Origin of the sequence: Pseudomonas sp. BF-R-19, from assembly GCF_019956445.1 — a bacterium.
GTDB lineage: Bacteria > Pseudomonadota > Gammaproteobacteria > Pseudomonadales > Pseudomonadaceae > Aquipseudomonas > Aquipseudomonas fluorescens_BH.
Window position 1 is genome coordinate 1 of sequence record NZ_JAHBDN010000045.1, and the last position, 56,196, is coordinate 56,196.

Below are 56,196 nucleotides of genomic sequence, written 5' to 3' on the forward strand. Positions count from 1 at the left end.
GAGTTGGGCGGGGCGGCGATTTATCACGGCGAACTGCATCAGCGTCCGCAGTTGGGCGAAGGCGTACCGGCGGATGCCGACGCCATTGACCGGGGCTGGCAATTGGTCCAGCGCGGGGTATGGTTATGGCTGCTGATTCTCTGCCTGGGGGCCGAATTTTATGCTTGAGCACGGTGGGCGATTGCGCAAGGCGGCGCTCGAATACGGCATAGATGAAGCCGACTGGCTGGACCTGTCGACGGGCCTCGCGCCCTGGCCGTTCCCGGTGCCGGATATTCCACTGCGGGCCTGGGCCCGTTTGCCGGAGGCGGACGATGGTCTGGAGCAGGCCGCCTGTGATTACTACGGCGCCTTTCAGGCATTGCCGGTGGCCGGCTCGCAAATGGCGATTCAACTGCTGCCGCGCTTGCGTCGGGCGGGCAAGGTCGGCGTGCTGTCACCCTGTTACGCCGAGCACGCCGAGGCGTGGCGTCGCAACGGCTACATCGTACGTGAAGTGCTGGAGCACGAAGTCGACTTCTTTATCGACAGTTTCGACGTGCTGGTGGTGGTCAATCCGAATAACCCCACAGGCCTTAGCCTGACGCCCAGTCGCCTGCTCGACTGGCACGCGCGGCTGGCCCAGCGCGGTGGCTGGCTGGTGGTGGACGAAGCGTTCATGGATAACACGCCGCAACTGAGCCTGGCGCCGTTTGCCCATCAAGTCGGGCTGATCGTCTTGCGCTCCTTTGGCAAGTTTTTCGGCCTGGCCGGTGTGCGCCTGGGGTTTGTACTGGCCGAGCGCAAGTTACTCAGGTTGCTGGCTGAACAAGTGGGGCCCTGGGCCGTGAGCGGGGCAACCCGGGTCGTGGGCCAGGCCTGCCTGCGCGATACCGAGGGGCATACGCGGCAACGGGTGCGCACCGAAGAGGCCAGCGAGCGCCTTGCGTCGTTGCTGCGGCGACACGGCTTCGAGCCCCAGGGCGGCTGTGCGCTGTTCCAGTGGCTGATCACCGAGCGCGCCGAAGCACTGCATGAGTTCATGGCCCGGCGCGGCATTCTCCTGCGGTTGTTCACGCACAACAGCAGCCTGCGCTTCGGCTTGCCCGGTGACGAAATCGCCTGGGTACGACTGGCGCAGGCGTTCGACGATTTCGCCAAGGAAAACCAATGACCACGCTGATGGTGCAAGGTACCACCTCGGATGCCGGTAAAAGCACGCTGGTGACCGCGCTGTGCCGTTGGGCCACCCGCCAGGGCGTCAGGGTGGTGCCGTTCAAGCCGCAGAACATGGCCCTCAACAGTGCGGTGACCGCCGACGGTGGCGAGATCGGTCGCGCCCAAGCGGTACAGGCCCAGGCCGCGCACCTTGAACCGCACACCGACATGAACCCGGTGTTGCTCAAGCCCAACAGTGACACCGGTGCCCAGGTGATCATCCATGGCCGCGCTGTCACGACCATGAACGCCGTCGCCTATCACGACTACAAAACCATCGCCATGCAAGCGGTGCTGGCCTCCCACGAGCGCTTGAGCGCAGCGTATCCGCTGGTGATGGTCGAGGGCGCAGGCTCGCCGGCGGAAATCAATCTGCGGGCCGGCGACATCGCCAACATGGGCTTCGCCGAAGCGGTGGATTGCCCGGTGCTGCTGATCGCCGATATCAATCGCGGCGGGGTTTTCGCCCATCTGGTGGGTACCCTTGAACTGCTGTCGCCGAGCGAGCAGGCGCGGGTCAAAGGCTTCGTCATCAATCGTTTTCGCGGCGATATCGCGTTGCTGCAACCGGGTCTCGACTGGCTCGAAGAGCGCACCGGCAAACCGGTGATCGGCGTGCTGCCGTACGTGATGGACCTGCACCTGGAGGCCGAGGACGGCATCGATCAACGCCAGGCCGATAAAGCCGAACAGGTGCTGAAGGTGGTGGTTCCGGTGCTGCCGCGCATCAGCAATCACACCGATTTCGATCCGCTGCGCCTGCATCCGCAAGTGGACCTGCAATTCATCGGCCCCGGCCAGGCGATTCCGCCCGCCGACCTGATCATTCTTCCCGGCTCGAAAAGTGTGCGCAGTGATCTTGCGTACCTGCGGGCCAACGGCTGGGACACCGCCATTGCCCGGCATCTGCGTTACGGCGGGAAACTGCTGGGGATCTGTGGCGGTCTGCAGATGCTCGGTGAGCACGTACATGATCCGCTGGGTCTAGAAGGTGCGCCGGGTTCCAGTGCCGGTTTGGGGCTATTGGCCTTCCAGACTCAACTCGAACAAGAGAAGCAGTTGCGCAATGTGCGTGGTCGCCTGGCGCTGGAAGATGCGCCGGTGGCGGGCTATGAAATTCATGCCGGCGTGACCACCGGGCCGGCCCTGGAAAACGCCGCCGTGCAGCTGGATGACGGCCGCTGTGATGGTGCGCAAAGTGCTGACGGGCAGATTTTCGGCACCTACCTGCACGGGCTGTTCGAATCGCCGGCGGCGTGCAGTGCGCTGTTGCGCTGGGCGGGCTTGCAGGAGGTACAGGACGTGGATTACCACGGCTTGCGTGAGCGTGATATCGAGCGGCTGGCGGATCTGGTGGAGAAGCATCTGGATACCGGGCTATTGCGGAAACTCTGTGGAATCTGAGGTGGAAGCTCTGGCCTCTTCGCGAGCAAGCCCGCTCCCACAGTTGACCGCGTTCTAATGTGGGAGCGGGCTTGCTCGCGAAGACTGAAGTGGCCACACCGCCCATTTGAAAGGATGTAACCATGCTCCAACTGATCCTCGGCGGCGCCCGCTCCGGCAAGAGTCGCCTGGCTGAAAAACTCGCCATCGACAGCGCCCTGGCCGTGACCTACATCGCCACGAGCCAACCACTGGATGGCGAAATGAGCGAGCGGGTGGCCCATCACCGCGCCCGTCGTCCCACCGAATGGGCATTGATCGAAGAGCCGCTGGAGCTGGCCCGGGTGCTGCGTGAAACCGCCCGTGCCGAGCGCTGCCTGCTGGTGGATTGCCTGACCCTGTGGCTGACCAATCTGCTGATGCTCGACGATGCCGAGCGCTTGCACGCCGAGCGTGATGCCTTGCTGGACTGCCTGGCGTCGCTGCCGGGTGAAATCATTTTTGTCAGCAACGAGACCGGAATGGGTGTCGTGCCGCTGGGCGAATTGACTCGCCGCTATGTCGATGAAGCCGGTTGGCTGCATCAAGCTCTGGCTGAGCGTTGTCAGCGTGTCGTCCTGACCGTCGCCGGCCTGCCCCTGACTCTGAAAGGAACTGCGTTATGACTCAATCCTGGTGGCTGAACCCGTGCAAGCCGGTCGATGCCCAAGCGGTCGAACAGGCCCTGGCGCGGCAACAGCAACTGACCAAGCCGGCCGGCTCCCTCGGCCAGCTGGAAGCGCTGGCGGTGCAACTGGCGGGATTGCAGGGACGGGTCAAGCCGAGCCTGGAGCAGGTGTGGATCGCGATTTTTGCCGGTGACCACGGCGTCGTCGCCGAGGGTGTGTCGGCGTTTCCTCAGGAAGTGACCGGGCAGATGCTGCTCAACTTCGTCAGCGGAGGTGCAGCGATCAGCGTATTGGCGCGGCAGCTGGGCGCTTCCCTTGAAGTGGTGGACCTCGGCACGGTAACGCCGTCGCTGAACCTGCCGGGTGTACGCCACCTGAACGTCGGCCCGGGCACGGCAAATTTTGTGCAGGGACCGGCCATGACCCAGGCCCAGGGGCAACTCGCCTTGCAGGCCGGTCGTGACAGCGTGCAGCGGGCAATTGCCAGCGGTGCGCAGTTGTTTATCGGTGGCGAAATGGGCATCGGCAACACCACCGCTGCCAGCGCCCTGGCGTGCGCGCTGCTCGATTGCCCGGTGGTGCATTTGACCGGGCCTGGCACTGGGCTCAACGCTGACGGTGTCAACCACAAGGCCCAGGTAATCGAGCGCGCCCTGGCATTGCATGGCGCGCAGCGTGACGATGCCTTGCAGACCCTGTTCAACCTCGGCGGTTTTGAAATCGCCGCGCTGGTCGGTGCCTATCTCGCCTGTGCCCAGGAGGGTGTCGCGGTGCTGGTGGACGGCTTCATTTGCAGTGTCGCGGCGCTGGTTGCGGTGCGTTTGAATCCTGATTGCCGTCAGTGGTTGTTGTTCGGTCATCGCGGCGCCGAACCGGGGCATCGTCATGTGCTGGAAACCCTGAATGCGCAACCCTTGCTCGATCTCGGCCTGCGGCTTGGCGAAGGCAGTGGTGCGGCATTGGCAGTGCCGCTGCTGCGCCTGGCTTGCGACCTGCACGAGCAGATGGCGACCTTCGCCGAAGCCGCCGTGGCAGATCGTCCGGCATGACCTTGCGCGTGGACTTGTTGCGTCACGGTGAAACCGAACTCGGCGGCGGCTTGCGCGGCAGTATCGATGATGCGTTGACTGGCACGGGTTGGGCGCAGATGCGCGCCGCCGTGGTCGGGCAAGGCCCGTGGGACCGGCTGGTCAGTTCGCCGTTGCAGCGTTGTGCACGGTTTGCCGAGGAGCTCGGCGCGCAATTGGGCGTGCCGGTGCAGCTGGACAAAGACCTGCAAGAGTTGCATTTCGGCGCTTGGGAAGGGCAGAGCGCGGCGGCGTTGATGGAAACCGATGAGCAGGCCCTGGGCTTGTTCTGGGCCGATCCTTATTCGTTCACGCCGCCTCAGGGTGAGCCGGTTGCAGACTTTTCGGCACGGGTGCTGGCCGCGTTGGAGCGTTTGCACGCGACCTGTGCCGGCGAGCGCATTCTGCTGATCAGCCATGGCGGTGTGATGCGTCTGTTGCTGGCACAAGCGCGCGGGCTGCCACGAGAGCAACTGCTCAACGTTGAGGTCGGGCACGGCGCGCTGTTTTCGCTGACGGTAGAACCTGCGGGCTTGTTGAAGGAAGTGCTCTGACCATGCTGCCATTCTGGATCGCCCTGCAATTTCTCAGCAGCCTGCCGATTCGCCTGCCGGGTATGCCTGAGCCCCGGGACCTGGGGCGGTCGCTGCTGTTTTATCCGCTGGTGGGATTGCTCTTTGGCGCGATTCTGTGGGCAGTCAACTGGCTGTTGCTCGGCACGCCGACCTTGTTGCACGCGGCACTGTTGCTGAGCCTTTGGGTGCTGCTCAGCGGCGGGTTGCATCTCGATGGCCTGGCGGACAGCGCCGATGCCTGGCTGGGTGGTTTTGGCGACCGTGAGCGCACGCTGAGCATCATGAAAGACCCGCGCAGCGGGCCGATCGCCGTGGTGACGCTGGTGCTGGTGTTGCTGCTCAAGTTCACCGCGCTGCTGGCACTGATCGAGCAGCCGCATTCGCTGGCATTGATCATCGTGCCGTTGATCGGTCGCAGCGCGTTGCTCGGTTTGTTCCTGACCACGCCCTATGTGCGTGCTGGTGGCCTGGGCCAGGCATTGGCCGATCATCTTCCGCGTTCGGCGGGTAAGCAGGTGTTGGCGGTCAGCGCGCTGGTTTGTGTGTTGATCGCCGGTTTGAGTGGTGTGTTGGCGGTGGTGCTGGCCGTTCTTGGATTTTCCTGGTTGCGGCAGGTGATGTTTCGGCGCCTGGGCGGCACGACGGGGGATACGGCGGGCGCGATGCTGGAGTTGCTGGAAGTTACAGTGTTGGTAGGCTTGGCGCTGGCTTGATCGGGTTGTGTTGAATGTTCCGGCCTCATCGCGAGCAAGCTCGCTCCCACAGTTGATCGCATTCCAATGTGGGAGCGGCGGTGCGGCGATCCGACTTGCTCGCAAAGGCGATCTTCAGAACACTGCTAACCCTCATGTAACTTGATTTAACCGACTCGCGGGTATATACACGCACAATGCTCGATTCCCAATGTTTATGCATCAACCTGCGTCGCGCCGCCCGTGGCGTCAGCAGGCACTACGACGGCGCTCTCGACGGCTTCGGGATCAACGTTGCGCAGTATTCTTTGCTGTGCAACCTGCAGCGTCTGGATCAACCGAGCATCTCGACCCTGGCCGAGGCCATGGGCCTGGATCGCAGCACCCTGGGGCGCAATTTGCGGGTGCTGGAGGGTGACGGCCTGGTGACGCTGGTCGAGGGCGAGGACATGCGCAACCGCATCGTCCTGCTGACCGATGCCGGGGCAGAGCGTCTCAAGGCTGCGTTGCCGGCCTGGGAAGCCGCGCAGCAACGCTTGATCGATCGCCTGGGCGCCGAGAAGCGCGAAGTCTTACTGAAGCTGCTGGATGAACTGGCATGATGCCGGTTTTTTCGATCTTAAGCGGGTATATACCCGCTAACGGAGAACAACAATGACATCGATGTGGCGTACATGCGGCTGGGTTCTGTTGGGGAGTGCGCTGATCCTTGCGTTGTCGCTGGGCGTTCGCCATGGCTTCGGGCTGTTTCTGGCGCCGATGAGCGCCGAGTTCGGCTGGGGCCGTGAAGTCTTTGCCTTCGCCATCGCCCTGCAGAACCTGATCTGGGGCCTGGCTCAGCCGTTCACCGGCGCCCTGGCCGACCGCTTTGGCGCGGCGAAAGTGGTGCTGATCGGTGGTGTCCTGTACGCGGCCGGGCTGATCTGCATGGGGCTCTCCGACTCGGCGCTGACCCTGTCCCTGAGCGCCGGCCTGCTGATCGGCATCGGACTGTCCGGTACGTCGTTCTCGGTGATCCTGGGGGTGGTCGGCCGCGCGGTGCCGCCGGAAAAACGCAGCATGGGCATGGGGATTGCCAGTGCAGCCGGTTCGTTCGGCCAGTTCGCGATGCTGCCCGGCACACTCGGTTTGATCGGATGGCTTGGCTGGTCCGCGGCGCTGCTGGCGCTGGGCTTGCTGGTGGCGTTGATCGTGCCGCTGGTGAGCATGCTCAAGGACAAGCCGCTGCCCGTCTTGGGCCACGAACAAACGTTGGGCGAAGCACTGCGCGAAGCCTGCTCCCATTCCGGATTCTGGCTGCTGGCGTTCGGCTTTTTCGTGTGCGGATTCCAGGTGGTGTTCATCGGTGTGCACCTGCCGGCCTATCTGGTGGATCAACACCTTCCGGCGACGGTCGGCACCACGGTGCTGGCGCTGATCGGCCTGTTCAACATTTTCGGCACCTATACCGCCGGATGGCTCGGCGGTCGGATGTCCAAGCCGCGTTTGCTCACCGGTCTGTACTTGCTGCGGGCGGTGGTCATTGCGTTGTTCCTGTGGGCACCGGTGACGACTACCACGGCTTACCTGTTCGGCATGGCCATGGGCTTCCTGTGGCTGTCGACGGTACCGTTGACCAACGGCACGGTGGCGACCTTGTTTGGCGTGCGAAACCTGTCCATGCTCGGCGGGATTGTTTTCCTGTTTCACCAGCTCGGTTCGTTCCTGGGCGGCTGGTTGGGTGGCGTGGTGTACGACCGTACCGGCAGCTATGACTTGATCTGGCAGGTGGCGATTCTCTTGAGCCTGTTGGCCGCTGCCCTCAACTGGCCGGTGCGTGAGCGGCCGGTAGAGCGTCTGCAATCACAAATGAGTGCGATATGAACAGTCTATGGCCGCGGATCGCTGTAGCCGCCGTCTGCGCCTTATTGCTGGCGTTGTCGTGGTGGGGCTGGCATCAGGGCGGGCTGGCGCTGATGCAGTTGGGCATGGGTACTTGCTAGCGAGCGGCGAGGGCGAGTAACGTCGCTTTTGACGAATTATCAAGGATGCACCGACATGTTGAAGCGCTGGATTGCAGTCCCCGCGTTGCTGCTGACGTTTACCGGGCTGGCCTATGCGGCCGAGTGCCCGGAGCTGTTGCAAGGATCACTGCAAAAGCTGCGCGCCAAGGAATCCATCGACCTGTGCCAACGGTATGAAGGTAAGCCGCTGGTGGTGGTCAATACTGCGAGTTTCTGCGGCTTCGCCCCGCAGTTCAAAAGCCTTGAGGCGCTGAATCAGCGTTACAAAGGGCAGGGGCTGGAAGTGCTGGGTGTTCCGTCCAATGACTTCAAGCAGGAGTCCGGGGACGGTGCCGAAACCGCCAAGGTTTGTTACGTCAACTATGGCGTGACTTTCACTATGACCGAGCCGCAGTCGGTACGTGGTGCCGACGCAACCCATCTGTTCAAGGTGCTGGCCGAACAGAGCAGTGCGCCAAAATGGAATTTCTACAAATACGTGGTCGATCGCAAGGGTAAGGTGATCGCCAGCTTTTCCAGCCTGACCAAGCCCGATGATCCCGAGTTCATTGCAGCGGTGGAGCAAGCCCTGGCTTCACAACCTTGATCCGCACCCACTAAAAAGCCCCGCCTCTATACAAGAGAGCGGGGCTTTTTTTGATTCAGCGGGCGAGCGGTTCAGGCTCGCCGGGAATCATCAGAAGCGGTAGGTCGCGCCGAGACCGAAACCGTTCGCGTAGTTATCATACTTGGCGTTGTAGGTCTGGCCACGGTCGTTGCTGTTGTTGACCTTGACCGACTCTTCGCGCAGGTACGAATAAGCCAGGTCGATGGTCAGGTCGTCGGTCGGACTCCAGCCTGCGCCCAGGCTGAACGCTTTGCGATCGCCCGTCGGGATGCGTGGGGAACGGTCGACGTTGTTGGTCGGTGCCTGGTCAATGGACAGGCCGCCACGCAGTACCCATTGCTTGTTCAGCTGGTAGGACGCGCCGATGGCGTGAGCCCAGGTATCGTGCCAGTTCTGTTCTTCGGTGATGGTACCGAATTGGCCGTTCAGGACGGTTGGAACACCACTGTTTTCGACGGTAATTTCTTCCAGGCGGCTCCAGCGGGTCCAGGTGCTGCCTGCGTAAAGAGTCCACTTGTCGTCGAGCTGGTGAGTGACCGAGAAGTCCACCGATTCAGGTGTGGTCAGGTCCAGCGAAGCGTCGTACTTCTGGTTTGGGTTCTGGCCGATCAGGCCCAGCACGTTGTAGTTGACCTTGGTGTTACCTTCGAGCTTGTACTTCACTTTCGAGTGGTAGGTCAGGCCGACGCGAGTGCTGTCGGTGGCTTGAACCAGCACGCCGATGTTGTAGCCCAGCGCGGTGTCGTCACCTGTGATCTTGACCTTGCCGTCTGGCGCGGCCTGGGTGATCGACAGGTTCGATTCCAGGGTGCCATCAATGCGGTTGATGGTCGGGCCAAAACCGATGGAAACCTTGTCGTTGAACGCGTAGCTGACAGTCGGTTGCAGGGTGACGATTTTAACTTCGCTCTTGCTACCGAAGTAACGACCGGCAAAGCCGTTTTCATAGTCGGTTACCAGACCGAATGGTGCGTATACGCCCACACCGAAGGCCCACTGGTCGTCGATTGGCTTGACGTAGTAGCCCATAGGGACGGTGATGAGCGGAACCATGTCGCCGTCGTTGCTGCCGCCGTTCGGGCTGGAGCTTGCGTGGCTGATGTCAGTGTGTGCGTCGATCATCGCAATACCGCCGGTGACTTGTTCGCGCTTGATGCGGGACATGCCGGCAGGGTTGCCAAAAATTGTACTTGCGTCATCGGCAGAGGAAGATCGCCCGGCAAAACCCGTACCCATCCCGCTGATGCTTTGTTCGTTAACGGCAAAGCCACTTGCAAAGATCTGGGTGGATGCCATGGCAACGGCGAGACTGATGGTGGTTTTGAGCATTACTTTTTTCATTATTAGAACTCCTGGTGATCACCGGGGCGAAAATTACCAACATTTTCGTCCCGGCGCCATAGGCTGTATGCCTTGATTTAGAGCGGTTTTGTAGGACAATCCGACCAGAATCGCGGCGTGTTGCGCGATCTTTGGATCCAGAGGTGTCAGCAGGCTACCTGGTTCAGCGGTGAAACACAGGTTTGCCAGGCGCTGGTGAAATCACGCAGACGTCCCTGGGGTTGAAATGTCTGGCGCCAGATCCTGGCCATACCCAGCAAATCATCAGGGGCGGGGAGGGGAGTGTTCTGTTCTTCCACCAGCAGCCAGGCGATGGCTGTGGCGTAACGCAGGTTGACGGTCAATTCGAGGTGCGGGCCACTGAGAAACGCATGCTGGCTGGCCAGGCCGCGGACCAGGCTTGCACGCTCCGGATCAAGGGCCAGGTAATGGTCCCAAAGGGCCTGGTGGCGGGGCTCGGCGATGCGGTACAGGCCGTGCCCACGGCGGTCATGCAGGGCGGAACCAAGGGCGGACTGGCTGGCGGCAATGCCCAGTAGCAGGGATTCGGCAGTAGCGCTATGGCGTCCGAGGTAGATCAAGGTCGGACGAATCACGTAGCGGCACAGTTCGCTGGCAGCGATACCCATAAAACCCTCGAAACCTGAGTTGGACGGCGATACCTGAAGGGGGCTTGGCAGCAGTGAATCGGCTCAGGCTCGCCGCAAGCGGGTCAAGCCGCTTGAGTTGAAGTGTAGTGTTATATTCGCGCTGTAAAGGCCTGTTTTTAAAATATTTCCAGCGACCAGTTATAACCGTTATATCGGATCGTGCTTAGTCGTAATTCGAGGAAAGGGAAATATCAGGCAATAAAAAGCCCCGCTTTTCGGGCAGGGCTTTTGGGTTTTTCAGCCTTTCTGGCGTTTCAGGCAACCAGTGCCTGACGGGTACGCTCGATCACGGCCTGCAGCGGCTCGGCGCTGGAGTATTGATCGGGGTACAGGCGTTCGCTGTGACGAGCGATACCGTGTTCGTTGACCAGGGTGAAGCTGAAGCAGCCTTTGCGAGCGGCCATGATCAGGCAGTTCATTGGTGCAAAAGCGTTGGTTAGGGTGCGAATGGCATCCTGAGTGTGGATTTGAGTAGACATTATTGGGTGTTCCTACAAATGACACGGATAAGAACCGTGCAACGTTAAAACGTTCCAGTAACGTCGATCACCATTGATCGAACGAAGAACCCGACTGGAACAAAGCAGCCAGTTTGAAGCGCTGATAAGTTGGCGCGCTTGGGCTGGCAGGTAGGTACTTAGGAGGGCAGGCAACACATCGAGGGCAAAGGTTCTGGGCCCGGGGTGAAGATCCTGATCAATTTGCAGGTTGGTTCGAGCAGAGTAAGCAGGCGGAGCAACACCCTTTGCTTTCGATTCAAAGGTTGTGTTGGCGCAAGATTTACCTGGAAACCATCGAGGTGGTCGATCCCGCATGTTCGGTGGAGGCTTCCGTCGGGAAGGCTGACCGGGGGGATTTGTTCGACCAGAATTGACTTTCAGCTTGGTACTAACGCCGCGGATACTAACGGATTGAACTGGCCAAGGGAAGTGTGTTAGCGAAAAGAATTTCCCGGCAGGTGCCTGATCGGGCTGTTTTACCATGTAGAGGTGCGCATAAAGCTGCGCGGCCTGCGATTGATACGCCCTGTATTCGAACAGAATCCGACCACCGGTCATCGAAGTTTGTAGCAACGCAGCCGCCTGAACAGTGGGTTTGCCAGGGCTTATCCCCAGGCACGACAAAAAAATGCGCCGAAAAAGTGCGTTGATATAACCGTCGCAAAGGCACTTGTGCACATTAGTTGCGCGGTCTGTCACCCCGCTGTCATCTCATGTTCAAGCGTAATGGCTGCCTGCAACCAAAATTTAAGTCAATGAAAAACATCGCTTTTTTTTACTGGTGAAAAAATCGTCAGTTTGACTGCGAGCCCCATTCCACAGGGCTTTGAGAGGGTTGAAGAGCGGTTGTCCACTGAGTTATCCACAGCTTCTGTGGATTGTCCCGAGCGCTTGCTCTAGGACGGGCGTGCCGGGATATTTTCAGCTTTACCTGTAAGAAAAAGAGAGTAAAGTTGCGCGCCTTCTGATCTGCCCCACAGTGCTTTATGAAGTTTCGCTCAGCCTCCGTTTCCTCTTCCTCCATAACACCCCCTGTTGCCCCTACCAAGCGCTTTTCCATGCGCGTGGCGGAGTGGCTGTTGGACAGTCCGCATCTGGGCGAAAACCGTAACGTCAAACACATCGCCGGACGTCTGCTCAAGCAACCGGCCCGTGAAGGCGTGGTGGCTGCGCAAAGTCGCCTTGGCCAGTTGATGTGCCGCGAATGCGGGAATGCCCGGGACCGCCGGATCGGTCAGGACCTGTTGCGTCAGGCCGCTCGGGCAGGCGATCACCGTGCTCAACTGGAACTGGGGCTGATCGAAGACTGAGCTGTCCAAGACCGGACGCCTTGGTTAACCTTCAGGCTTTATCCGAATGGCAGGAGTGGCTATGGCAATGGACTTGACCAGCGTATTGCTGGGTCTGGCAGGGGCTGGGTTGCCGTTGCTGGTATTGGCCTGGCAACTTCAGCGTCGGGCCAGCACCACGCAAGCCGATGTCGCGCTGCTGCAAGAACGCCTGGCCATGGCGCAACTGGCGCAGGACGGATTGAATGCTCAGCTGGAATCCAGCCGCGATGAAACGGCTGACCTGACCCAGGCCAACGCCGCCAAACAGGCTGATCTGGCTGCGCTGCGTCGTGAAGTCGAACTGCTGCAGATCGAGCGCGACGACGCCCGGGACGCCGCCCATGCGTGGAATATCGAACGCGCCGGCAAAGAAGCCGAATTGCGCCGTCTGGATGCCCAGGCCGCGTCGCTCAACGCCGAATTGCGCGAGCAACAGGACAGTCATCAGCAACGCCTCAACGACCTGCAAGGTTCGCGGGACGAGTTGCGCGCGCAGTTTGCCGAGCTGGCGGGGAAAATTTTCGATGAGCGCGAGCAGCGTTTTGCCGAAACCAGCCAGCAGCGCCTGGGGCAGTTGCTCGATCCACTGAAGGAACGCATCCAGTCCTTCGAAAAACGTGTCGAGGAAAGCTATCAGAACGAGGCCCGTGAGCGTTTCTCCCTGGCCAAGGAGCTGGAGCGTCTGCAACAGCTGAATTTGCGCTTGAGCGATGAAGCCACCAACCTGACCCGCGCCTTGAAAGGGCAGAAGACCCAGGGCAATTGGGGCGAACTGATTCTTGAACGCGTGCTCGAGCATGCGGGGCTGGAGAAGGGCCGCGAGTACCAGACTCAGGTCAATCTCAAGGGGCCGGACGGCGAGCGTTTCCAGCCGGACGTGATCATTTATCTGCCGGGCGACAAGCAGGTGGTGGTCGACTCCAAGGTCAGCCTGACGGCCTATCAGCAATACGTGGCGGCTGAGGACGAGGCCATCGGCCAGATCGCGATCAAGCAGCACGTGCTGTCGTTGCGTAATCACGTCAAAGGCCTGGCCGGCAAGGATTACAAACGCCTCGATGGCCTGCACAGCCTGGATTTCGTGTTGCTCTTCGTGCCGATCGAGGCGGCTTTTTCGGCCGCGCTGCAGGCTGAGCCGACGCTGTTCCAGGAGGCATTCGATCGCAACATCGTGATCGTCAGCCCGACCACCTTGCTGGCGACCCTGCGTGTTATCGACAGCCTGTGGAAGCAGGAGCGCCAGAGTCAGAATGCCCGGGAAATCGCCGAGCGGGCCGGGTGGCTGTACGACAAGTTCGTGCTGTTCATTCAGGATCTGGATGAGGTCGGCAATCGCCTGCAGCAACTGGACAAGGCCTACAGTTCGGCACGCAACAAGCTGACAGAGGGGCGTGGCAACCTGGTCAGTCGCAGTGAACAGCTCAAGCTGCTGGGCGCGCGGGCGAGCAAGAGCCTGCCGGCGGATTTGTTGGAGCGGGCGATGACCGATGTTGATGGGCTGGTCGAATTGCCGGAGTAGCCCCGGGCGAGCGTGGACACTGTGGCGAGGGGGCTGTGTTGATCCTCACTACAACGGTATGTACCGGCTCAACAACGCCCGCAACGCCGCCGGTTTCACCGGTTTGGCCAGGTAATCCAGCCCCGCGGCATGCACCAGATCGACCGTCTCCGGCCGGCCATCGGCGCTGATCACCACCCCCGGAACCGGCTCGCCCATCTGCGTGCGCAACCAGGCCATCAAATCGGTTCCGGTCTCGCCATGATCGAGGTGGTAATCCACCAGCGCCAATTGCGGGCGCATGCCTTCGCCAAGCAACGCGGCACATTCCTCGCGATTGCGCGCGGTCCAGACCTGGCAACCCCAGCGGCTGAGCAGGCTGTTCATGCCGATCAGGATGCTGTCCTCGTTGTCGATACACAGCACCTGCGCACCATTGACCAATTTGCCATTGAGCTCGGCGACCTTGATCGGCGCTGCGGTTTGCGCCCGGGCCAGCGGTACGCTGACGCTGAACACGCTACCGCGTCCCGGCCAGGAGCGTACACGCAAGGTATGACCGAGCACGCGACATAGCCCGTCGACAATCGCCAGCCCCAGGCCGAGGCCTTTTTCGGCCCGTGTCTGGTGGCTGTCGAGGCGCTTGAACTCTTCGAAAATCACTTGTCGTTTATCTTCCGGAATACCCGGCCCACGGTCCCAGACTTCCAGGCTCAATGCTTCCTTGTGCCGGCGAACTCCCAGTAGCACCGGCCCTTTGCCATAGCGGAAAGCGTTGGTCAGGAAGTTCTGCAAAATCCGTCGCAGCAATTTGATGTCGCTGTCGACCCGCAGCGCGCTGCCGCGAACGCGGAACTCCAGTTTTTGTTCTCGCGCCAGCACCTTGAACTCGGTACCGAGGGTGTCGAACAGTTCGTTGATCGCGAATGGCTGGCGATTCGGGTTGATCTTGCCGTTCTCCAGGCGGGAAATGTCCAGCAGGTCGCTGATCAAGTCCTCGGCCGAGCGCAGCGAGCTGTCCAGGTGCCCGACCAGTTTCTGCGCTTCGCCGGACAACCCATCGTCCTGATGGGAGAGGGCGGCGGAGAACAGTCGCGCCGCATTCAACGGTTGCATCAAGTCATGGCTGACAGCCGCGAGGAAACGGGTCTTGGACTGGTTGGCCGCCTCGGCGGTGCCCTTGGCTTCGGTCAGCGCAAGGTTGAGCTGCGACAGTTCGTGGGTCCGTTCGGTAACTCGTTGCTCCAGGCCTTCGTTGGCTTCGGTCAGCGCCTGCTCGGCTTCGCGGAACGCGGTGATGTCGGTGAAACTCATGACGAAGCCACCGCCCGGCATCGGGTTGCCGATCAGCTCGATCACCCGGCCGTTGGGGAACAGGCGCTCGGAGGTGTGCGCGCGGCCCTGACGCATCCAGTGCAGGCGACGTGCGACGTGCACTTCGGCTTCGCCGGGCCCGCACAGGCCGCGCTCGGCATTGTGGCGAATGATGTCGGCGATGGGTCGGCCGACGCTGATCAAGCCGTCCGGGTAGTTGAACAGCTCCAGGTATCGACGGTTCCAGGCCACCAGCTTCAGTGACTGGTCGACCACGCTGATGCCCTGGGTGATGTTCTCGATGGCGCCTTGCAGCAAGGCACGGTTGAACTGCAGCACTTCCGAGGCTTCGTCGGCGATGCGCACGACGTCTTCCAGTTGCATCTCCCGCCCTTCAATGGCGGCTTTTACCACCGCGCGGGTCGAAGAGGCACCGAGCACACCGGCCAGCAAGCGTTCGGTATGGGCGATCCATTCACTGTCGGCGTTCTGGTTCGGGTTGAAGCCTTTGCCCTGGCGATAGGCAAAGCGGATGAAGCTTTGACGGGCGCGTTCTTCGCCGACGAAGCGCGCCGCCAGTTGCAGCAGGTCGTTGATCTGCACTGAAAGCATCGAGCGTGCGCTGGGGCGGGCACTGATTTCCTGGCCGATGAAGCGGCCCGCCTGCCAGTGCTCGGAAACCCGGGTGCGGGACAGCACCGAGACCCAGGCGAACAGCGTGAAGTTGCCTGCCAGCGACAGCACCACGCCCTGGGTCAGCGGGGTGATCGGCAGGTTCAGTGGATTGCTGTGCAGCCAGGCCAGTCCCGGGAATGTGCTCAAGGATAGGCCGAGGCTGAGGGCGGCAATCGGCAGGATCAAGGTGTAGAACCACAGGAACGTGCCCGCGGCGAGGCCAGCGAAAACACCGCGGCGGTTGGCCTGTTTCCAGTACAGCGCACCGAGCATGGCGGGGGCCAGCTGGGTCACGGCGGCGAAGGCGATCTGGCCAATGGTCGCCAGGCTGGCGGTCGAGCCCAGCAGGCGATAACTGACGTAGGCCAGCAGCAGAATGACTACGATACTGACGCGGCGCACCGACAGCATCCACTGGCGGAACACTTCGAACGGGCGCTCGGCATTGTTGCGACGCAGCAGCCAGGGCAGCAGCATGTCGTTGGACACCATGGTCGACAGCGCCACGCTGGCCACGATCACCATGCCGGTGGCCGCCGATGCGCCACCGATAAACGCCAACAGGGCCAACGCCGGATGCGACTGGGCCAGGGGCAGGCTGATGACGAACGAGTCCGGCAACACCGAGCTGGGCAGCATCATCTGGCCGGCCAGGGCGATCGGTACGACAAACAATGCGGCGAGGGCGAGGTAGGCCGGGAATACCCACTTGGCCAGGCGCAGATCCTGGGGGTCGATATTCTCGACAACGGTCACGTGGAACTGCCGTGGCAGGCAAATGATCGCCATCATCGCCACACCGGTCTGCACCACCATCGACGGCCAGTTGATGGTTTCCTTCCAGTACTGTTCGAGGCGCGGTGCCAGCATGGCCTGGTCGAACAGGTCGTCGAAACCGTCGTACAGGCCGTAGGTCACGAAGGCGCCGACGGCGAGAAACGCGAACAGCTTCACCAATGATTCGAAGGCGATGGCCAGCACCATGCCACGGTGGTGCTCGGTGGCGTCGAGGTTGCGGGTACCGAAGACGATGGTGAACAGCGCCAGTACCAGCGACACAATCAGTGCGGTGTCCTGGGCACGGGTACCCATGGCGTCGGCACCGGCGCCGATCAGCAGGTTCACGCCGAGCACAATGCCTTTGAGCTGCAGCGCGATGTAGGGCAATACACCGACCAGGCAAATCAGCGCCACCACCACCGCCAGCGACTGGGATTTGCCATAGCGCGCGGCGATGAAGTCGGCGATCGAGGTGATGTTTTCCTGTTTGCTGATCATCACCATTTTTTGCAGGACCCACGGCGCGCCGACCAGCAACAGGATCGGCCCGAGGTAGATCGGCAGGAACGACCAGAGCTGTTCGGCGGCCTGGCCCACGGCACCAAAGAACGTCCAGCTGGTGCAATAGACTGCCAGCGACAGGCTGTACACCCAGGCGCGCACACGCGGCGGCAAGGGCGCGCTGCGACGGTCGCCATAGAAGGCGATGGCGAACAGGATGGCCATATAGGCCAGGGCGACGACGGCAATCAGCCCGGTGGACAGCGACATGGGGACTCCAGACAAAAGACATCCGGGCCTCCCGCCCGGACTGACAGTCTCGCACGACCGCCAGCGTTAGTCAGTGTCGACCAAGGTCGTGGCGTGGTGGGGTGTCGCAGGGGAATTTGCAGTGTCTGGACTGGCCCCATCGTCGGAACGCCGCCCGGACCAAGCTCGCTCCCACAATTTACCTGCCGTCCACAATCCCTGTGGGAGCGAGCTTGCTCGCGATGGGGGCTTCACTGATTCAATGCAACCTCATGGCGCAGCTCTGATTGCGCTGGCTCTCAGCGCAATGGGAGTCTACTGCGATCACGTTCGGCCAGGGTCTGCGAGGCCAACCGGTAAAATTGAGTTAGCCTTGGCACCCACTCTGTTCACTCGAAGGATCGGACCATGAAGATCATCCGCAGCAAATCGTTCACTGGCGAGCGTGCCTGGGCCGCGCTGGACATCGCCAGCATGAACGGCATCACCACGCGGCTGCACTGGACCGATCAGCCCTACAAGTGGCACGTCAACGATGGCGAGGAAGTGTTCGTGGTGCTCGATGGCCAGGTGCAGATGCGTTATCGCGAAGAGGGGGTGGAGCGGGAAGCCTTGCTGGAGGTGGGTGACATTTTTCATGCCTCGGTCGGCACTGAGCATGTGGCGCATCCGCTAGGACCGGCCCGGATATTGGTGATCGAATCGGAAGGGAGTGTCTGACGCTATATGAGTGATATCGATAAGATATAGAGATATTACCCGTTATATAGATATTCTATTCGGATCTAACATGGGCTCTACCTCACGAGAGGACAGGAGTTCGCCATGACATGCGCCAATAGCATCAAGCCCGGAATCAAACCTTTCAGTCATTTGCAGCATCCCCGTGAGGTGATCCGCCAGTTCACCCCCAACTGGTTCGCGGCCACCATGGGCACCGGCGTGCTGGCGTTGGCACTGGCGCAATTGCCGGTCGCCATACCTGCCTTGCACGCCTTTGCCGAAGCCCTCTGGCTGTTCAATATCGCTCTGTTCCTGCTGTTTACCGCGGTATACACGGCGCGTTGGGTGCTGTTTTTCGACGAGGCGCGGCGGATATTCGGTCATTCCACGGTCTCGATGTTTTTCGGCACCATCCCCATGGGCCTGGCGACCATCATCAATGGCTTCCTGGTATTCGGCCTGCCGCGCTGGGGCGAAGGCGTGATTCATGTCGCCGAGGTGCTGTGGTGGCTGGATGTGGCCATGTCGCTGGCCTGCGGCGTGTTGATTCCCTACATGATGTTCACTCGTCAGGAACACAGCATCGACCAGATGACAGCGGTCTGGCTGTTGCCGGTGGTCGCGGCAGAAGTGGCGGCCGCCAGCGGGGGCTTGTTGGCGCCGCATTTGGCCGACGCTCATTCGCAACTGGTGGTGCTGGTGACCAGTTACGTGCTCTGGGCCTTTTCCCTGCCGGTGGCCTTCAGCATCCTGACCATTCTGTTGCTGCGCATGGCCCTGCATAAACTGCCCCACGAAAACATGGCCGCCTCGAGCTGGCTGGCCCTTGGCCCGATCGGCACTGGTGCGCTGGGCATGCTGGTACTGGGCGGCGATGCACCGCTGATTTTCGCGGCCAACGGTATGCCGGGAGTCGGTGAGATTGCCGCTGGATTGGGTCTGGTGGCCGACATCACCCTGTGGGGCTTCGGCCTGTGGTGGATGCTGATGGCGTTGCTGATCACTGTGCGCTACCTGCGTGCCGGCATTCCCTTCAATCTCGGCTGGTGGGGCTTCACTTTCCCGCTGGGCGTCTATTCTCTGGCGACGTTGAAGCTGGCCAGTACCTTGAACCTGATGTTCTTCAGTGTGTTTGGCTGCGTGCTGGTGGCATTGCTGGCGGTGATGTGGCTGATCGTCGGCAAGCGCACGGTGCTGGGCGCCTGGCGCGGTGAGCTGTTTGTCTCGCCGTGCATTGCCGGATTGAAGAAATAACCGGCAAAGAATTAGGTAAGGTGTGGCCTGGATCGACTTTTGATAATCCAATAAGAATCCAGGCCACTCGCTACCTAACATCAGGGACACATGGAAGATGAGTCACCCCTCACAGTTCACCTTGCTGCGCACCCGGCGCTTCCTGCCGTTCTTCATCACCCAGTCCCTCGGGGCGTTCAACGACAACGTGTTCAAACAGTCGTTGATCCTGGCCATTTTGTACAAGCTGACCATCGAAGGTGACCGCTCGATCTGGGTCAACCTGTGTGCGCTGCTGTTTATCCTGCCGTTTTTCCTGTTCTCGGCCCTGGCCGGGCAATTCGGGGAAAAGTTCGCCAAGGACGCGTTGATCCGCCTGATCAAGCTTGGGGAAATCGCCATCATGGCGGTCGGCGCCGTCGGCTTCATGTTCGATCACCTGTCGTTGATGCTGGTGGCGCTGTTCGCCATGGGCACCCACTCGGCGCTGTTCGGGCCGGTGAAGTACTCGATCCTGCCGCAAGCCCTGCATGAAGATGAGCTGGTCGGCGGCAACGGCCTGGTGGAAATGGGCACCTTCCTGGCGATCCTTGCCGGCACTATTGGCGCCGGGGTCATGATGTCTTCGGCGCATTACGCGCCGGTGGTGTCCATGGCGATCATCGGCACTGCCGTGTTCGGTTACCTGGCCAGTCGCAGCATTCCCCGGGCGGCGGCCGCCACGCCGCAAATGCGCCTGAACTGGAACATTTTCAGCCAGTCCTGGGCCACGTTGAAACTGGGCCTGGGGCAAACGCCGGCGGTGTCACGCTCGATTGTCGGCAACTCGTGGTTCTGGTTTGTCGGGGCGATTTACCTGACGCAGATCCCGGCCTACGCCAAGGAGTGGATGCACGGCGACGAAACCGTGGTGACGCTGATTCTGACGGTGTTCTCGGTCGGTATCGCATTGGGTTCGCTGCTGTGCGAGAAGCTCTCGGGGCGCAAAGTCGAGATTGGCCTGGTGCCGTTCGGATCGTTCGGCCTGACCGTTTTCGGTCTGCTGCTGTGGTGGCATTCCGGCTCAATACCGGACAGCGCCACCGGCCATGGCTGGATCGAGATCCTCGGTTTCGGCCACGCCTGGCTGGTGCTGCTCGACATCCTCGGCCTGGGCGTCTTCGGCGGTTTCTACATCGTGCCGCTGTACGCGCTGATCCAGTCACGTACCGCGGAGAACGAACGGGCGCGGGTGATTGCCGCCAATAACATCCTCAATGCGTTGTTCATGGTGGTGTCAGCGATTGTCTCGATCGTCTTGCTGAGTGTGGCCGAGCTGTCGATCCCGCAGCTGTTCCTGGTGGTGTCGTTGCTGAACATCGGCGTCAACGCCTACATCTTCAGGATCGTCCCCGAGTTCACCATGCGTTTCATGATCTGGCTGCTCAGCCATTCCATGTACCGCGTCGAGCATCGCAATCTGGATCTGATCCCCGATGAAGGCGCGGCGTTGCTGGTGTGCAACCACGTGTCGTTCGTCGACGCCTTGCTGATTGGCGGCGCGGTGCGCCGGCCGATTCGCTTCGTGATGTATTACAAGATCTACAACCTGCCGGTGCTGAACTTCATCTTCCGTACTGCGGGGACGATTCCGATTGCGGGGCGTCAGGAAGACATCCAGATCTACGAAAAGGCCTTCACGCGCATTGCCCGGTATCTGAAGGACGGTGAATTGGTGTGCATCTTCCCCGAGGGTAAATTGACCGCCGATGGCGAGATCAATGAGTTCAAGGGTGGGTTGACGCGGATTCTCGAAGAGACGCCGGTGCCGGTGATTCCGCTGGCCTTGCAGGGGTTGTGGGGGAGTTTCTTCAGCCGCGATCCGGGCAAGGGACTGTTTCACCGCCTGTGGTCGCGGGTGACATTGGTGGCAGGGCCGGCGGTGGCGGTTGAAGTGGCGGAGCCGGCGAAGTTGCAGGTGTTGGTGGGAGAGTTACGTGGGGCTGTCAGATAGCCGGTGGCTGTGCTGGCCTCTTCGCGAGCAAGCCCGTTCCCACAGGAATCTTGGGTGTACACAAGAAATGTACCCAACACAAAACACTGTGGGAGCGGGCTTGCTCGCGAAAGCGGTGGTGGCTTAAGCGCTGACCTTCAGGCCAACCAACCCGGAAATGATCAACGCCACACTCGCCAACCGCACCAGCGCCATGGATTCGCCAAACAGAATGATCCCGGCGATCACCGTGCCAACGGCGCCGACACCGGTCCAGATTGCATAGGCTGTACCCAGCGGCAATTCCTTCATTGCAAGGCCGAGCAAGCCAAGGCTGATAGCCATGGCCGCAACGGTCAATACAGTGGGGAGCGGGCGGGTGAAGCCGTCGGTGTACTTGAGGCCGACGGCCCAGCCGACTTCGAACAGGCCGGCGAAAAACAGAATGATCCAGGACATGAAGACCTCCATCGTCTGACGGGGTCGTCCCCTGATTAATGACTCGATCGAGCCGCGAGGTCGTCCTCGCGTTGGGCAATATAGTGCCCAGCATTAACCCGGGGATCAAGTTTTCAGATCAAGATCGAGGATCAAGATCGCGAGTCAGTCACTGACCTGTTGCGCCGCCATTTCCCGATCCTGTTTCTCGCTCATGCGGCGGAAATACGTGGAGAGCAATGCCCCGGAAATGTTGTGCCAGACGCTGAACAATGCACTTGGCACTGCCGCCAGCGGCGAGAAGTGTGCACTCGCCAACGCGGCGCCCAACCCGGAGTTCTGCATGCCGACTTCCAGGGCCAGGGACTTGCGCTGGGCCAGAGGCAGCTTGAACAGGCGCCCGGTGAAGTATCCCAGCAGGTAGCCAAAGCTGTTGTGCAGCATGACCACGGCCATGATCAACAGGCCGGACTCGGCAATCTTCGCCTGGCTGGCGGCCACCACTGCGGTGACGATGATCACGATGCTGACCACCGACACCAGCGGCAATACGTCCACGGCGTGGCGAACCTTGTCGCCGAGCACCCGTTGGGCAACCACGCCCAGCACGATCGGCAACAGCACCACTTGCAGGATCGACCAGAACAACTCCATGAACGATACCGGCAACCAGGCCGAGGCCAGCAGCCAGATCAGCGCTGGCGTCAGCAGCGGGGCGAGGAGGGTGGTGACGGCGGCGATGGCCACCGACAGCGCCAGGTCGCCACGGGCCAGCCAGGTCATCACGTTCGACGAGGTGCCGCTTGGGCAGCAGCCGACCAGAATCACGCCGACGGCGATTTCCGGCGGCAAGTGGAACACCTGGCAGAGCAACCACGCCACGCCGGGCATGATCACGAAATGTGCAACCACGCCCAGGGCCACGCGCCATGGATGGCGAGCGACTTCGGCGAAGTCTTCGAGTTTGAGGGTCAGGCCCATGCCGAACATCACCAGCCCGAGCAAGGGCACGATGGCGCCTTTGAGGCCGAGGAACCATGCCGGCTGCAGAAACGCCACGACAGCGAAAATCAGTACCCAGTAAGCGAAGGTGTTGCCGACAAAACGACTCAATGCAGCCAGTGCGCGCATGGCCTGATCCCTTTTATTAAGTAGCACCACAAAACCAAATGTGGGAGCGGGCTTGCTCGCGAAGGCGGAGTATCAGTCAGTATCTATGTCGACTGACACTCCGCCTTCGCGAGCAAGCCCGCTCCCACAGTTTGAGATCACAAGCTTTTAGATCCCCTGCGGAGTCTCTTCGCCACCCAGCGCTTCAACCAGTGCCGGCAGGAAGTCGCCGAAGGTCAGCATCATCAGGGTGAAGCTGGCGTCCAGTTGGCCCAGGGCTTCGTCGCCGCCGTCCTGTTCCGCCTGGTCTTGCAGCAGGTCTTCGAACTTCAGGCGCTTGACCACCATTTTGTCGTCGAGGACGAACGACAGTTTGTCCTGCCAAGCCAGGGACAGTTGGGTGACCACTTTGCCGGTGCTCAGGTGCAGCTGGATTTCTTCGCTGGTCAGGTCCTGGCGCTTGCAGCGCACGATGCCGCCGTCTTCGTGGGTGTCGCGCAGTTCGCACTCGTCCAGCACAAAGAAATCGTCCGCGGCTTTCTGGGTGGTGACCCACTCGGTCATGGTCGCGGTCGGGGACATCTTCACGGTCAGTGGGCGCACCGGCAGGGTGCCGATCACTTCGCGCAGGGTGGATAGCAAGTCTTCGGCGCGTTTCGGGCTGGCCGAGTTGACCAGGATCAGGCCCTGTTTCGGCGCGATGGCGGCGAAGGTCGACGAGCGGCGGATAAAGGCGCGAGGCAGGAAGGCCTGGATGATTTCATCCTTGATCTGATCGCGCTCCTTCTTATAGACCTTGCGCATTTGCTCGGCTTCGATCTCTTCGACCTTTTCCTTGACCGCGTCACGCACGACGCTGCCCGGCAAAATACGTTCTTCCTTGCGCGCGGACACCAGCAGGAAGTCACCGCTGACGTGTACCAGTGGCGCATCTTCGCCTTTGCCGAACGGCGCGACGAAACCGTAGGTGGTCAACTCCTGGCTTGCACATGGGCGCGCCAGTTTGGTGGCCAGTGCAGTTTCCAACGCCTCGGCATCAACAGGCAGATCTTGGGTCAGGCGATAGATAAGCAGGTTTTTGAACCACATGGGGTGAGTCTCTCCTTTATACAAAGGGGGGCATTATTGTCTTCGCCGTGCCATAGGCCAACCTTTCTCTAAGCCTTTGGAAGGGCTGAGAAAATTATTTTAAAAAGTGCTTGCCAGAGGTTGGGTCGCTCCGTAGAATGCGCGCCACACCGAAGCGAAGGGTGATTAGCTCAGCTGGGAGAGCGTCTGCCTTACAAGCAGAATGTCGGCGGTTCGATCCCGTCATCACCCACCATTCGTTTCAAGTGTTACGCGCAGCGGTAGTTCAGTCGGTTAGAATACCGGCCTGTCACGCCGGGGGTCGCGGGTTCGAGTCCCGTCCGCTGCGCCATATTCGGTAACCTGGAACACTGAACGCCAGGTCACCACGGAAAAGCCCGCTTAGGCGGGTTTTTTTCTGCCTCAAGTTTCACTGTTGTTCCTGTGGGTTGCATCGTTTCACCGGTTTTTAGATTTTTTTGAAAAAACTTCAAATAAATCAACACTTTATAAAAACCTGTGGCATAATGTGCCCCGCAACGAAGGTAAAGGGTGATTAGCTCAGCTGGGAGAGCGTCTGCCTTACAAGCAGAATGTCGGCGGTTCGATCCCGTCATCACCCACCACTTACTTTCAACGCTACGCGCAGCGGTAGTTCAGTCGGTTAGAATACCGGCCTGTCACGCCGGGGGTCGCGGGTTCGAGTCCCGTCCGCTGCGCCATATTCGGTAACCTGGAACACTGAACGCCAGGTCACCACAGAAAGCCCGCCTTGTGCGGGCTTTTTGCTGTTCGGGATTTGGCTTTCCTCGCTCTCTGTAGGAGCGAGCCAGCTCGCGAAGGTCGTGAACGATAACGCGTAAATTCAGATACCCAGCGGCGCCCATGGCTTCTTCGCGAGCAATCTCGCTCCTACAGTCCGGCATTGCGCCTGTGTCGGTAGTCGCTGACGGCTTCATACACGGCCTTGCGCAGGCGATTGATCCCGCCAATCGGACGGTGCGCCTCGACGCCGAACCAGGGATTGAACGACTGGTTGTCGCATTGCAGGTTCAGCGCCGGTGTATCGAAGTCCTGCGCCGGAACCTTGATCCGCGCCACCGTCTCGAAGGGCGCATCGCCCTCGCTCCACTCAATACTGGTGTCTTCAATCGGCATGTACTTGTTGGCGTCCTGTCGCTGGATTTGCAAGGCGAAACACGCCGGCACCCGGTCGGTCGACAGCTGTTGGTTTAGCGCATTGCGCAGAAAGTTCGGCAACTTGCGATTTTGCTCCGGCAGGTTGTAGGCCGGGCAACTGTCCGGATCGGGCATCACCCGGAACTTCGCATTGGCTTCACCGAATTTGTAGGGTGAAACCGAAAAGTACGTAGTCTGGGTCGGGCTCGACGGGGCAGGGGCCAGTGTCGCCAGGGCAATGAACAGGTGGCGAACCTGCCAGGTGCGTGGATCCCGGCCAGGGAAGAAGGCCATCATTTTTTTACCGTCGGCCTGGGCGGCGACGTTCTGACGGTATTCGGCGACATTACTGACAAAGAAGTTCGGGTGGCTGAACATCACAAAGTCCTGTTCGCTTCGCCCCTGCCGGTCGCTCATCAGTTGCTTGCCCGGCACATCGAACAGTTTGATCGCCATGCCCCGGGCGTCGCGGATGCTGTCGAACTGCGGGTAGGCATTGCCGTTGGACAGGCGCATCGTCGCTTGCCAGGTTTTACCCGGCTCGCTGAACACGCCCTGGCGCAGTTCGCCTGGCAGTTCCGGCAGCACCTGAACTTCGGCCTTCACACAGCCGTGGGCCTTGGCATGGGCGTCGCGCAGGTAGCGGGTGCTTTCGCGGTGCTGATCGACGATGCGTACGGCGGTCTGGATGATGTCCTGGGTCATCGCGGCTTCGTCGTCCGCAATCATCTCCTGCGCCGAGACCGGCCCGCGATGCTGCAAGGCAAACCAGGCGCTGGCCAGGGCCCAACCCAGCACGCCGAGACCCAGCAACCACAGCAACAGCCTGGCAAGGAAGGCGCCCAGGCGCAGCCAGAGAGTTATCAGCATGGGAACGTCCTTTTGACTGGGGCTGTGGTCATGGCAATTGCGCTTCCAGCGGTCCGCCCAGCACTTTCAGGTATTCCAGCAATGCCCAACGCTCTTGCGGCTGCAACCCGCGGCCGATCACGCCATTGCCGAGTTTGCCGGCACGGAATTCATGGCCGCTGTTGTGGTTGCCGGTGATTCGCGTGTCGAACAGGAAACCGTTGGCAAAGGCTTCGGTGCGGTAACCCAGGTGTCCCGGGTCGTATTCGAAAGTGCCTTTATAGAACGTGGTCGCACGCTCATCCTGAGGCGACAGTAATTGATAAAGGCTCGGTACCGAGCCGTTGTGCAGGAACGGCGCTGTCGCCCATACACCCGCCAATGGCCTGGCCTTGTACGAACGCAATTCGCGCACGCCGATTGGCAGGCCGAAACCGTCCATTGCAGGACGCTCGGCAGGGGTGACATTGGCGTCTTGATACGCGCGGTCCCGGACAAATGCCGTGACATAGGCCAGCCCCTTGGCCACAGACATCTTGCTCAGGTCCAGCGGTTCGTCGGGTTTTGGCTCGACATCGAGCTTTTCCAGTTCCGCCTGGTTCCATTGCAACGCAGTGAGGTCGAATCGATGGTCGGCGATGTTGTTGGCCGCGCCGGGGTCTGTGCCGATGTAATCCACTGGAAGCATTTTCAGGTGCTGGACGTATCGCCCCTCGCCCTGGCTGGTGCGCGGTACATGACAACCTGCGCAGTTTTCGGCGAACAGGGCGCGGCCCTTGGCTGCCAGGGGTTTGTCGACCGCGCCCAACAGATCTTCCGGCCAGGTCGGAGGTGAGAGCCGTTGCAAGGTTTCTTCGATCAGGTGCAGGTCGCGCACGCGGACACTGGAGGGATAGCGGGCGTCGCCCGTCAGCGGTTGGCCGTTCTTGTCGAAGAAATTCAGCGTGGCGCCGACGCCCAGCGCTTCGCCGATGTTGCGGGCCATCGGTTGTTTCGCCGAGCCGTTCCACTGCACCCATTCGAACGTCCACATGTCCCACAACTGCGGATAATCCACCGGGGCATTGGCCACGCGGTAGTTGTCGGGGGAAATCGCATCACCGAAGCTGGCGTTGGCGATGCGCCCGAAGGCGTCTGTGCGTCCCGGGCCTTCCTCGGTCGGATAGAGCCCGCGATGGGTGTCGTTCCAGGCCACCTTGAGGAACGTATCCAGTGAAGATTTGAAATTTTTGCGCAACTGTGGGTGGCGCGTCTCGTAGTCCTGACCGAGCACGTTGCGTGCGAAGCGCTCGAATTTCCACGGGTTGTAGTAAGTGGAGGCGAGACTGGCCACCAGAGCTTGTCCGAAACTGCCTCCTTTGAGTGTAGGAACACTGGACGGCAGGACATGCTGCGCCGAGCCACCGTCGATACGCACGGCTTGCCCCTTGAAACGCAGTTCACCGGTGTGGCAAGCCGCGCAGGTGATATCCAGAAACACATCCGGGCTCCCCGTATTCTGGTGCCGGGTAAAGCCGGCGGGGAGGTTGCCGGGGTTGTTCGGTGTCGGCTTCTGGCCGGGGTCTACCAGAAAACCGAAGCGGGCGAGGTATTCGGGGGCAGCGAAACGTTGCTGCGAGAAAGGCAGTTCGAGGGCGGTGAACCAGTCGTAGCGCAAGCCTTTGACCTGAGTGCCCTGGGGTGTGAAGTAATAGGTCTCGCGATCGGCGGCGCTCCATTGCTCCAGGTAATGCACCTGTTGTGCAGGCGACCAGGCCGGCAATTTCGGGTTGGCGACGTAATAAAGAACCACGGCCATGACCAGCCCGAGCAGTACTGCGATGAGAACCAGCAAGCGAAAGAAGAGGCGCAAGATGAACATCCTTGTTGAATTAGCATGCCGTTATGCCCGAGCACCCAAGGTGCGGCAAGAGGCCATTACGCCAGATATTGTAGGTTCAGGAATGAGCCTGCGTCGGAACAAGATGAAAGAAGCTTCATCAGCCGAATTGTGAAATGCGTTTAAACACCTGAACTTATCAATTGTTTCCGGCTCTCATGCCGGTAGCCATTGGTCGTGGCGGCCTGATAAGCTCGCGGCTTTACTCGATTGCCCTTTAGGCGCATGAACAAGGAAATAGCATGAAACAGCATCGGTTGGCGGCGGCGGTAGCCCTGGTTGGCCTGGTACTTGCGGGTTGTGATTCGCAGACCAGCGTAGAGCTGAAAACTCCGGCGCAAAAAGCTTCCTACGGCATTGGCCTGAACATGGGCAAGAGCCTGGCTCAGGAAGGCATGGATGACCTGGATTCCAAAGCTGTAGCCCAGGGCATCGAAGACGCCGTCGGCAAGAAAGAGCAGAAGCTCAAAGACGAAGAATTGGTCGAGGCGTTCGCCGCACTGCAAAAGCGTGCCGAAGAGCGCATGGCCAAGATGAGCGAAGAGTCGGCCGCTGCCGGCAAGAAATTCCTCGAAGAAAACGCCAAGAAAGCCGGCGTGACCACCACCGCTTCGGGCTTGCAGTACGAAGTCGTGCAGAAAGCCGATGGCCCTCAGCCAAAGGCGACTGACGTGGTGACCGTTCACTACACCGGCAAGCTGACCAACGGCACCGTATTCGACAGCTCCGTCGAGCGCGGCAGCCCGATCGATCTGCCGGTCAGCGGTGTGATCCCGGGTTGGGTCGAAGGCCTGCAACTGATGCACGTTGGCGAGAAGTACAAACTGTACATCCCTGCTGACCTGGCTTACGGCGCTCAAAGCCCAAGCCCGGCGATTCCGGCCAACTCGGTGCTGGTATTCGACCTGGAACTGCTGGCCATCAAGGATCCGGCAAAAGAAGACGCCGCTGCCCAGTAACCAGCGTCTGCTTCGATAACAACGCCTCGCTTATGCGGGGCGTTGTTGCATCTGGCGTTCGGTACGGGTAAACAAAACGAACAGACGCTCTAGGCCGGAGTCTTAGGCATAGTAGCGTCGGCGGTAGTCGTACAAGACCGCCAAGTCAATGAAATTATAGGTTTTTTTTGATGAGTAAAAAACGCCCGATCTGAACGCAGGCCTTGTAAAACGGGCCTTACAGCGGTGAAAAGCAGCTCTGTTCACAAGGTTATCCACAATTTGTGTGGATAACATTTCAATGGGAGGAATGATGAAAATACCCTGGAATTTCGCTCGTTTCCTGCCACTGGCCGGACGCCTGCTGGCACGTGGCCGATTGCCGACGCTGTTGTTCGCGGTTGCCAGCAAAGGCGCGAGCCAGGGCTATCGACTGGGCAAGCTCAAGGACGACTTGAAGCTGTTGCAGGCACTCTGCCTGGCCTACTGGCGTGGTGAGTATCGAGCCATCAGCCCCAAGGCGCTGGTTTCGGTTGTCGCGGGCCTGATGTATTTCCTCAGTCCGTTGGATGCGATCCCGGATTTCATTCCAGTGTTCGGCATGCTGGATGACATCGCCGTACTGGCATGGCTGATGAAAGTGCTCGATGACGAGCTCAATGCCTTCCGCGCCTGGCGCAAACGGCAGGTGCCGGAGAAGCTCGCGGTGGTCGAGCGTTTGCCTGATACCCCCGAGCAACTGCAACTTCAAGGCCCGAAAAAACACTGAGTCGATTTTGACCTGTTCACAGATTGATGCCCCCCGCGACCTTGGCCGCTGTTAGGATTACACTTCTAGGGAAAAGTGCCGACTCGCTAAGTGTTGTTGTCCTACGGGGTAGTCATGGATATTCAGATAATTACACGCGAAGGCGAGCCCGAATATGCGGTTCTGCCATGGGCTCAGTATCAGGCGTTACTGAAAGCAGCGGGGGTCAAGGAGCAAGCGTCGCCTCAAGCCACGAAGCTTCAGGCGGCAACACCAGACGCGATTCTTCCGGGTCTGGATCAACTACGCAGTTTGCGCGAAGGGAAGGGCATCGCCATCGAGGCGCTGGCCCGCACGGTAGGCATCAGCCCGTCTTACCTGGCCATGATCGAAAGTGGCGAGCGTCTGCCCGACGCCGCGATTCGTCGCAGCCTGGCCTGGGAATTGACGGTGCCGGGGTGGAGGGATGAATCGTGAGCGTACGCATCAGTCGTCAACATTGGGACGGATTGCTGGGCGAACTGGATCAGGCGCGTCGCCAGCGCCATCTGTTGACGTATCGGGCATTACTGGAACGTTTGCAGTTGCCGACTCCGGCCATGCAAACCCTGACGGCGGCCCTTGAGCATCTGGCGGCCCTGGACGCCAGGGCGGAGCAGCCATTGCGCAGTTCACTGGTGATCAGTCAGGGCGCCAGCCGCTTGCCGCGCACCGGATTCTTTGAATGTGTCGAGCGTCTCGGGCGTTTTTCCGGGCCGTCGGACGGCGTTGCCGCCGCGTCCTGGCATGCTTCGGAAGTGGTGCGGGTGTTCGAGTACGAATACCCGGAATCGGCCGAGGCCTGAATGTTTTTACAACTCAAGGCGCGGGCCGGTTACTGGCTCGCGCGCCGATTGTTTCACTGGCCATGGTTTGTCCGTCAGCCACGCGGCTGGCGCTGGCTCGAAGGCCAGTTCGCACGCATGGCCAACCTGGGCGATGTCGGCGCTCAGAGCTTCTATGGGCACATCCTGACGTTTCGCGGCGTCGGCCTCGGTGCTCGTGAGGAGGGCGTGCGTTTATTGCGCCTGGCGGCCTTGGCGGGCGATGGCAAGGCGGCGTATCAAGTGGGCGTGATCAGTCTGGCCGGGACGGCGAGCAAGGCACCGGACCCGGTCGAAGCGGCGCGATTCTGGGAAATCGCGGCGAAGGCCGGGCATCCGTTGGCTCCGATCAAGTTGCACGCATTGCAGGCTCATCATCTTGGTCACTGATTTCTCAGGTTTCGACAAGCAAACAGGTTGACCTGACAGCCGTGGGGAGCCCTTCGGCAACTGTCAGATCGGGTCTGAGTTACACCAGACTCACCTGTCCTGATTATTTATTAGTCGTGAGAATTCATTGAGTACCCTTGTCTTGTTGCTGTTGTATGCACGGATTGTGTATTGAGCGATATCATAAGGATGCGCTTCCATGTCTACTGGGTAGATTTTGTTGTATTTTTCGGAGTAAAGAAAGTTTTTGCCTTGTATATCTTGATGGTAGAGATCTTTTTTTTCCATTTCATGAAATGCATCTAGTAGTGCATCTGCAGCGTGTGCGGGCAAAGTGTTTTCTTTAATTCTGTTCAGTGGGATTCCGTCTAGTTTTATCATCTTAAGATAGGCGCTGCCGTTCTCAATAATTGCTGTTGCAGAGCCTGGTCCGTAATAGGTGTTAAAGCCTCTTTCTTCGGGTTTTACATAAGAGGGGATTTCAATGGCGTCTCTCACGCCATGGAATTTTTTGTAAACATGCCTGCCATCCTTGCTTTCATAAATTGCTCCATAACCACCTCCATCGATAGGATCGCGATCACCTATGTCTGCCGAAACCGAAATGACGTTATCCCCATTGGCTCCGACCGCTAGTTGCAACTGCTCCATTGATTTTTCAAGAGGTTCAAACAAACGGTTGTTCTCAGGCTCGCTTGTGAGTAGTTGTGTGGTAAGAGATTCTACGAGAGAGAGAGAGGGTTGTGTCGGTGCAAGCGCATTTTCTTGTGAAGGATGGTTTACCAAAGATTGGTTTTCGGTAGGGCTATTATCACGCTCACGCCTGATCATCCGCCCATCTATATCTTCAAAAGTCAGCGGGTTGTTTCTCACCATCCGATACAAGTTCAATCCATCCACCGTTTCCATCGGATCCGAACTTAACCAGCGCCCCGCCCAAGGCTGATAATAGCGATAGCCATAGTAATACAAGCCTGTGGCATCGCACTCTTTGCCTGAGTAGCGGTGGGTTTTGTAATCGGCTTCAATCTGGCTTCGTGATGTCCATACGGCGGTGCCGCCATATGGGTAGTATTCTTCCAGGCTGATTATGTTCCCGGCTCCGTCGATCTCCAGTCCGCTGCTACCCACCAGGTTGGTGTAGCTGTATCGGAGCTGGTCGTTGCTGGCGGTATCCCGTTTGCCACTTTCCCAGTGCAGCATCCGCACCTGGGCTCGTCCAGCCTCGCCCAGCGTTATGACATGCACGCTTTCTTCTTTCGCGCTGCCGCTTATCGTGCTGCGCAGATCAAGCCCTGGCAGGTACACCACGCGCTGTATCTGCTGGCTGCCTGCGGTTTTTTGCGTGCTGATCTTTATTGCCCGCTGGCTGTCCGCACCGTAGCGATATCGTTCGTTATCACTGGGTTCGCCATCACGAGTGACTGGAGTCACTTGCAGTAATTCGCCGCGCCCTGTCCAGACAAGTTGCTGCCCTGGTTGCAACTGGTGCTGATGTCCGCCGATGCTGAAATACTTTTCTACTTGCGCAGGGTCGGTGGTCAGACTGTCCAGCACTGCGCGGTTACTACTATTGGAGACCGTTATACGGGTGGTGTAATTATGATTTAAGGCCGGAGCGCAGTGGCGGATCTGGGTCAGGTTGCCACCATCATCATAAGTGTAGTGACGGGTATAGGCGGTGAAGTTGCTCTGGTCTGTGGGAAGGGGGCCGGAGAGGCCAGGCTGGCTGTTTTTCTGCTGTGTGATTGCGACTGTTTCCCGGCCGGTGGCGCTGATCAGTTGGTAGAGGCTGTCGTAAGTGCAGGTGTTTTCCGGGACTATTTTTTGATTGCGCCAGAACCGGGTAGCTTCGGCATCATTGGTGATGCGCAGCACGTTGCCAACAGGGTCATACATGTAGCGCAGGTCTTGCAGAACTTTTGCACCGCCTGCGTGGCCGAGGGGACGCTCTGTCCTGATACCGGTAAGGCGTTGCGTTTGCGGTTCATACGTATAGGTGGTCAGCACTCCATTGCCATGTTCTTCCCGTAGCTTCTGCCCTGTCGCCGAGTATGTCAGGGATTTCACGATAATCTGCTCCACCCCTCCTTTCAGTGTCAGCCAACTGCCTTGTAACAGGCCGGTCACGTCATAGGCCAATCGCTGAACATGCCCCATCGCGTCTGTGGTGGTCAGCACCATGCCGGTGGCATCTGCGGTACTCTTCGTGACGTAGGCTTCTGGCGCCAGATGGCCATTCCAGTCGGATTCCCCGTTGCCCTGCCAATCGGCACCTGCGTCATCCGGCAACAGTTGCCGTGTAACCGACTGAGGCCGGCCGGTTAACGTCATACTCTCGGTTTTGCTGAGTCCGACCGTGTCGTAATGACAAACGCGTTGCCCGGCCAGATTCAAGTCTTGCTCTACCGGACTGTTGCCGGCCCAGACAAAGCGTTCCGTGATACAAGGTTCCTGGCCGGAAACTTGTTCGGTGATACCCAGCAAGTGGCCAGATAGCGTGTTTTCTTCGTACTGCCAGGTACGCATGACACCCGTGGCATTGACGGCCAGTGCCGGCCGGCCTGCGCTGTCGTTCAGTGTGACTGCGTTGCCGGAGTCCACGCTGTCAGTGCCTGTCACGCTACCGGTCAGGCTGGTCAGGTAGGTGAAGTTCGGTTTCACCCTGGTATACGACTGCTTGAGGGCGTACAGCCTCGGGTCAATACTCTGGGTCAGATGACCTCGGGAATCAAAACTGCGGCGGGTAATTCGTGCTTCGGTAACCGTCGGTGAGCCTGGGAGACGGTGATAGTCGATGGTGCGCACCGCAAGTCCGCGGTTATCTATCGACGTGATCAGTGGGGTGTTCCGGTGTAAATCCTCATCAGTGCTGCGCATGCGTAATCCCTCGCTGGCGGAAAGTGTCAGACCGCTAGAATTCTGGATAGCAAGATCTGCCAGACGCAGTTCTTTTCTACCAGATCGGTCTGAGCACACTGTAGTGCGATCCACCACTTCTTCCAAACCTCGGGGAGAGGGGGATGCCGGTCATGGACATCAACGTTGCCCGGCAACCCGTGATTCTTCGATAGCCCGTACCACCAGGCTATCAATCACATGCACGCTATAGCCCTGCACATTCTTCGCATGGTGCTTGGCCTGTGATGCCATCTCGGCCAACTGGCTCGCATCGAGTTGTCCACAGGCCTGTGGATGCAAATGCACCACGCCGATCGACAGCGACAACAGCGCAAACTCCTGGCGCTGACCCTGGCGATTCGGTGCGATGAAACAGCCAGCTTCCAGGTGTTCGCTGCGGTAGAAGCGCCGGCACTGGCTCTGGAAGTCGTCGAGCAACTGGTTCAAGCGTTTGCGCCAGTCTTCCGGGCTGAGCACCAGTAGGAAATCATCGCCGCCGATATGGCCGACAAAGTCGCGGGACGGGTCGACGCGGTCGTTCAGGCATTGCGCCAGGCACAGCAGGACTTCGTCGCCGCGACCATAGCCATAGATGTCGTTGAAGGGTTTGAAGCTATCAATGTCCACGTAGCAGATCACCGATTCCCGTCGCTGTTGCAGCAGCCGCGTCAGGCATTGCTGGATCGGCACGTTGCCCGGAAGCAAGGTCAGCGGGTTGGCATAGCGGGCCTGCTGGATCTTCAGTTCGGTGATCAGCTTGAGCACGTCAATTACCCGGCCCAACCCCAGATAACCGCCGTTGAGGGTGATGATGAAGTCTTCTTCGATGCGCTGGCGGGCACGGCTGGTGATCAGGCGGCTGACTTGTTGCAGGGACTGGCTCAGTTCGACGGCGAGGAAGTCATCGTTCATCAGGCGGCTGATGGGCTTGCGGGCGAACAGGTCGGTGGCAAAGGGCTTGAGCAGGGCGTCGGAGAGCGAATGACGATGGACGATGCCGCAGGGCTGACCCTGTTCATCCAGGACTGCCAGCGAGTTCAGGTTGGCCTGGCGACGAAAGGCTTCGAGCACCGTGGCGGTCGGGGTGTCCCGGTTCACCGCGGGCAGCTCGTTGAGCAGGGCGCTGAGGTCGCTGCCGTCTTCGCTCAGGACAACGGCGCTGCTGTCCTGTCGGGGCATCAATGCCCGGGCATCCCGTGGCGGGTGTTCCTGGGGGCGGCAGAGCAGATAGCCCTGCACCAGGTCCACGCCCATTTCGGTCAGCACCGTGAGTTCTTCGTGGAGCTCGATACCTTCGGCGATGACTTGCGCCCGCGAGGCCTTGGCGATTTGCAGGATCGAGCCGACGAACTCGCGCTTGAGCGCGTCCTGATGAATACCGTCAATGAAGTGCCGGTCGATTTTCACGTAATCGGGCCGCAGTTCGGACCACAAGCGCAAACTCGAATAGCCCGCCCCCAGATCATCCAGTGCAATCGAAAACCCCATCGCCCGATAGTGATGCAGGGCGGTTTGCAACAGCTGGAAGTCATCCGTCGGCGTCTGTTCCGTGAGCTCGATGACCACCTGACTCGGCGCAATGCCGAAGTCCTGCAGCAATTGCAGGGTGCGCCCCGGTTGATGGGCCGCTTCGAGCAGGGACTCCGGGGATACGTTGAGGAACAACATGCCAGGCAGTTGTTGCTCATTGAAGCGTCGGCAAGCGCTTTCACGGCAGGCAATTTCCAGCTCGCTCAGGCGTCCGGCCTGGCGGGCGACGGCGAACAGGGCGACAGGGGAGTGCAGTGGGCTGTTGGAGGGGCCGCGACTGAGGGCTTCGTAGCCGAGAATGCGCCGCTCAGAGAGGCTGATGATCGGTTGGAACAGGCTGTGCAAACCGCTTTGACTCAGGATCGAGCTCAAGGCACTCAGCTGTTCGGTTGTGGTCATGGCGATCTCTGGCGATAAAAAAAGGACCGGGCGTGCCCTTGGTAAAAAGAGCACGCCCGGTCCTTTATTTCACGACAGAGTGATGACTGTTTGATGACGCTCCGGGGAGCGTCAACATTAAATTGCCATCAGTTGCTTGTGAAAACTCAGTGCTTGGCCACTGCTGTGTTGAGTTTCAGGTAGTCCAGCAGAATACGCCCGGTTTCGCTGAGGTAGGCGTCGTCTTCCGGTTTGGTCTTGTCATCCTCGGCCGCAATAGCGTCCTCGTCTTCTTTCTTCAGCTCTTTGAGCGGTTCTTCGCCCTTGGCCTTGCGACGGATGTTTTCCATGGTCAGCTGTTTGGCTTCGATGTCGGCGTGCTGGGCACGACGCTCGACTTCATTGAGGCTGACGGTTTTCTCGGTCATCAGCTTCTGCGCCAGGGCCAGCTTGTCGCGGATGAACACGAACTCCGCATCCTTGGCCGTACGCACGTCATGCTCGGACTGGAGCTGCGAAATGTACGGCTTGAATGGGTCGAGCGCAGGCTTGATCGCCGCCTTGATGGTGTCCCATGGCATGGCTTCCGGCAGGGCGCTTTCACCGATTTCCTTGGTGTCGATGAGCGACGGGTAATCGATGTCCGGCAAGACGCCCTGATGCTGGGTGCTCTGCCCGGAAACCCGGTAGAACTTGGCCAGGGTCAGTTTCAGTTCGCCATGGTTGAGCGGCTGAATGGTCTGCACGGTGCCTTTGCCGAAGGTCTGACCGCCGATGATCAATGCGCGGTGGTAGTCCTGCATGGCGCCGGCAAAAATCTCCGAAGCCGAGGCGGACAGACGGTTGACCAGCAACGCCATCGGGCCTTTGTAGAACGCGCCCGGGTTTTCATCTTCCAGGACATCGACGCGGCCATCGGCGTTACGCACGAGCACGGTCGGGCCTTTGTCGATGAACAGGCTGGTCAGCTCGGTGGCCTCTTGCAGGGAACCGCCGCCGTTGTTGCGCAGGTCGATGACCACGCCGTCGACTTTCTCTTTCTGCAACTCGGTCAGCAGTTTCTTGACGTCGCGGGTGGTGCTCTTGTAATCCGGGTCGCCAGCACGGAAGGCCTTGAAGTCCAGATAGAACGCCGGGATTTCGATAATGCCGAGCTTGTAGTCCTTGCCGTCCTGCTTCAGGTTCAAGACCGATTTTTTCACGGCCTGATCTTCAAGCTTCACCGCTTCACGGGTGATCGGCACGATCTTGGTGGTCTGGTCGTTCGGCGCGTTGCTGGCCGGGATGACTTCCAGGCGCACCACGGTGCCCTTCGGACCACGGATCAGCTTGACCACTTCGTCCAGGCGCCAGCCCACTACATCGACCATTTCCTTGTTGCCCTGGGCAACGCCGATGATCTTGTCGGCCGGTGCGACCTGCTTGGTCTTGTCCGCCGGACCTGCCGGCACCAGGCGCACGACTTTCACCTGGTCGTTATCGCTCTGCAACACGGCGCCGATGCCCTCGAGGGACAGGCTCATGTTGATGTCGAAGTTCTCCGCGTTATCCGGCGACAGATAGTTGGTGTGCGGGTCGTAGGACATGGCGAAGGTGTTGATGTACGCCTGGAAGATGTCTTCTGCGCGGGTCTGGTCCAGGCGCGCCAACTGGTTCTTGTAGCGCTTGGTCAGGGTTTCCTGGATCTGCTTGGAATCCTTGCCGGCGATCTTCTGACGCAGGACTTCGTCCTTGACGCGTTTGCGCCACAGGTCGTCAAGTTCTGCGGTGGATTTGAGCCAAGGGGCGTCCTTGCGGTCGATCAGCAAGGTTTCCTTGGTGGTGAAGTCGATCTTGTCGACGCCCTTGTTCAGCTCGGCAAGGGCGAAGTCCAGACGCGCCTTTACGCGGTCCAGGTAGCGCTTGTAGATGGTGAACCCGGCGTTCAGGTCGCCGCTCTTGAGGAAATCGTCGAACTGCGTCTTCCACTTGTCGAATTCGGCAATGTCGCTGGCCATGAAGTAGCTGCGCGACGGATCCAGCAGCTTGAGGTAGCTGTCGTAGATGATCACCGAGCGTGCGTCATCGAGTGGCGGCTTGCTGTAGTGGTGGCGCTTGAGCAACTCCACGACGTTCAGGCTGGCGATCACTTCGTCACGATCGGGTTGAAGCTTGTCCCAGCTATTGGCTGCGAAAGTATTGCTCGACATCGGCAGCAAGCCGATACCGATGAATAAGGCGAGGGCAGTGCTGGGGAACAGATGCTTCATGCTGATTCGACGCGGGGACAATTGATAACGCATATTAGGCCGTCTTTGAAGTCGCCGGTTCTTTGGGAGCCGGTCGCATAATGCAAAAAGCCCGGCGCTATAGCTTCGGGCTCAGTCCAGACTCACTATGGAGGCACTGTGAAAGCATTGCAAGGCGTTGACGGTCGAGTGGTGTGGGTTGATGAGCCGAGTCCTGCATGCGATGTAGGACAAGTTCGTATCCGAGTGTCGGCAGCGGGTCTCAATCGCGCCGATTTATTGCAGAAGGCAGGCCTTTATCCGCCGCCACCGGGGGCTAGCCAAGTGCTTGGTCTAGAGTGCTCGGGCGTGATCAGCGAGGTTGGCGCCGGATCCTCCTGGCAGATTGGCGATCGGGTTTGCGCCTTGCTGGCCGGGGGCGGGATGGCCGAAGAGGTGGTTGTCGACGGGCGGCACGTGCTGCCGGTTCCCGACGGAATGTCACTGGTCGAAGCGGCTGCATTGCCCGAGGTTTATGCAACTGTCTGGCTGAATCTGTTTCAACTGGCTGCGCTCAAACCGGGTCAGAAAGTTCTTCTGCATGCCGGGGCAAGTGGAATTGGTTCAGCGGCCATTCAGCTGTGCAAGGCCTTCGGCAACCCGTGTTGGGTCAGTGTTGGCTCCGCCGAGCGGTTGGCGTACTGCGAAGCGCTGGGCGCCCAGGGCGGCGTAGTACGCAGCGGTGATCTGGAGAGCCTGCGGGATCTGGGGCCGTTCGACGTGATTCTCGACCCGGTGGGCGGCAATTACGCGGCGTTGAACCTCAAGCTGCTGGCGCAGGACGGACGTTGGGTGTTGATCGGTCTGATGGGCGGCCGCGAGGCCAAACTCGATCTGGCCCAGGTGCTGGCCAAGCGCGTGCAGTTGCTGGGCTCGACCTTGCGCAGCCGTGACGATCAATTCAAGGCGGATCTGTTCAGTGATCTGAGCCAGCACGTGTGGCCGTTGTTCGCCGAGGGGCGCTTGAGCCCGCAACTGGCCAGGACATTCCCGATCAAGGATGCCGAGGCAGCGTTTGCCGAGATGGCGAGTAATACCGTGGCGGGGAAGGTGGTGTTGGTGATAGATGAAAGCCTGAGCTGACAACACTGAACCTGTGGGAGCGGGCTTGCTCGCGAAAGCGGTGTGTCATTCAACGATGTATTGACTGATTCGACGCCTTCGCGAGCAAGCCCGCTCCCACAGGGAGCTTGCGTTATTTCCAGGTATGGATCGGCCAGCCAGCCTTTTCAGCCTGCTCGCGCAACACCGGATCCGGGTTGACCGCGTGGGGGAAATCCACCTTAAGCAATAGCGGCAGGTCATTGCGAGAGTCGGAATAGAAACTCGCGCCTTCAAGGTTTTCCTCTTCTGCATCCAGCCACTCCAGCAAGCGAGTGATCTTGCCTTCGCGGTAGGTCAGGGTGCCGACGGTATGGCCGCTGTAAACGCCATGAGTCACTTCCAGTTCGATACCGAGAATCTCGTCGATGCCCAGGCGCTCAGCGATGGGGCCGACCAGATGGGTGCCCGAAGCGGAGATCACCAAAATCCGGTCGCCGGCCTTGCGATGGGCGGCGATGGCTTTGGTGGCGTCACTGAAAATGATCGGCTCGATGTAGTCCTCCACCCACGGACCAACCAGGTGCGCGACTTCTTCAGGCGTACGACCAATCAACGGTTCCAGGCTGAAGGCCATGTAGTCCTCCATGGCCAGATGGCCCCGGCCGTAGGCATCCATCAATTCCTTGTCGCGACGCAGGAACGATTCGCCATCGACCCAGCCGAGGCGGACCATTTGCTCGCTCCACAGTGAGGCGCAGTCGCCGTGGATCAGGGTTTCGTCCAGATCAAAAATTGCCAGGGCCATCAGTGCGGTTCTCTCTTCAGCGTCAGCAAAGGCATCAGGCTACCTCACACAGGGCCGTCGGATCGATGGAAAGCGCCAGCCGCTGACCATCGGGATGCAGGTCGGCCGCCGAGCGGTTCAGCACATCCACCACCAATTCCACGCCTCGGGCTTCGACCCGGTAGCGAATCACGTTGCCCAGCAGGCTGTGGCTGCGAATCTGCGCGTCCAGTTCGCCGTTAAGGCTCAGTTCAATGGCTTCCGGGCGAATGGCGATGCGCTTACTGATCGGTCGCTGCAACAGCTTCGAAGCGCTGTCGGCATCCAACAGGTTGTAGTTGCCGATGAAACCGGCGGCGAACACATCCACCGGTGCGGTATAGAGGGTTTCGGCGTCGCCGCTTTGTACGATTTTTCCCTGATTCATCAGGAAAATCCGGTCGGACATGGTCAGGGCTTCTTCCTGATCATGTGTGACGAAAATCGTGGTCAGGCCCAGTTCGCGCTGGATCTGACGAATCTGCTCACGCAGATGCTTGCGAATCCGCGCGTCGAGGGCCGACAACGGTTCGTCGAGCAGCAACAGGCGTGGCCGGGTCACCAGGGAGCGGGCGAGGGCGACGCGCTGGCACTGCCCCCCCGAGAGCTGATGCGGGTAACGCGCGGCAAAGTCATTGAGCTCCACCAATTTCAGCACTTCGGCGACGCGTTTGCGGCTGTCATCGGCATTGACCTTTTGCATGCGCAGGCCGAAGGCGACGTTTTGTTCCACGGTCATGTTGGGGAACAGGGCATAGCTCTGGAATACCATGCCGATCCCGCGTTTCTGCGGGCTCACCGGCACGATATCGGCGCCATCGAGCAGGATTTTACCGCCATCCACCGAAGTCAGGCCGGCAATGCAGCGCAGGAGGGTGGATTTGCCGCAACCGGACGGGCCGAGCAGGGTGACGAACTCACCTTTCTGGATTTCGCAATTGATGTCGCTGAACACGGTGGTGCCAGCGAAGCTTTTCTGAAGATGTTGGACGCTGACATAGCTCATTCGCTTTTGTCCCTGTTCAAGATATTGGCAATCCAGGTCAGAACCAGCACAAAGAAGAAATAGGAAATCACCAGCGCACTGGTGAAATGACCGCTGCTGTTGCGCATGTTGTTGAGGTAGACCTGCAGGGTTTCGTAGCGGGTGCCGACCAGGATGTTGGCAAACACGAACTCACCGAACAGGAACGAGAACGACAGCAGCAGTGCCACCATCAAGCCCTTGCGCAGGTTCGGCAGCACCACCAGGAAGGCGGCTTGAAAGGTGCTGGCGCCGAGTAACTGGGCGGCGTCCATCAGGTCGCGCAGGTTGATCGCCTGCAGGTTGTTGGTGATCGCCCGGTACATGAACGGCAGCGCCACGGTGAAGTAGCAACCGATCAGGATCCAGGGCGTCCCGACCATGGCGAACGGTCCGGAACCGTAGAGCTGCAACAGCCCCACCGACGACACCACCGGCGGTACGGCGAAGGGCAGCAGGATCAGGATGTTCATCAGCGCGTCGAGTTTCGGGAAGTGGTAATGCACCACGAACAGCAGCGGCAGAATCAGCACCACCGAAAGAATCAGCGAGCCGACGCAGACCAGCAGCGATTGCCCGAACGCATGCAGGAAGCGCGGATCGCTCCACAGCTGGATGTACCACTTGAGGGTGAAACCGCTGGGCAGAATGGTCGCCGACCAACTGCTGGCGATCGAGTAGATCAGCGTGCCGGCCAGCGGCAACAGCAGGATGGCAAACAGCAGGTACACCACGACGCGGTGGTAGACACCGGCGGGTCCCAGTTCAGCGCGAGACATGGTAGCTCCTCTTCAGCAGCAACTGATGCACGATGGTCACCAGGGTCATCAAGGCCACCAGCACCACGGCCAGGGCGCTGGCCAGGTTCGGGTCCAGGGAGATGTCACCGGACACCATCGCCGCGATGCGGATCGGCAGCACGTTGAAGTTGCCGGTGGTCAAGGCGTACACCGTGGCGTAGGCACCGAGGGCGTTGGCCAGCAGGATCACGAAGGTGCCCAGCAGTGCCGGCGTCAACACCGGCAATCCGATGTGCCGCCAGAATTGCCAGCCGCTCGCGCCAAGCAGCGAGGCGGACTCACGCCAGTCTTCGCGCAAGGCATCGAAGGCCGGGTACAGCAACAGTACGCCGAGGGGAATCTGGAAGTAGGTGTAGAGGATGATCAGCCCGGTTTTCGAGTACAGGTTGAAGTCCTGAATGATTCCGGCCTGCTTGAGCATGATGGTGAAGCTGCCGTTGAAGCCGAGCAAAATGATGAACGCAAAGGCCAGGGGCACACCGGAGAAGTTGCTGGTCATGTTGGCGAAGGCGTTGACGAAGTTGCGCAGTTTCGAATCGACCCGGTGCAGGGAATAGGCGCCCAGAATCGCGATGACGATCCCCAGCACGCTGGACCAGAAGCTGATCTCAAGGCTGTACTGGATGGCCTGCAGGTAAAACTTCGAGCTGAAGATTTTGCTGAAGTTGGCCAGGCCCCAGCCGAATTCTTCCGATTGCAGGCTGTTGATCATCACCCAGGTCAGCGGTGCGATTTCGAACACGATGAAGAACAGCGCGAACGGGACCAGGCATAAGGCTGCCAGCCATTTACTGCGGCTCATGGTATTCACTTCAACAGCTCCCGGCAGACCGGTTTGTCGTGGGGCACGCCGAGCAACTGGCAGACGGTGCCGCAGATCTCGGTCTGTTTCGGCGCGGCACCGGCGTCGAGGCTGAACGCGTCACCGAGCACGAACAGCGGCACTTCACGTTCTTCCGGCAGCAGGCCGTTGTGGGAGCGGTCGTTGTTCATGCCGTGGTCGGCGGTGACCAGCACCTGATAACCGGCATCGAGCCAGCCTTGCAGGTAGTCGGCCAGGATGATGTCGGCCGAGCGGGCGCTGTTGCGGTACTGCGGGGTGTCGAGGCCGTGCTTGTGCCCGGCATCGTCGATGTTCATCGGGTGGATCAGCAAAAAGTCCGGCACATGGCGCAGGCGCAGGCTTTCGGCGTCGGCGAACAGGTGCGAGTCCGGGTAGTGATCGTTCCAGTAGAAATGCCCGTGCTGGATCGGCAGTTGCGGGTCATCGGTGTGACGGTCCCGGGCCGCCACGAAGGGCGAACGGTTGTACAGCTCGCTGACCCAGTGATAGGCCGCCGCCGCGGTGACAAGACCTGCGTCGGTGGCGTAGTGATAGATGCTGCGCTGGTTGGACAGGCGCGAGACGTTGTTGTGGACGATGCCGCTGTCGATGGGCGCAACGCCGGTCAGGATGCATTCGTATAGCGGGCGGGACAGGGCTGGCAACTCGCACTCCAGTTTGTAGAGTGCGGCGCGTCCGGCGCCGACGTAAGCCTGCAGGTGCCCCATGGCGTGGCGGGCGACCTCGTAGTTGAGGCCGTCGAGCACGACAAGGATGACGTTGTGCTTCATAGGGGCAAAAACTCCGTGTATCAGGAATCAGGAAAAGCCAGGTCAACTCAGTCCCCCTGTGGGAGCGGGCTTGCTCGCGAATGCGGATTGACATCCAGCATTGATGTCGACTGACACACCGCTTTCGCGAGCAAGCCCGCTCCCACATTTGGATCTCCATCAGATCCCGAAATGGGGATCTACCCGGTTACTGCATATTGATGATGACTTCTTCCTGCCACTTCTGAGGAAGGGCCTTGGAGGTCTTTTCCCAGGCGTCCGCATCCTTGATCGGCGTCACTTTCTTGTACTGCTCGTTAGGCAGCAGCTTGGCCTGTACCTCGGCTGGCAGGGTCAGGTGTTCGGCACGGATCGGACGGGCGTTGCCCTTGGCCAGGTTGATCTGGCCGGCGTCGCTGAAGATGTATTCGCGGGTCAGCTTGGCGGCATTCGGGTTTTTCGCGTACTTGTTGATGATGGTGGTGTAGCCGGAGATCACCGAACCGTCGGACGGGATCAGCACCACGTAGTCATCCGGGTTGGCCATCTTGGCCTTGTAGCTCAGGCCGTTGAAGTCCCAGACCACGCCGACTTCGATTTCGCCTTTTTCCATGGTGGCAATCGTCGGGTTGGACATCGACAGGCGACCTTGCTTGGCGATGTCGGCGAACAGATCCAGGGCAGGCTTGAGGTTTTTCTCGTCGCCACCGTTGGCCAGTGCTGCGGCCAGTACGCCGTTGGCGGCCTGGGCTGCGGTGCTCACGTCGCCGATGGAGACCTTGTATTTACCGCCCTTGAGGTCAGCCCACTTGGTTGGGGCTTCGGAACCGTGCAGCAACTTCTTGTTGACGATGAAAGCGATGGTACCGGTGTAGGCCAGTGCCCAGTTGCCGTCCTTGTCCTTGGCCCAGGCTGGAACCTGATCCCAGGTCGAAGGCTTGTAAGGCTGGACCACGCCTTGCTTGACCGCGATCGGGCCGAACGCGGCACCGACGTCGCCGATGTCGGCGCTGGCGTTGTCTTTTTCCGCGGCGAACTTGGCGATCTCCTGGGCCGAGCTCATGTCGGTGTCGATGTGCTTGAGGCCGTACTTGTCGCTCAGGTCTTTCCAGGTGCCAGCCCAGTTGGCCCAGTCATTGGGCATGCCGACGCTGTTGACGGCGCCTTCCGCTTTCGCAGCGGCTTCCAGGGTTTTCAGATCATCGGCCGCCATGGCGGCGGTGCACATTGCAATGGTCGAGCCTAACAGTGATGCCAGGAAAAACTGTTTCATTCCAAAGCTCCTTGGGGCGTGTTCAACGCTGCGATTGCGGTTTGTGTTGGTCTAGGTCAGCAATACCTGAGCCAATTTAAGGGGGCTGGATGACACTTTGATGTCGTTCGTCGCCCGGGATGACTTTTTGTTGAGCGGTATCGCGGGTGGCCTGCTAAGCGTAGACCATGGTCAAAGCCCCGGCGGGCAAGGGACTTGGCCGATGTATTGCAGGTTCTTGAAGTCACGAATGGCGACCGTTGGGTCGTTTTGTCACATCTCGGTCATCTGCGCTGCCTACGCTTGCAGACTATCGAATGAGCCGGTTTTTGTTGCGGTTCTGCCCTGAATTGGTTCTGGCCTAGTCCAGATAGGAAACATTGATGCGTGAAGAGGCAACCAAAGCGGTAACAGCCATCGGCCAGGTGCTTCAGGAGCAGATCGACCATGGATTGTTGACTCCCGGCAGCAAATTGCCGGCCGAGCGCAAGCTCAGTGAATTGTTCGGCACCACGCGGATCACTTTGCGTGAAGCGTTGTTGCAGTTGGAGTCACAGGGGCAGATTTATCGTGAAGAGCGTCGCGGCTGGTTCGTCTCGCCGCCACGCCTGGCGTACAACCTCATGCAGCGCAGCCACTTTCACGCGATGGTCAGCGCCCAGGGGCGAGTGCCGTCCACCGAGGTGATTTCGGCGCGATTGCAACCGGCATCGGCGGCGGTGTGTGCCTGGCTGCAATTGCCCGCGCTGTCGAGCGTGATTCAGATCTGCCGCTCACGGCGGATCGATGGGCGGCTGGTGCTGTATGTGGAGCACTATCTGAACCCGCAGTACTTTCCCGGGATCCTCGATTTCGATTTGAATCAGTCGATCACCGAGTTGTATGCGCGGCATTACGATTTGCACTACGGGCGGGTGCGCTTCGAGATTGTGCCCACGGCGTTGTCGGTGGATGCGGCGGCGGCGTTGAAGGTGTCGGTGGGCAGCCCGGGCCTGCGGATTGCCCGGGTCAACTATGACCAGCATGAACGCCTGATCGACTGCGACCTGGAGTTCTGGCGGCATGATGCGATTCATGTCGGGGTAGATGTTGTCTGACGCTGCTTTCGTAGGAGGTTATTCATTCTGCGGGCCACCACCCGCGGTAATCACCTGAATACTCATCCGCGGTGTCGCCAGATCCAGTCCGGCTTCATCCATGTGCCGCTTGAGCGACAGGTTGAATGCTCGCGACACTTCCCACTGCTTGATTGGCGCGGTCTTGAAGCGGGCGCGCAGGATCGCGTTGCCCGACTCGAAACTTTCCACCCCCTGAAATTCCAGCGGCGACCAGATATTGCGTCGCTGCAACGGATCGGTGCGCATTTTCTGGGCGACTTCGCGCATCAGTTTGATTGCGTTGTCGATGTCCATGCTGGCGGGCACGGCTACCCGGAAGATCGCGTAGCCGAATTCCCGGGAGTAGTTCTTGATGCTCTTGATTTCACTGAACGGAATGGTGTGGACGATGCCGTCGATGTCCCGCAGGCGCACGGTGCGGATGGTCAGGCCTTCGACCGTGCCGAGGTGGCCGCCGACATCCACGTAGTCGTCGATGGCCAGGGAGTCTTCGATGATGATGAACAACCCGGTAATCAGGTCGGCTACCAGCGACTGCGCACCAAAACCGATGGCCAGGCCGATCACGCCGGCACCGGCCAGCAGTGGCGTGACGTTCATGCCCATGTTCGCCAGGGCGACAATCAGCGCGATGATGAAAATCGCTATGAACAGCACATTGCGGATCAGCGGCATCATCGTCTGCGCGCGGGCATTGGCCAGGCCTTTGCGCGAGCGGGTGAGGGCGTGGTGCACGGCGGTGTCACTGAGAATCCAGATCAGCCAGGCGAACAGCAATGTGCCGGCGAGGCTGAACAGTTTGACACTGACTTCGTGGCCGTCGCCTTCGGTAAAGCGGATCAACGACATGCCCCAGACCCGCAGGCCAAGTTCGATAAAGGCCAGCCACACCAACAGGTGGACGATGGTGTAGAAGAAGTTTTTCAGCCGTTCCGAATACACGGCGTAGCGCCGGATACCGCGCTGGGGTTTGAGGCCATGGCGGCGTACCAGGCCGTTGATGACCATGCACAGCACCAGCAAGACGGTACAGATCAGCGACTGGCGCAGGGCAGTGCTGGTGTCGCCGGCGGAAATGAACGTCGCGAACAGGGAGATGGCCACCAGCACCAGCGCCGGCACGTACCAGAAGGTGCCGAGAATCGACAGGGTGTCGTTGAGGGCGCGGCGGGTCAGGCGTCGGGACAGCGGCTGGTTGCGGATCAGGTGGGCGATCGGCCGGCGGAAGCGCAGGATGAAGCGCCCCGTGGAGAGCGCGGCCAGGACATTGGCAACCGTCGCGGCGGTGTGGGCCAGATGGCTGCCGAGGCTGTTGACCAGTTGCGGATCGCTCAGGGCTTCACCAAACGCCGCGAAGCTGCCGATCAGCCACAGTGGCCGAAACGCCTGGTGCCGCAGGATGTACAGGGCGCGGTGACGATGCGGGCCGTCGAGCAGGGAAAAGGCAATCACGCAGATGGCCGAGAAGCAGGTGCCGACCACCAGTGCATAGGCCAGCACCATCGCCAGGCTCTTGCCCAGGGACGAGGGCAGGGCGTAGCTCATGTAGACCGTGATCACCAGGGCAATCAGCCACGGCCCGAGTTTGCGCAGCGCAAAACGCAACATGTCGAGGGCCCGGGGGTGCTGCGGCAGTTCTTCGGTCAGGCCGAAACGCATCCGCACACGGTGGCTGATCCAGATCAGGACGGCGGCCAGCAGGCTCCAGACCATCAGGATCATGGCAAAGGCGAACAGCATGGGCAGCCATTCATTGGCCGGCAGCGCCAGCGCCACCAGTTCCTCCTTGGCCTGATCGAACTCACTGGACCAGCGCGTGAGCGGGCTGTCGTCGCCGGTAAACTTCTTCTCGATAGTGGCCAGGGTTCCGCCAATCAGGCCCAGCACGCCTTCTTCTGTAATCGGCTGGGCCTGTTTGGTGGTGTCACGGAGCTTTTTCAGGTCGGCCAGCAGCTTGCTGCGTTGCTGGTCGTTTTCCAGTGACTTGATCACTTCGTCCAGGGATTGCCCCAGCGGTTCCTGTGCTTCGGGCTGCGCCTTGGCCTGGTTGTTGAGCAGGCCTGGCAGGCCGGCGGCCTGGGCAGGCGCCACTGACAGCAGCGTCATCAGGCAGACAAGGACAATACACGGGAGGGCAAAAAGACGAGCGAACACTAGGCGGTCAACCTTGCGAGGAGCGGATCGACCGAGTGTACGAGCCCGTCAAAATCAATGCGAGCCAAGGGCGATGAATTATTCGTTGAGTTTGGCGAGGATCTTGATCACCACGGTCGCAAGAATGGTCAACATGCCGATCCACATGGCAAACACGCCGGCATTTTTATCGCGAAAGTTGAAGCCGACGGCCAGCAGGAGCATCCCGGCAAGAATCGGGATCAGCATGGTGTGGAAGGTAGACATCGAAATCATGGAGACAGCCTTGTCGAAGGGATACTTGAAGTCTAGGCCGCTTTTGACGTGGCCGGTGTGATGTGTGTAGGAGCGAGCTTGCTTCGGGCGGCGATCCGACGATGAACTTCAGGGCGCCGCGATCATCCCGGCGTTCCGTCAACGTTCAAGTCCATCGCGAGCAAGCTCGCTCCTACAGGGTTTTGTTACGGCAACTCGCGGCAGGCGTAGAACGCGCTCAGCACCTTGACCAGATGCGCCAGGTCATGGCTGCCGCACAGTTCGCGGATCGAGTGCATGGCGAACGTCGGCAGGCCGATGTCCACGGTGCGCACGCCCAGGTGGCTGGCGGTGATCGGGCCGATGGTCGAACCACAGCCCATGTCGCTGCGCACCACGAAGCTTTGCACCGGCACTTCTTCAGCCATGCACAGGTGACGGAAGAACCCGGCGGTTTCGCTGTTGGTGGCGTAGCGCTGGTTGCTGTTGACCTTGATCACCGGGCCGGCGTTGAGTTTCGGGCCGTGGTTGGCGTCGTGCTTGTCGGCGTAATTCGGGTGCACGCCGTGGGCGTTGTCAGCCGAAACCAGCAGGGATTTCTGAATGGTGCGTACGAATTCATCACCTTCGGGCAGCAGGCGACGCAAGGTTTGCTCAAGCATCGGGCCGTCGGCACCGCAGGCCGAGCAGGAGCCGACTTCTTCGTGGTCGTTGCAGACCAGCACGCAGGTTTCGCCGGTGTCGGCCGTCAGCAGCGCTTGCAGACCGGCATAGCACGACAGCAGGTTGTCCAGGCGCGCGCCGGCGATGAAATCGCCATGCAGGCCAATGACCGCAGCGCTTTGGGTGTCGTAGAAACTCAACTCGTAATCGAGCACCACGTCGGCATTCAGGCCGTGTTCGCGGGCGAGCTGGTCGGTGAGCACTGCGCGGAAGTCCACGCGTTCGTCACCGGCAAATTGCGCTAGGATCGGCGGCAGTTCGGTCTGGGCGTTGATTGCCCAGCCCATGTTGGCTTCACGATTGAGGTGAATCGCCAGGTTAGGAATGATCGCGACCGGAGCCTTGAAGTCGATCAACTGGCTTTCGACCTTGCCATCACGACGGAAAGTTACGCGGCCCGCCAGGGACAGGTCACGGTCGAACCATGGCGCCAGCAGCGCGCCGCCATACACTTCGACGCCCAGTTGCCAGAAGCCCTGGCGTTGCAGTTCCGGTTGCGGCTTGACGCGCAGGCACGGGCTGTCGGTGTGGGCGCCGACCAGGCGAATGCCGCCGTGCAACGGTGAATGGCGGCCCATTTTGATCGCGACAATCGAAGAGTCGTTGCGGGTGACGTAGTAGCGACCGTTGGCTTCGGTATTCCACGGCTCGCGCTCGTCGAGGCGTTGATAGCCCGCCGCTTCCAGACGCTGAACAAGGCTGGCGGTGGCATGGAACGGGGTAGGGGAGGCCTTGAGAAAATCGATCAGGCCTTGGTTCAACTCTTCGCGCATAAAGTAGCTCCAGACAGCAGTGGCGCCAGTTTAACGTATTGGCCTGGTAAATGGCGTCGCACTGAATGCGGGGCTGGCCACCGAAATTGAATCTGGAGGAGATCCCTTGTGGGAGCGGGCTTGCTCGCGAAGGCGTAGTGTCAGACAACATCAATAGTGACTGTCACACCGCTTTCGTCGGAACGCCGCCCGGAGCAAGCCCGCTCCCACACTTTTAAAACGGCGCCGGACACTCAAAGCGCAGGCGCTCGCCGGTCTGCGGGTGGGTAAAGCTGAGCATGCTCGCGTGCAGGCACAACCGCGGCCAGGCCGCCAAAGCCTGTTCATGGGCATAAAGCCCGTCACCCAGCAGCGGATGGCCAATCGAGAGCATGTGCACGCGCAACTGGTGGGAGCGGCCGGTGATCGGTGTCAGCTCGACGCGGCACCAGTCGCCGCAACGTTCGAGCACGCGCCAGAAGGTCAGCGCATGTTTGCCGAATTCATGGTCGACCACGTGGCGTGGCTTGGTCGGCGGGTCGTAGCGCAAGGGCAGGTCGATGCTGCCGCTGTCCAGTTCCGGCTGACCCCAGCACAGGGCGGTGTAGGCCTTTTCGGTTTCGCGGTCGTGAAATTGCCGGGACAGCTCGCGATGGGTGTCCGGATCGCGGGCCAGCAGGATGATGCCGGAAGTCTCCCAGTCCAGCCGGTGGACGATTCGCGCTTCCGGGTAGCCGTTTTCCTGCAGGCGGGTAATCAGGCAGTCCTTGTTGTCATCGGCCCGGCCAGGGACAGAGAGCAACAGGGTCGGTTTGTTCACCACCAGTACGGCGGCATCCTGATGGATGATGTGGATATTGGACAACGGCATTAAAACAGCCTCGTAACAAACGCCAACGGCGGCTCAGGTCCCTTCCGGTTGCAGAGGGGACCTGAGCCGCCGTGGCTCCAGCCGGATCGACTCAGCGATCTGGCAGGGTGATATTGAGTTCCAGAATCGAGCAGCTGCCCTGGCTTTCCAGTGCGACATGCACGTCATCGGACCCGATATTGACGTACTTGCGGATCACCTCGACCAGTTCCTTTTGCAAGGCTGGCAGGTAGTCCGGGGTACTGCGTTGGCCGCGTTCGTGCGCCACGATGATCTGTAGACGCTCTTTCGCTACCGACGCGGTGCTTTGCTTTTTGTTGGCACGAAAGAAGTCAAAAAGGTTCATTGCTTAGTTGCCTCCAAACAGGCGCTCGAAGAATCCCTTCTTCTGTACATCAAGGAATCGATGATCCACGGTCTTGCCCAGCAGGCGGTCAACGGTATCGCTGTAGGCCTGGCCGGCATCGCTCTGGTCGTCGAGAATCACCGGAACACCCTGGTTGGATGCCTTGAGCACCGCCTGGGATTCAGGGATCACGCCGAGCAGGGTCACCGAAAGGATCTCCTTGACGTCTTCTACGCCGAGCATTTCGCCTTTGCTCACACGTTCCGGGTGATAACGGGTAATCAGCAGGTGTTCCTTGATCGGGTCTTCGCCACGTTCGGCGCGACGGGACTTGCTGGCCAGCAGGCCGAGCATGCGATCGGAGTCGCGCACCGAGGAGACTTCCGGGTTGGTCACGACGATCGCTTCATCGGCGAAGTACATGGCCAGGTGGGCGCCTTTCTCGATGCCTGCCGGGGAGTCGCAGACCACGAACTCAAAGTCTTCCTTGAGTTGCATCAGGACTTTTTCCACGCCTTCGACGGTCAGCGCGTCTTTGTCGCGGGTCTGGCTGGCGGCCAGCACGTAGAGGTTTTCCAGGCGCTTGTCTTTGATCAGGGCCTGTTGCAGGTTGGCTTCGCCGTTGACCACGTTGACGAAGTCATACACCACGCGGCGCTCGCAACCCATGATCAGGTCGAGGTTACGCAAGCCCACGTCGAAGTCGACGATCACTGTTTTGTGGCCGCGCAGAGCGAGGCCGGTACCGATAGCGGCGCTGGTGGTGGTCTTACCCACACCACCCTTGCCGGATGTAACCACGAGAATCTTGGCCAAGGTGTTTCACCCCTAAGGAAGAAGGACTTTTCAGTCCCTGAAAAACATCTCCTGAAAAACTACTGCAGTCGGACAGCCTTGGCTGGAATCCGGTTTTGAGCGGCGTTTACCCCCGGTAAACACTGCTTTCGGCCTTTTTCCTACTTCGTTTGAGCCGTTTTCGCTACGTTTTAGAGATGCTTGGAAAATGCGGCAGTATCCGTTAAAGCCGAATGATGTTCAACACGTCGCCGGACAGGCTGACCTGCACACCCGAACCCCATAGAGGGTCGCGGCGCAGATCTTCGGAAACCTTGTAATGCCCGGCGATGGAAATCAGTTCAGCACTCATTTGCTGACAGAAAATCCGCGCCTTGGTGTCGCCCTTGACGCCGGCCAACACGCGACCACGCATCGGGCCGTATACATGGATGTTGCCATCGGCGAGAAGTTCCGCCCCCGGGCTGACCGAGGAGATCACCACCAGATCGCTGCCCTGGGCATAAATCTGCTGGCCACCACGTACCGGCGAGGTGATGATTTTCGTCGGCTTGATGGTCGGCTCGGGCGGTTTTTCCGGTTTTTTCTTCGGTTCGCCTTCGGTCAGGTCCAGTGGACGCTCCCGGGCACCGGACGGTGGCAGCACCGGCAGGTCCACCGCGATAGCGGCTGCAATGTCTTCGATGCGGCTGGCGCGGATCGCCAGGGTGCGCAGGCCATGCTGGCGGCAAACGCGCATCAGCCCTGGCAGATCGACCGCGCCTTCGTTGGCCGGGAGTTTGTCCAGGGCCAGTACCAGCGGCGCGTTGCTGAAGAAGTTGGGCGCCAGGGCGACCTTGGCGGCCAGTTGCCGATCGAGGCTTTCGAGGTCGTTACGGGCCAGTTCCAGCACCGTAATGGCCAGCATGCTGCCCTTCAACTGGAACACGGGATCTTGGTCTAGCGGTTCGGTTTGGCTCATGGTCGGCATACAACGACTTGTCACTAAAAGTGCCGAGACTTATAACGAGAACGCCCGCGGGCCGCAAGCCGGGTCGAACGATGTAGAATGCGCGGCCATTGTCATTCCGGAAGCATTAATGGACCGCCCGCGTTTTCGAAAAGCATTTCTATCTCCACGTTTCTGGCCGCTGTGGTGTGGCCTGGGGCTGTTGTGGCTGATCGTCCAGTTGCCGTATCCGGCACTGCTGTGGATCGGTCGTGTACTGGGCGCTTTGATGTATCGGGTAGCCGGCGACAGACGGCGCATTGCCAAGCGCAATCTGGAGCTGTGTTTTCCTGAAAAAACCGCCGCTGAACGCAAACGCCTGCTCAAGGAAAACTTCGCCTCCACCGGTATCGCTTTCTTTGAGATGGCGATGAGCTGGTGGTGGTCGCGCAAGCGCCTGGCCAATCTCGCTCATATCGAAGGGCTGGAGCATTTGCGGCATGCCCAGCGTGAGGGCAAGGGTGTGATCCTGATGGCCCTGCACTTCACGACGCTGGAAATCGGCGCGGCGTTGCTCGGTCAGCAGCACACCATCGACGGCATGTACCGCGAGCACAAGAATCCGCTGTTCGACTACATCCAGCGCCAGGGCCGCGAGCGGCACAACCTCGACTCGCTGGCGATAGAACGCGAAGACGTGCGCGGCATGCTCAAATTGCTGCGCTCGGGCCGGGCGATCTGGTACGCACCGGATCAGGACTACGGCGCCAAGCAAAGCATTTTCGTGCCGCTGTTCGGCATTCAGGCCGCGACCGTTACCGCCACGAGCAAGTTTGCGCGGCTGGGCAAGGCGCTGGTGGTGCCGTTCACCCAGGAGCGTCTGGCGGACGGCAGCGGTTATCGCCTGGTTATCCATGCGCCGCTCGAAGGCTTCCCCGGCGAAACCGAAGAGGCCGACTGCCTGCGCATCAACCAATGGATCGAAAGCGTTTTGCGCGAGCATCCCGAGCAATACCTGTGGGCCCACCGTCGCTTCAAGAGCCGTCCACCGGGCGAGGCGAAGCTGTACGCCAAACGTCGTTGAATCCCGATACCCTGTAGGAGCGAGCTTGCTCGCGATGGTAGCCAACGATAACGCGGGGCACCTGACACCCCGCGGCGTTTTCACGACCATCGCGAGCAAGCTCGCTCCTACAAGGGGATAGGTCGAAACAACGAAATCCCATCAAGCACCATGGAGAGTTGCGATGAGTCCAGCTGAACCGGTTACAGGGTTGATTCTTTCCGGTGGCGGGGCTCGGGCGGCCTATCAGGTCGGGGTGCTGGCGGCGATTGCCGAATTGCTGCCGCCGGGGGCCCGCAATCCGTTTCCGGTGATCGTCGGCACCTCGGCGGGCGCGATCAACGCTGTCAGCCTCGCCAGCGGGGCAATGGACTTTCGTAATGCCATCGAACGCCTGACGGCCTTCTGGCAGGGCTTTCGCAGTCATCTGGTGTTGCGCAGCGACTGGCCCGGGGTGATCCGCCAGGCCAGTCGCTTTGTCAGCCACAGTTTGCTCGGCATCGGTGCCCAGGTGCCGGTTGCGCTGCTCAACAGTTCTCCGCTGCGGGATTTGCTCAACGACAAGCTGCATATGGGCGGCATCGCCGAAGCGATCGCACAGAAGCAATTGCACGCGGTGGCGGTCACCGCGTTCGGTTATGAGTCGGGCCAGGCTGTCACCTTCTATGAGGGCGGCGGCAAGATCGATGCCTGGTTGCGCCATCGGCGCATCGGTGTTCCCACCCGCTTGTCCGTTGAACACCTGCTCGCCAGTTCCGCCATTCCGCTGCTGTTCGCCCCGGTGAAAATCGACGAGGAGTATTTCGGTGATGGCGCGGTGCGTCAGTCGGCGCCGATCAGTCCGGCGCTGCATCTGGGCGCCAGTCGGGTGCTGGTGGTGGGCGTCAGCGGCAACCCCCGCGGAGTCGACCCGCAACAACCCTTGTTGCGTAGCTACACCGGTCAGCAGCCGACCCTGGCGCAGATCGGTGGGCACATGCTCAACAGTACGTTCATTGACAGCCTGGAAAGCGACATCGAGTTGTTGCAGCGCCTGAACCAGTTCAGTCACCTGATGCCCGACGGCACGCCAACCCGCGCTTTGGGCGTGGCGCCGGTGGATGTATTGGTGATTTCGCCGAGCCAGCCGATCGATGAGATTGCTGCGCGCCATCGTCAGGAATTGCCGGCGGCACTGCGCCTGTTTCTGCGCGGGCCGGGTGCGACCAAGACCAGCGGGGCAGGGGTTTTGAGTTACCTGCTGTTCGAGGCGGGGTATTGCAGCGAGTTGATTGAGCTGGGGCGCCGGGATGCACTGGCCAAGCGGGGGGAGTTGTGCCGGTTTCTGGGGCTCTCGGTGGCTGAAACCGTTTGAACTGTCAGATCTGACAGTAGATGTGCTCAGGTTTTTCCATCAGATTGAACCCGATTGGCAGAGGGTTCGAAGATGGCGGCTGCGCAATGGATTGATGCTCACACACCAACCTTGTCGGTGTCGGATTCGCGCGGTTTGGCTGTGCGAAATGTCGCCTATTGCCGTCATCCGCTGAACCCGTCCATTGAGACTCGTATCACCCGCAATCACTTTGACGCTGCCGGACGGCTGGTGGCTTCCTGGGATCCACGATTGTGGGGCACGGCGCCGAAACCGAACCTCGCCACGACGCAGAATCTACTAAGTCAGCCTCTGCTGGTGGACAGCGTCGATGCCGGTTGGCAGTTGAGTTTACTGGATCAGGCCGGTATGGCACGTTCCTTCTGGGACGGTCGCGGGAGTCAGCGGCACACTGAGTACGATGAGCTTCAGCGTCCGACGAGCGTGACGGAACAGATGAAGGATGACGCACCACGCGTCGCCGAGCGTTTTGCTTACGCAGGGGCGAGTGATGAGTTTGCGGTGCATAACCAGTGCGGCCAACTGATCCGTCATGACCATCCGGCGGGCAGGCGCAGCCTTTGCGAGTATGGTGTGGCTGGCTTGCTTCTAACGGAAGAGACCCGCTTCATGCTCGAGTTGGCCCCGCCGGATTGGTCGTCCGAATTTGCCGATTCCCGCCTGGAGGATGAGGTTTTCAGGACGGCTCAGCAGTATGGGCCGTCAGGAGAAATGCTCTGTCAGACTGACGCCATGGAAAATCTCCAGGCATTCGCTTACAACCAGGCCGGTGAGTTGAAAGAATGCCGATTGAAGCTGGCAGGTTCTTCAGTGGAACCTCAGTTGTTGGTCAATGATGTTCGCTACGATGCCGTCGGCAGGGTTGAAAGTGAGCGTGCGGCCAATGGTGTCCTGACGACGGCCCGGTACGCGGCTGAAGATGGGCGACTGGCCGGGTTGCTGTCTTGCGATGCCCGAGGCACGCCGCTCCAGCACTTCGAGTATGCCTACGATCCGGTCGGCAATATCTCAAGTGTCGAAGACAAGGTGGCGTTGATACGGTATTTCAATCATCAACGGATCGAGCCGATCAACCGCTATCGCTATGACAGCCTGTATCAACTGGTCGAAGCCACTGGCCGGGAAGTCAGCCAGCCCGGTTATGGTCCTGCATTACCTGCCTGGCAAACCACGCCGCTGGACCCCAACCAGTTGCGCAATTACACCCAATCCTTCAATTACGACGCCGCCGGCAATTTGCAGACCCGTCACCATAGCGGTGCGGAAACCTTTGAGATGTTTACCTCGCCCGCCAGCAATCGCAGTGTTGCGCAGGAAGGCAATCTGGCGGATGGCTTTGATGCCAACGGCAATCAACTGACGTTGTTGCGCGGCCAGGAAATGAGTTGGGACATTCGCAATCAACTGAGCCGCGTCACGATGGTCAGGCGTGAGGATGGGCCTGACGATACCGAGTGTTATTTCTACGACAGTCCCGGGCATCGACTAAGAAAAGTCCGACTCACGGAGACGGCTCGTCGCACGCTACGTGCTGAAGTGCGTTACTTGCCGGGGTTGGAAATCCATCGGGATACGGCTACCGGCGAAGAGCGGCATGTGCTGAGTGTCGAGGCGGGGCTTAGCCATGTGCGGGCTTTGCACTGGGTTGAGAAACTGCCCAAGGGCGTGCGCAATGACCAACTGCGTTTTTGCCTGAATGACCACCTGAACTCGTGCACGCTGGAACTGGATGAGCAGGGAGCGCTGCTGAGTCGGGAGGTTTATTACCCGTTTGGTGGGACGGCGGTGTGGGCGGGTACCAGTG

51 protein-coding genes, 4 tRNA genes and 1 pseudogene (1 of these 56 only partly in view) are annotated in these 56,196 nt (G+C 60.0%); 31 read left to right on the forward strand and 25 right to left on the reverse strand.

Annotated features, from left to right (window positions below):
* From KGB28_RS10660 to KGB28_RS10705, 11 genes and pseudogenes are all read left to right on the forward strand, one after another.
* Window positions 1-168 (forward strand): annotated as a pseudogene (locus KGB28_RS10660) (cobalamin biosynthesis protein); the annotation flags it as partial.
* Complete coding sequence (gene cobD / locus KGB28_RS10665; RefSeq protein WP_223444785.1) at window positions 161-1,153, forward strand: threonine-phosphate decarboxylase CobD; 993 nt, start codon at window positions 161-163, stop codon at window positions 1,151-1,153. The pseudogene KGB28_RS10660 and the gene cobD, both read left to right, overlap by 8 nt.
* Window positions 1,150-2,601 carry a cobyric acid synthase gene (locus tag KGB28_RS10670; protein WP_223444787.1) on the forward strand — a complete coding sequence of 484 codons (1,452 nt, stop codon included), beginning with the start codon at window positions 1,150-1,152 and terminating at the stop codon, window positions 2,599-2,601. Before cobD ends, KGB28_RS10670 begins: the two co-directional genes overlap by 4 nt.
* Before the next feature lie 122 nt (window positions 2,602-2,723).
* Window positions 2,724-3,245 (forward strand): bifunctional adenosylcobinamide kinase/adenosylcobinamide-phosphate guanylyltransferase, encoded by a 522-nt coding sequence (gene cobU, locus KGB28_RS10675; RefSeq protein WP_223444789.1) that lies wholly within the window; start codon window positions 2,724-2,726, stop codon window positions 3,243-3,245.
* Complete coding sequence (cobT, locus tag KGB28_RS10680; RefSeq protein ID WP_223444791.1) at window positions 3,242-4,297, forward strand: nicotinate-nucleotide--dimethylbenzimidazole phosphoribosyltransferase; 1,056 nt, start codon at window positions 3,242-3,244, stop codon at window positions 4,295-4,297. The genes cobU and cobT overlap by 4 nt, the downstream gene beginning before the upstream one ends.
* On the forward strand, window positions 4,294-4,869 hold the full coding sequence (gene cobC / locus KGB28_RS10685) for an alpha-ribazole phosphatase family protein (protein ID WP_223444793.1): 576 nt from the start codon (window positions 4,294-4,296) through the stop codon (window positions 4,867-4,869). Before cobT ends, cobC begins: the two co-directional genes overlap by 4 nt.
* A gap of 2 nt (window positions 4,870-4,871) precedes the next feature.
* A complete protein-coding gene (locus KGB28_RS10690; protein ID WP_223444801.1) occupies window positions 4,872-5,603 on the forward strand; it encodes an adenosylcobinamide-GDP ribazoletransferase in 732 nt (243 codons plus the stop codon).
* A 176-nt stretch (window positions 5,604-5,779) separates the two neighbouring features.
* Window positions 5,780-6,184, forward strand: a complete 405-nt coding sequence (locus tag KGB28_RS10695; protein WP_223444803.1) for a MarR family winged helix-turn-helix transcriptional regulator — start codon at window positions 5,780-5,782, stop codon at window positions 6,182-6,184.
* 52 nt (window positions 6,185-6,236) lie between these two features.
* Window positions 6,237-7,445 carry an MFS transporter gene (locus tag KGB28_RS10700; RefSeq protein WP_151213332.1) on the forward strand — a complete coding sequence of 403 codons (1,209 nt, stop codon included), beginning with the start codon at window positions 6,237-6,239 and terminating at the stop codon, window positions 7,443-7,445.
* A complete protein-coding gene (locus KGB28_RS31500) occupies window positions 7,442-7,564 on the forward strand; it encodes a hypothetical protein (RefSeq protein WP_263296610.1) in 123 nt (40 codons plus the stop codon). The genes KGB28_RS10700 and KGB28_RS31500 overlap by 4 nt, the downstream gene beginning before the upstream one ends.
* 55 nt (window positions 7,565-7,619) lie before the next feature.
* Window positions 7,620-8,171, forward strand: coding sequence for a glutathione peroxidase (locus KGB28_RS10705; RefSeq protein ID WP_223444805.1), 552 nt, complete (start codon window positions 7,620-7,622; stop codon window positions 8,169-8,171).
* 90 nt (window positions 8,172-8,261) lie between these two features.
* Here KGB28_RS10705 and KGB28_RS10710 read toward each other — a convergent pair whose 3' ends face one another.
* The 3 genes from KGB28_RS10710 to KGB28_RS10720 all read right to left on the reverse strand — a co-directional run bounded on the left by KGB28_RS10710 (window position 8,262) and on the right by KGB28_RS10720 (window position 10,662).
* The gene (locus tag KGB28_RS10710) at window positions 8,262-9,533 is read right to left on the reverse strand and encodes an OmpP1/FadL family transporter (RefSeq protein WP_223444806.1); all 1,272 of its coding nucleotides are present in this window, start codon (window positions 9,531-9,533) and stop codon (window positions 8,262-8,264) included.
* A gap of 146 nt (window positions 9,534-9,679) precedes the next feature.
* Window positions 9,680-10,162 carry a hypothetical protein gene (locus KGB28_RS10715; protein ID WP_008051047.1) on the reverse strand — a complete coding sequence of 161 codons (483 nt, stop codon included), beginning with the start codon at window positions 10,160-10,162 and terminating at the stop codon, window positions 9,680-9,682.
* A 275-nt stretch (window positions 10,163-10,437) separates the two neighbouring features.
* Window positions 10,438-10,662, reverse strand: coding sequence for a hypothetical protein (locus KGB28_RS10720; protein WP_007898912.1), 225 nt, complete (start codon window positions 10,660-10,662; stop codon window positions 10,438-10,440).
* Window positions 10,663-11,669: 1,007 nt separating this feature from the next.
* On the opposite strand from KGB28_RS10720, the gene KGB28_RS10725 reads away from it, so the two are divergent.
* Both KGB28_RS10725 and rmuC read left to right on the forward strand, forming a co-directional pair.
* Window positions 11,670-11,993: a sel1 repeat family protein gene (locus KGB28_RS10725; protein ID WP_223444808.1), complete on the forward strand. Its 324-nt coding sequence runs from the start codon at window positions 11,670-11,672 to the stop codon at window positions 11,991-11,993.
* Window positions 11,994-12,168: 175 nt separating this feature from the next.
* Window positions 12,169-13,533 (forward strand): DNA recombination protein RmuC, encoded by a 1,365-nt coding sequence (rmuC, locus tag KGB28_RS10730; RefSeq protein ID WP_191625000.1) that lies wholly within the window; start codon window positions 12,169-12,171, stop codon window positions 13,531-13,533.
* Window positions 13,534-13,581: 48 nt separating this feature from the next.
* Here the strand turns inward: rmuC and KGB28_RS10735 are convergent, their stop codons facing one another.
* Entirely contained in the window at window positions 13,582-17,052 is a 3,471-nt protein-coding gene (locus KGB28_RS10735) for a PAS domain-containing hybrid sensor histidine kinase/response regulator (RefSeq protein ID WP_223444815.1), read from the reverse strand.
* 387 nt (window positions 17,053-17,439) lie between these two features.
* Between KGB28_RS10735 and KGB28_RS10740 the strand changes: the two genes are divergently transcribed.
* The 3 genes from KGB28_RS10740 to KGB28_RS10750 all read left to right on the forward strand — a co-directional run bounded on the left by KGB28_RS10740 (window position 17,440) and on the right by KGB28_RS10750 (window position 20,980).
* Window positions 17,440-17,751, forward strand: coding sequence for a cupin domain-containing protein (locus KGB28_RS10740; RefSeq protein WP_095945939.1), 312 nt, complete (start codon window positions 17,440-17,442; stop codon window positions 17,749-17,751).
* 105 nt (window positions 17,752-17,856) lie between these two features.
* Window positions 17,857-19,008 carry a TDT family transporter gene (locus KGB28_RS10745; protein WP_223444822.1) on the forward strand — a complete coding sequence of 384 codons (1,152 nt, stop codon included), beginning with the start codon at window positions 17,857-17,859 and terminating at the stop codon, window positions 19,006-19,008.
* Window positions 19,009-19,105: 97 nt separating this feature from the next.
* On the forward strand, window positions 19,106-20,980 hold the full coding sequence (locus KGB28_RS10750) for an MFS transporter (RefSeq protein WP_223444823.1): 1,875 nt from the start codon (window positions 19,106-19,108) through the stop codon (window positions 20,978-20,980).
* A gap of 123 nt (window positions 20,981-21,103) precedes the next feature.
* Here KGB28_RS10750 and sugE read toward each other — a convergent pair whose 3' ends face one another.
* The 3 genes from sugE to rdgC form a co-directional block, all read right to left on the reverse strand.
* Complete coding sequence (gene sugE, locus KGB28_RS10755) at window positions 21,104-21,418, reverse strand: quaternary ammonium compound efflux SMR transporter SugE (protein ID WP_007977599.1); 315 nt, start codon at window positions 21,416-21,418, stop codon at window positions 21,104-21,106.
* 144 nt (window positions 21,419-21,562) lie between these two features.
* Window positions 21,563-22,528 carry a bile acid:sodium symporter family protein gene (locus KGB28_RS10760; protein WP_150753361.1) on the reverse strand — a complete coding sequence of 322 codons (966 nt, stop codon included), beginning with the start codon at window positions 22,526-22,528 and terminating at the stop codon, window positions 21,563-21,565.
* Between the two features lie 147 nt (window positions 22,529-22,675).
* The gene (gene rdgC, locus KGB28_RS10765; protein ID WP_007969735.1) at window positions 22,676-23,596 is read right to left on the reverse strand and encodes a recombination-associated protein RdgC; all 921 of its coding nucleotides are present in this window, start codon (window positions 23,594-23,596) and stop codon (window positions 22,676-22,678) included.
* A 159-nt stretch (window positions 23,597-23,755) separates the two neighbouring features.
* Here rdgC and KGB28_RS10770 point away from each other — a divergent pair.
* From KGB28_RS10770 to KGB28_RS10785, 4 genes are all read left to right on the forward strand, one after another.
* A tRNA-Val gene (locus KGB28_RS10770) sits at window positions 23,756-23,831 on the forward strand.
* A gap of 19 nt (window positions 23,832-23,850) precedes the next feature.
* Window positions 23,851-23,927, forward strand: a tRNA-Asp gene (locus KGB28_RS10775).
* Between the two features lie 198 nt (window positions 23,928-24,125).
* Window positions 24,126-24,201: transfer RNA gene (locus tag KGB28_RS10780), tRNA-Val, on the forward strand.
* 19 nt (window positions 24,202-24,220) lie between these two features.
* Window positions 24,221-24,297: transfer RNA gene (locus KGB28_RS10785), tRNA-Asp, on the forward strand.
* Between the two features lie 190 nt (window positions 24,298-24,487).
* On the opposite strand, the gene KGB28_RS10790 is transcribed toward KGB28_RS10785, so the two are convergent.
* Window positions 24,488-25,624: a catalase family protein gene (locus KGB28_RS10790; RefSeq protein ID WP_223444825.1), complete on the reverse strand. Its 1,137-nt coding sequence runs from the start codon at window positions 25,622-25,624 to the stop codon at window positions 24,488-24,490.
* A 28-nt stretch (window positions 25,625-25,652) separates the two neighbouring features.
* Entirely contained in the window at window positions 25,653-27,455 is a 1,803-nt protein-coding gene (locus tag KGB28_RS10795; protein ID WP_223444827.1) for a di-heme-cytochrome C peroxidase, read from the reverse strand.
* 1 nt (window position 27,456) lies between these two features.
* Between KGB28_RS10795 and KGB28_RS10800 the strand changes: the two genes are divergently transcribed.
* From KGB28_RS10800 to KGB28_RS10825, 6 genes are all read left to right on the forward strand, one after another.
* Entirely contained in the window at window positions 27,457-27,597 is a 141-nt protein-coding gene (locus tag KGB28_RS10800) for a hypothetical protein (protein ID WP_223444829.1), read from the forward strand.
* A 127-nt stretch (window positions 27,598-27,724) separates the two neighbouring features.
* Window positions 27,725-28,441 carry an FKBP-type peptidyl-prolyl cis-trans isomerase gene (locus tag KGB28_RS10805; RefSeq protein ID WP_223444831.1) on the forward strand — a complete coding sequence of 239 codons (717 nt, stop codon included), beginning with the start codon at window positions 27,725-27,727 and terminating at the stop codon, window positions 28,439-28,441.
* A gap of 292 nt (window positions 28,442-28,733) precedes the next feature.
* Complete coding sequence (locus KGB28_RS10810) at window positions 28,734-29,189, forward strand: YkvA family protein (protein ID WP_150724568.1); 456 nt, start codon at window positions 28,734-28,736, stop codon at window positions 29,187-29,189.
* 114 nt (window positions 29,190-29,303) lie between these two features.
* A complete protein-coding gene (locus KGB28_RS10815) occupies window positions 29,304-29,645 on the forward strand; it encodes a helix-turn-helix transcriptional regulator (RefSeq protein ID WP_150724569.1) in 342 nt (113 codons plus the stop codon).
* Complete coding sequence (locus KGB28_RS10820) at window positions 29,642-30,013, forward strand: hypothetical protein (RefSeq protein ID WP_007898892.1); 372 nt, start codon at window positions 29,642-29,644, stop codon at window positions 30,011-30,013. Before KGB28_RS10815 ends, KGB28_RS10820 begins: the two co-directional genes overlap by 4 nt.
* Window positions 30,014-30,421, forward strand: a complete 408-nt coding sequence (locus tag KGB28_RS10825) for a sel1 repeat family protein (RefSeq protein ID WP_223444838.1) — start codon at window positions 30,014-30,016, stop codon at window positions 30,419-30,421.
* Window positions 30,422-30,511: 90 nt separating this feature from the next.
* Here the strand turns inward: KGB28_RS10825 and KGB28_RS10830 are convergent, their stop codons facing one another.
* The 3 genes from KGB28_RS10830 to KGB28_RS10840 all read right to left on the reverse strand — a co-directional run bounded on the left by KGB28_RS10830 (window position 30,512) and on the right by KGB28_RS10840 (window position 37,479).
* Window positions 30,512-33,301 (reverse strand): RHS repeat domain-containing protein, encoded by a 2,790-nt coding sequence (locus tag KGB28_RS10830; RefSeq protein ID WP_223444840.1) that lies wholly within the window; start codon window positions 33,299-33,301, stop codon window positions 30,512-30,514.
* 159 nt (window positions 33,302-33,460) lie between these two features.
* The gene (locus KGB28_RS10835) at window positions 33,461-35,251 is read right to left on the reverse strand and encodes a bifunctional diguanylate cyclase/phosphodiesterase (protein WP_223444842.1); all 1,791 of its coding nucleotides are present in this window, start codon (window positions 35,249-35,251) and stop codon (window positions 33,461-33,463) included.
* Between the two features lie 146 nt (window positions 35,252-35,397).
* On the reverse strand, window positions 35,398-37,479 hold the full coding sequence (locus KGB28_RS10840) for a carboxy terminal-processing peptidase (RefSeq protein WP_191624999.1): 2,082 nt from the start codon (window positions 37,477-37,479) through the stop codon (window positions 35,398-35,400).
* A 138-nt stretch (window positions 37,480-37,617) separates the two neighbouring features.
* Here KGB28_RS10840 and KGB28_RS10845 point away from each other — a divergent pair, with 138 nt between their 5' ends.
* Entirely contained in the window at window positions 37,618-38,580 is a 963-nt protein-coding gene (locus tag KGB28_RS10845) for a zinc-binding dehydrogenase (protein WP_223444844.1), read from the forward strand.
* A 112-nt stretch (window positions 38,581-38,692) separates the two neighbouring features.
* On the opposite strand, the gene KGB28_RS10850 is transcribed toward KGB28_RS10845, so the two are convergent.
* The 6 genes from KGB28_RS10850 to KGB28_RS10875 form a co-directional block, all read right to left on the reverse strand.
* Window positions 38,693-39,346 (reverse strand): HAD family hydrolase, encoded by a 654-nt coding sequence (locus KGB28_RS10850; RefSeq protein ID WP_223444846.1) that lies wholly within the window; start codon window positions 39,344-39,346, stop codon window positions 38,693-38,695.
* 34 nt (window positions 39,347-39,380) lie between these two features.
* Window positions 39,381-40,370, reverse strand: a complete 990-nt coding sequence (locus tag KGB28_RS10855; protein WP_150724575.1) for an ABC transporter ATP-binding protein — start codon at window positions 40,368-40,370, stop codon at window positions 39,381-39,383.
* Window positions 40,367-41,167 (reverse strand): ABC transporter permease, encoded by an 801-nt coding sequence (locus KGB28_RS10860; RefSeq protein ID WP_223444854.1) that lies wholly within the window; start codon window positions 41,165-41,167, stop codon window positions 40,367-40,369. Before KGB28_RS10860 ends, KGB28_RS10855 begins: the two co-directional genes overlap by 4 nt.
* Window positions 41,154-41,990, reverse strand: coding sequence for an ABC transporter permease (locus tag KGB28_RS10865; RefSeq protein WP_263296613.1), 837 nt, complete (start codon window positions 41,988-41,990; stop codon window positions 41,154-41,156). Before KGB28_RS10865 ends, KGB28_RS10860 begins: the two co-directional genes overlap by 14 nt.
* Window positions 41,991-41,995: 5 nt before the next feature.
* Window positions 41,996-42,802 carry an alkaline phosphatase family protein gene (locus KGB28_RS10870; protein WP_223444864.1) on the reverse strand — a complete coding sequence of 269 codons (807 nt, stop codon included), beginning with the start codon at window positions 42,800-42,802 and terminating at the stop codon, window positions 41,996-41,998.
* 187 nt (window positions 42,803-42,989) lie between these two features.
* On the reverse strand, window positions 42,990-44,054 hold the full coding sequence (locus KGB28_RS10875) for an ABC transporter substrate-binding protein (RefSeq protein WP_223444866.1): 1,065 nt from the start codon (window positions 44,052-44,054) through the stop codon (window positions 42,990-42,992).
* 362 nt (window positions 44,055-44,416) lie between these two features.
* Here KGB28_RS10875 and KGB28_RS10880 point away from each other — a divergent pair, with 362 nt between their 5' ends.
* Window positions 44,417-45,130 carry a UTRA domain-containing protein gene (locus tag KGB28_RS10880; RefSeq protein ID WP_150724580.1) on the forward strand — a complete coding sequence of 238 codons (714 nt, stop codon included), beginning with the start codon at window positions 44,417-44,419 and terminating at the stop codon, window positions 45,128-45,130.
* Window positions 45,131-45,148: 18 nt separating this feature from the next.
* Here KGB28_RS10880 and KGB28_RS10885 read toward each other — a convergent pair whose 3' ends face one another.
* The 7 genes from KGB28_RS10885 to minC form a co-directional block, all read right to left on the reverse strand.
* Window positions 45,149-47,305 (reverse strand): mechanosensitive ion channel domain-containing protein, encoded by a 2,157-nt coding sequence (locus tag KGB28_RS10885; RefSeq protein ID WP_223444873.1) that lies wholly within the window; start codon window positions 47,303-47,305, stop codon window positions 45,149-45,151.
* Between the two features lie 78 nt (window positions 47,306-47,383).
* Complete coding sequence (locus tag KGB28_RS10890) at window positions 47,384-47,560, reverse strand: hypothetical protein (protein WP_223444875.1); 177 nt, start codon at window positions 47,558-47,560, stop codon at window positions 47,384-47,386.
* A gap of 185 nt (window positions 47,561-47,745) precedes the next feature.
* Window positions 47,746-49,035 carry a M18 family aminopeptidase gene (locus KGB28_RS10895; RefSeq protein ID WP_150724582.1) on the reverse strand — a complete coding sequence of 430 codons (1,290 nt, stop codon included), beginning with the start codon at window positions 49,033-49,035 and terminating at the stop codon, window positions 47,746-47,748.
* A gap of 214 nt (window positions 49,036-49,249) precedes the next feature.
* Window positions 49,250-49,885 (reverse strand): RluA family pseudouridine synthase, encoded by a 636-nt coding sequence (locus KGB28_RS10900; RefSeq protein ID WP_090324073.1) that lies wholly within the window; start codon window positions 49,883-49,885, stop codon window positions 49,250-49,252.
* A 91-nt stretch (window positions 49,886-49,976) separates the two neighbouring features.
* Window positions 49,977-50,231, reverse strand: coding sequence for a cell division topological specificity factor MinE (minE, locus tag KGB28_RS10905; protein WP_007974947.1), 255 nt, complete (start codon window positions 50,229-50,231; stop codon window positions 49,977-49,979).
* 3 nt (window positions 50,232-50,234) lie between these two features.
* The gene (minD, locus tag KGB28_RS10910; protein WP_007974946.1) at window positions 50,235-51,047 is read right to left on the reverse strand and encodes a septum site-determining protein MinD; all 813 of its coding nucleotides are present in this window, start codon (window positions 51,045-51,047) and stop codon (window positions 50,235-50,237) included.
* Between the two features lie 202 nt (window positions 51,048-51,249).
* Entirely contained in the window at window positions 51,250-51,987 is a 738-nt protein-coding gene (gene minC, locus KGB28_RS10915; RefSeq protein WP_056722299.1) for a septum site-determining protein MinC, read from the reverse strand.
* A gap of 118 nt (window positions 51,988-52,105) precedes the next feature.
* Here minC and KGB28_RS10920 point away from each other — a divergent pair, with 118 nt between their 5' ends.
* From KGB28_RS10920 to KGB28_RS10935, 3 genes are all read left to right on the forward strand, one after another.
* Window positions 52,106-53,038, forward strand: coding sequence for a lipid A biosynthesis lauroyl acyltransferase (locus tag KGB28_RS10920; RefSeq protein ID WP_223444876.1), 933 nt, complete (start codon window positions 52,106-52,108; stop codon window positions 53,036-53,038).
* Between the two features lie 163 nt (window positions 53,039-53,201).
* A complete protein-coding gene (locus tag KGB28_RS10930) occupies window positions 53,202-54,371 on the forward strand; it encodes a patatin-like phospholipase family protein (protein ID WP_223444877.1) in 1,170 nt (389 codons plus the stop codon).
* 72 nt (window positions 54,372-54,443) lie between these two features.
* Window positions 54,444-56,196, forward strand: partial view of an RHS repeat-associated core domain-containing protein gene (locus KGB28_RS10935; protein ID WP_223444879.1) — the 5' portion only. Its footprint extends 977 nt past the window's final position; the window shows 1,753 of its 2,730 coding nt (coding positions 1-1,753); it begins with the start codon at window positions 54,444-54,446; its stop codon lies beyond the right edge, outside the window.

What these genes read in the sequence shown, in the direction of transcription:
- cobD (WP_223444785.1), top strand. Translation starts at nt 161, where the DNA reads ATGCTTGAGCACGGTGGGCGATTGCGCAAGGCGGCGCTCGAATACGGC.
- KGB28_RS10670 (WP_223444787.1), top strand. Translation starts at nt 1,150, where the DNA reads ATGACCACGCTGATGGTGCAAGGTACCACCTCGGATGCCGGTAAAAGC.
- cobU (WP_223444789.1), top strand. Translation starts at nt 2,724, where the DNA reads ATGCTCCAACTGATCCTCGGCGGCGCCCGCTCCGGCAAGAGTCGCCTG.
- cobT (WP_223444791.1), top strand. Translation starts at nt 3,242, where the DNA reads ATGACTCAATCCTGGTGGCTGAACCCGTGCAAGCCGGTCGATGCCCAA.
- cobC (WP_223444793.1), top strand. Translation starts at nt 4,294, where the DNA reads ATGACCTTGCGCGTGGACTTGTTGCGTCACGGTGAAACCGAACTCGGC.
- KGB28_RS10690 (WP_223444801.1), top strand. Translation starts at nt 4,872, where the DNA reads ATGCTGCCATTCTGGATCGCCCTGCAATTTCTCAGCAGCCTGCCGATT.
- KGB28_RS10695 (WP_223444803.1), top strand. Translation starts at nt 5,780, where the DNA reads ATGCTCGATTCCCAATGTTTATGCATCAACCTGCGTCGCGCCGCCCGT.
- KGB28_RS10700 (WP_151213332.1), top strand. Translation starts at nt 6,237, where the DNA reads ATGACATCGATGTGGCGTACATGCGGCTGGGTTCTGTTGGGGAGTGCG.
- KGB28_RS31500 (WP_263296610.1), top strand. Translation starts at nt 7,442, where the DNA reads ATGAACAGTCTATGGCCGCGGATCGCTGTAGCCGCCGTCTGCGCCTTA.
- KGB28_RS10705 (WP_223444805.1), top strand. Translation starts at nt 7,620, where the DNA reads ATGTTGAAGCGCTGGATTGCAGTCCCCGCGTTGCTGCTGACGTTTACC.
- KGB28_RS10710 (WP_223444806.1), bottom strand. Translation starts at nt 9,533, where the DNA reads ATGAAAAAAGTAATGCTCAAAACCACCATCAGTCTCGCCGTTGCCATG.
- KGB28_RS10715 (WP_008051047.1), bottom strand. Translation starts at nt 10,162, where the DNA reads ATGGGTATCGCTGCCAGCGAACTGTGCCGCTACGTGATTCGTCCGACC.
- KGB28_RS10720 (WP_007898912.1), bottom strand. Translation starts at nt 10,662, where the DNA reads ATGTCTACTCAAATCCACACTCAGGATGCCATTCGCACCCTAACCAAC.
- KGB28_RS10725 (WP_223444808.1), top strand. Translation starts at nt 11,670, where the DNA reads ATGAAGTTTCGCTCAGCCTCCGTTTCCTCTTCCTCCATAACACCCCCT.
- KGB28_RS10735 (WP_223444815.1), bottom strand. Translation starts at nt 17,052, where the DNA reads ATGTCGCTGTCCACCGGGCTGATTGCCGTCGTCGCCCTGGCCTATATG.
- KGB28_RS10740 (WP_095945939.1), top strand. Translation starts at nt 17,440, where the DNA reads ATGAAGATCATCCGCAGCAAATCGTTCACTGGCGAGCGTGCCTGGGCC.
- KGB28_RS10745 (WP_223444822.1), top strand. Translation starts at nt 17,857, where the DNA reads ATGACATGCGCCAATAGCATCAAGCCCGGAATCAAACCTTTCAGTCAT.
- KGB28_RS10750 (WP_223444823.1), top strand. Translation starts at nt 19,106, where the DNA reads ATGAGTCACCCCTCACAGTTCACCTTGCTGCGCACCCGGCGCTTCCTG.
- sugE (WP_007977599.1), bottom strand. Translation starts at nt 21,418, where the DNA reads ATGTCCTGGATCATTCTGTTTTTCGCCGGCCTGTTCGAAGTCGGCTGG.
- KGB28_RS10760 (WP_150753361.1), bottom strand. Translation starts at nt 22,528, where the DNA reads ATGCGCGCACTGGCTGCATTGAGTCGTTTTGTCGGCAACACCTTCGCT.
- rdgC (WP_007969735.1), bottom strand. Translation starts at nt 23,596, where the DNA reads ATGTGGTTCAAAAACCTGCTTATCTATCGCCTGACCCAAGATCTGCCT.
- KGB28_RS10790 (WP_223444825.1), bottom strand. Translation starts at nt 25,624, where the DNA reads ATGCTGATAACTCTCTGGCTGCGCCTGGGCGCCTTCCTTGCCAGGCTG.
- KGB28_RS10800 (WP_223444829.1), top strand. Translation starts at nt 27,457, where the DNA reads ATGAACATCCTTGTTGAATTAGCATGCCGTTATGCCCGAGCACCCAAG.
- KGB28_RS10805 (WP_223444831.1), top strand. Translation starts at nt 27,725, where the DNA reads ATGAAACAGCATCGGTTGGCGGCGGCGGTAGCCCTGGTTGGCCTGGTA.
- KGB28_RS10810 (WP_150724568.1), top strand. Translation starts at nt 28,734, where the DNA reads ATGAAAATACCCTGGAATTTCGCTCGTTTCCTGCCACTGGCCGGACGC.
- KGB28_RS10815 (WP_150724569.1), top strand. Translation starts at nt 29,304, where the DNA reads ATGGATATTCAGATAATTACACGCGAAGGCGAGCCCGAATATGCGGTT.
- KGB28_RS10825 (WP_223444838.1), top strand. Translation starts at nt 30,014, where the DNA reads ATGTTTTTACAACTCAAGGCGCGGGCCGGTTACTGGCTCGCGCGCCGA.
- KGB28_RS10830 (WP_223444840.1), bottom strand. Translation starts at nt 33,301, where the DNA reads ATGCGCAGCACTGATGAGGATTTACACCGGAACACCCCACTGATCACG.
- KGB28_RS10835 (WP_223444842.1), bottom strand. Translation starts at nt 35,251, where the DNA reads ATGACCACAACCGAACAGCTGAGTGCCTTGAGCTCGATCCTGAGTCAA.
- KGB28_RS10840 (WP_191624999.1), bottom strand. Translation starts at nt 37,479, where the DNA reads ATGAAGCATCTGTTCCCCAGCACTGCCCTCGCCTTATTCATCGGTATC.
- KGB28_RS10850 (WP_223444846.1), bottom strand. Translation starts at nt 39,346, where the DNA reads ATGGCCCTGGCAATTTTTGATCTGGACGAAACCCTGATCCACGGCGAC.
- KGB28_RS10855 (WP_150724575.1), bottom strand. Translation starts at nt 40,370, where the DNA reads ATGAGCTATGTCAGCGTCCAACATCTTCAGAAAAGCTTCGCTGGCACC.
- KGB28_RS10860 (WP_223444854.1), bottom strand. Translation starts at nt 41,167, where the DNA reads ATGTCTCGCGCTGAACTGGGACCCGCCGGTGTCTACCACCGCGTCGTG.
- KGB28_RS10865 (WP_263296613.1), bottom strand. Translation starts at nt 41,990, where the DNA reads ATGAGCCGCAGTAAATGGCTGGCAGCCTTATGCCTGGTCCCGTTCGCG.
- KGB28_RS10870 (WP_223444864.1), bottom strand. Translation starts at nt 42,802, where the DNA reads ATGAAGCACAACGTCATCCTTGTCGTGCTCGACGGCCTCAACTACGAG.
- KGB28_RS10875 (WP_223444866.1), bottom strand. Translation starts at nt 44,054, where the DNA reads ATGAAACAGTTTTTCCTGGCATCACTGTTAGGCTCGACCATTGCAATG.
- KGB28_RS10880 (WP_150724580.1), top strand. Translation starts at nt 44,417, where the DNA reads ATGCGTGAAGAGGCAACCAAAGCGGTAACAGCCATCGGCCAGGTGCTT.
- KGB28_RS10890 (WP_223444875.1), bottom strand. Translation starts at nt 47,560, where the DNA reads ATGATTTCGATGTCTACCTTCCACACCATGCTGATCCCGATTCTTGCC.
- KGB28_RS10895 (WP_150724582.1), bottom strand. Translation starts at nt 49,035, where the DNA reads ATGCGCGAAGAGTTGAACCAAGGCCTGATCGATTTTCTCAAGGCCTCC.
- KGB28_RS10900 (WP_090324073.1), bottom strand. Translation starts at nt 49,885, where the DNA reads ATGCCGTTGTCCAATATCCACATCATCCATCAGGATGCCGCCGTACTG.
- minE (WP_007974947.1), bottom strand. Translation starts at nt 50,231, where the DNA reads ATGAACCTTTTTGACTTCTTTCGTGCCAACAAAAAGCAAAGCACCGCG.
- minC (WP_056722299.1), bottom strand. Translation starts at nt 51,987, where the DNA reads ATGAGCCAAACCGAACCGCTAGACCAAGATCCCGTGTTCCAGTTGAAG.
- KGB28_RS10920 (WP_223444876.1), top strand. Translation starts at nt 52,106, where the DNA reads ATGGACCGCCCGCGTTTTCGAAAAGCATTTCTATCTCCACGTTTCTGG.
- KGB28_RS10930 (WP_223444877.1), top strand. Translation starts at nt 53,202, where the DNA reads ATGAGTCCAGCTGAACCGGTTACAGGGTTGATTCTTTCCGGTGGCGGG.